The organism is Stenotrophomonas sp. STEN046 (assembly GCF_056759755.1).
The window spans coordinates 112859-169938 of sequence record NZ_JBRRDR010000003.1; the positions used below are offsets into that span (position 1 = coordinate 112859).

The 57080-nt window shown below is 64.1% G+C and carries 48 protein-coding genes and 4 pseudogenes (2 of these 52 running past the window's edge); 34 read left to right on the forward strand and 18 right to left on the reverse strand.

Annotation, left to right across the window (positions count from 1 at the left end):
- The 3 genes and pseudogenes from ubiA to ACVOLJ_RS02780 form a co-directional block, all read left to right on the forward strand.
- Positions 1-728, forward strand: the 3' portion of a protein-coding gene (gene ubiA, locus ACVOLJ_RS02770; protein ID WP_481563438.1) for a 4-hydroxybenzoate octaprenyltransferase. It extends 217 nt beyond the left edge of the window; the window shows 728 of its 945 coding nt (coding positions 218-945); the start codon falls outside the window, past its left edge; the stop codon is at positions 726-728.
- Between the two features lie 108 nt (positions 729-836).
- Positions 837-2262: pseudogene (locus tag ACVOLJ_RS02775) on the forward strand (short-chain fatty acid transporter).
- 270 nt (positions 2263-2532) lie between these two features.
- On the forward strand, positions 2533-2688 hold the full coding sequence (locus ACVOLJ_RS02780; RefSeq protein WP_481563403.1) for a hypothetical protein: 156 nt from the start codon (positions 2533-2535) through the stop codon (positions 2686-2688).
- Positions 2689-2742: 54 nt separating this feature from the next.
- Here the strand turns inward: ACVOLJ_RS02780 and ACVOLJ_RS02785 are convergent, their stop codons facing one another.
- A complete protein-coding gene (locus ACVOLJ_RS02785) occupies positions 2743-3369 on the reverse strand; it encodes a YiiX/YebB-like N1pC/P60 family cysteine hydrolase (RefSeq protein WP_475278655.1) in 627 nt (208 codons plus the stop codon).
- 145 nt (positions 3370-3514) lie between these two features.
- Between ACVOLJ_RS02785 and ACVOLJ_RS02790 the strand changes: the two genes are divergently transcribed.
- From ACVOLJ_RS02790 to ACVOLJ_RS02800, 3 genes are all read left to right on the forward strand, one after another.
- Positions 3515-4036, forward strand: a complete 522-nt coding sequence (locus ACVOLJ_RS02790) for a hypothetical protein (protein WP_481563439.1) — start codon at positions 3515-3517, stop codon at positions 4034-4036.
- An 85-nt stretch (positions 4037-4121) separates the two neighbouring features.
- A complete protein-coding gene (locus tag ACVOLJ_RS02795; protein ID WP_481563404.1) occupies positions 4122-5960 on the forward strand; it encodes a M3 family metallopeptidase in 1839 nt (612 codons plus the stop codon).
- On the forward strand, positions 5957-7366 hold the full coding sequence (locus ACVOLJ_RS02800) for a TPM domain-containing protein (RefSeq protein WP_481563405.1): 1410 nt from the start codon (positions 5957-5959) through the stop codon (positions 7364-7366). The genes ACVOLJ_RS02795 and ACVOLJ_RS02800 overlap by 4 nt, the downstream gene beginning before the upstream one ends.
- 1 nt (position 7367) lies before the next feature.
- Here ACVOLJ_RS02800 and ACVOLJ_RS02805 read toward each other — a convergent pair whose 3' ends face one another.
- From ACVOLJ_RS02805 to ACVOLJ_RS02815, 3 genes are all read right to left on the reverse strand, one after another.
- On the reverse strand, positions 7368-8039 hold the full coding sequence (locus tag ACVOLJ_RS02805; protein ID WP_481563406.1) for a VOC family protein: 672 nt from the start codon (positions 8037-8039) through the stop codon (positions 7368-7370).
- A 119-nt stretch (positions 8040-8158) separates the two neighbouring features.
- Positions 8159-9217 carry an alpha/beta hydrolase family protein gene (locus ACVOLJ_RS02810; RefSeq protein ID WP_481563440.1) on the reverse strand — a complete coding sequence of 353 codons (1059 nt, stop codon included), beginning with the start codon at positions 9215-9217 and terminating at the stop codon, positions 8159-8161.
- Positions 9218-9251: 34 nt separating this feature from the next.
- Positions 9252-10079 carry an AraC family transcriptional regulator gene (locus ACVOLJ_RS02815; RefSeq protein WP_481563407.1) on the reverse strand — a complete coding sequence of 276 codons (828 nt, stop codon included), beginning with the start codon at positions 10077-10079 and terminating at the stop codon, positions 9252-9254.
- A gap of 165 nt (positions 10080-10244) precedes the next feature.
- On the opposite strand from ACVOLJ_RS02815, the gene ACVOLJ_RS02820 reads away from it, so the two are divergent.
- From ACVOLJ_RS02820 to ACVOLJ_RS02830, 3 genes are all read left to right on the forward strand, one after another.
- A complete protein-coding gene (locus ACVOLJ_RS02820) occupies positions 10245-10625 on the forward strand; it encodes a hypothetical protein (protein ID WP_481563408.1) in 381 nt (126 codons plus the stop codon).
- Positions 10626-10740: 115 nt separating this feature from the next.
- Positions 10741-13146 (forward strand): TonB-dependent receptor plug domain-containing protein, encoded by a 2406-nt coding sequence (locus tag ACVOLJ_RS02825; protein WP_475278649.1) that lies wholly within the window; start codon positions 10741-10743, stop codon positions 13144-13146.
- Positions 13146-14447, forward strand: a complete 1302-nt coding sequence (locus tag ACVOLJ_RS02830) for an aminotransferase class V-fold PLP-dependent enzyme (RefSeq protein WP_481563409.1) — start codon at positions 13146-13148, stop codon at positions 14445-14447. The genes ACVOLJ_RS02825 and ACVOLJ_RS02830 overlap by 1 nt, the downstream gene beginning before the upstream one ends.
- A 232-nt stretch (positions 14448-14679) precedes the next feature.
- On the opposite strand, the gene ACVOLJ_RS02835 is transcribed toward ACVOLJ_RS02830, so the two are convergent.
- From ACVOLJ_RS02835 to ACVOLJ_RS02850, 4 genes are all read right to left on the reverse strand, one after another.
- Positions 14680-16194, reverse strand: coding sequence for an aminotransferase-like domain-containing protein (locus ACVOLJ_RS02835; protein ID WP_481563410.1), 1515 nt, complete (start codon positions 16192-16194; stop codon positions 14680-14682).
- 9 nt (positions 16195-16203) lie between these two features.
- On the reverse strand, positions 16204-16806 hold the full coding sequence (locus ACVOLJ_RS02840) for a DUF6436 domain-containing protein (RefSeq protein ID WP_481563411.1): 603 nt from the start codon (positions 16804-16806) through the stop codon (positions 16204-16206).
- Positions 16806-17066: a hypothetical protein gene (locus ACVOLJ_RS02845; protein WP_475278645.1), complete on the reverse strand. Its 261-nt coding sequence runs from the start codon at positions 17064-17066 to the stop codon at positions 16806-16808. The genes ACVOLJ_RS02840 and ACVOLJ_RS02845 overlap by 1 nt, the downstream gene beginning before the upstream one ends.
- Before the next feature lie 72 nt (positions 17067-17138).
- Complete coding sequence (locus ACVOLJ_RS02850) at positions 17139-18554, reverse strand: aminotransferase-like domain-containing protein (RefSeq protein ID WP_475278644.1); 1416 nt, start codon at positions 18552-18554, stop codon at positions 17139-17141.
- A gap of 182 nt (positions 18555-18736) precedes the next feature.
- Between ACVOLJ_RS02850 and cyoA the strand changes: the two genes are divergently transcribed.
- From cyoA to ACVOLJ_RS02875, 5 genes are all read left to right on the forward strand, one after another.
- Positions 18737-19642 (forward strand): ubiquinol oxidase subunit II, encoded by a 906-nt coding sequence (cyoA, locus tag ACVOLJ_RS02855; protein WP_481563412.1) that lies wholly within the window; start codon positions 18737-18739, stop codon positions 19640-19642.
- A 5-nt stretch (positions 19643-19647) separates the two neighbouring features.
- Entirely contained in the window at positions 19648-21624 is a 1977-nt protein-coding gene (cyoB, locus tag ACVOLJ_RS02860; protein ID WP_481563413.1) for a cytochrome o ubiquinol oxidase subunit I, read from the forward strand.
- The gene (gene cyoC, locus ACVOLJ_RS02865; RefSeq protein ID WP_475278641.1) at positions 21621-22256 is read left to right on the forward strand and encodes a cytochrome o ubiquinol oxidase subunit III; all 636 of its coding nucleotides are present in this window, start codon (positions 21621-21623) and stop codon (positions 22254-22256) included. Before cyoB ends, cyoC begins: the two co-directional genes overlap by 4 nt.
- Before the next feature lies 1 nt (position 22257).
- Positions 22258-22590: a cytochrome o ubiquinol oxidase subunit IV gene (cyoD, locus tag ACVOLJ_RS02870; RefSeq protein ID WP_475278640.1), complete on the forward strand. Its 333-nt coding sequence runs from the start codon at positions 22258-22260 to the stop codon at positions 22588-22590.
- 113 nt (positions 22591-22703) lie between these two features.
- Positions 22704-23390, forward strand: a complete 687-nt coding sequence (locus tag ACVOLJ_RS02875) for an SCO family protein (RefSeq protein WP_481563414.1) — start codon at positions 22704-22706, stop codon at positions 23388-23390.
- A gap of 147 nt (positions 23391-23537) precedes the next feature.
- Here the strand turns inward: ACVOLJ_RS02875 and ACVOLJ_RS02880 are convergent, their stop codons facing one another.
- On the reverse strand, positions 23538-24116 hold the full coding sequence (locus tag ACVOLJ_RS02880) for a S8 family serine peptidase (RefSeq protein ID WP_481563415.1): 579 nt from the start codon (positions 24114-24116) through the stop codon (positions 23538-23540).
- On the reverse strand, positions 24116-25882 hold the full coding sequence (locus tag ACVOLJ_RS02885; RefSeq protein ID WP_481563416.1) for a S8 family serine peptidase: 1767 nt from the start codon (positions 25880-25882) through the stop codon (positions 24116-24118). The genes ACVOLJ_RS02880 and ACVOLJ_RS02885 overlap by 1 nt, the downstream gene beginning before the upstream one ends.
- A gap of 296 nt (positions 25883-26178) precedes the next feature.
- Here ACVOLJ_RS02885 and ACVOLJ_RS02890 point away from each other — a divergent pair, with 296 nt between their 5' ends.
- The 5 genes from ACVOLJ_RS02890 (at position 26179) to ACVOLJ_RS02910 (ending at position 29300) form a co-directional block, all read left to right on the forward strand.
- Positions 26179-26538, forward strand: coding sequence for a DUF7668 domain-containing protein (locus ACVOLJ_RS02890; protein ID WP_475278636.1), 360 nt, complete (start codon positions 26179-26181; stop codon positions 26536-26538).
- 179 nt (positions 26539-26717) lie between these two features.
- A complete protein-coding gene (locus ACVOLJ_RS02895; RefSeq protein WP_475278635.1) occupies positions 26718-27143 on the forward strand; it encodes a hypothetical protein in 426 nt (141 codons plus the stop codon).
- Positions 27140-27463, forward strand: a complete 324-nt coding sequence (locus tag ACVOLJ_RS02900; protein ID WP_475278634.1) for a hypothetical protein — start codon at positions 27140-27142, stop codon at positions 27461-27463. The genes ACVOLJ_RS02895 and ACVOLJ_RS02900 overlap by 4 nt, the downstream gene beginning before the upstream one ends.
- Before the next feature lie 93 nt (positions 27464-27556).
- Entirely contained in the window at positions 27557-27997 is a 441-nt protein-coding gene (locus tag ACVOLJ_RS02905) for a DUF2231 domain-containing protein (RefSeq protein ID WP_481563417.1), read from the forward strand.
- Complete coding sequence (locus ACVOLJ_RS02910; RefSeq protein WP_481563418.1) at positions 27990-29300, forward strand: PQQ-dependent sugar dehydrogenase; 1311 nt, start codon at positions 27990-27992, stop codon at positions 29298-29300. Before ACVOLJ_RS02905 ends, ACVOLJ_RS02910 begins: the two co-directional genes overlap by 8 nt.
- A gap of 34 nt (positions 29301-29334) precedes the next feature.
- On the opposite strand, the gene ACVOLJ_RS02915 is transcribed toward ACVOLJ_RS02910, so the two are convergent.
- Positions 29335-29997: an exopolysaccharide biosynthesis protein gene (locus tag ACVOLJ_RS02915; RefSeq protein ID WP_481563419.1), complete on the reverse strand. Its 663-nt coding sequence runs from the start codon at positions 29995-29997 to the stop codon at positions 29335-29337.
- A 159-nt stretch (positions 29998-30156) separates the two neighbouring features.
- On the opposite strand from ACVOLJ_RS02915, the gene yidA reads away from it, so the two are divergent.
- Complete coding sequence (gene yidA, locus ACVOLJ_RS02920) at positions 30157-30990, forward strand: sugar-phosphatase (protein ID WP_481563420.1); 834 nt, start codon at positions 30157-30159, stop codon at positions 30988-30990.
- Between the two features lie 55 nt (positions 30991-31045).
- Here yidA and ACVOLJ_RS02925 read toward each other — a convergent pair whose 3' ends face one another.
- Positions 31046-31528 (reverse strand): hypothetical protein, encoded by a 483-nt coding sequence (locus ACVOLJ_RS02925; RefSeq protein ID WP_105164802.1) that lies wholly within the window; start codon positions 31526-31528, stop codon positions 31046-31048.
- A 464-nt stretch (positions 31529-31992) separates the two neighbouring features.
- Between ACVOLJ_RS02925 and ACVOLJ_RS02930 the strand changes: the two genes are divergently transcribed.
- Positions 31993-34299, forward strand: a complete 2307-nt coding sequence (locus tag ACVOLJ_RS02930; protein WP_481563421.1) for a TonB-dependent receptor — start codon at positions 31993-31995, stop codon at positions 34297-34299.
- Between the two features lie 259 nt (positions 34300-34558).
- Positions 34559-34933 (forward strand): hypothetical protein, encoded by a 375-nt coding sequence (locus tag ACVOLJ_RS02935; protein ID WP_481563422.1) that lies wholly within the window; start codon positions 34559-34561, stop codon positions 34931-34933.
- Here the strand turns inward: ACVOLJ_RS02935 and ACVOLJ_RS02940 are convergent.
- Both ACVOLJ_RS02940 and ACVOLJ_RS02945 read right to left on the reverse strand, forming a co-directional pair.
- Positions 34930-39276, reverse strand: coding sequence for an AAA domain-containing protein (locus ACVOLJ_RS02940; protein WP_481563423.1), 4347 nt, complete (start codon positions 39274-39276; stop codon positions 34930-34932). The two genes, ACVOLJ_RS02935 and ACVOLJ_RS02940, sit on opposite strands and share 4 nt — an antisense overlap.
- A gap of 128 nt (positions 39277-39404) precedes the next feature.
- Positions 39405-40283 (reverse strand): annotated as a pseudogene (locus ACVOLJ_RS02945) (YifB family Mg chelatase-like AAA ATPase); the annotation flags it as partial.
- Between the two features lie 14 nt (positions 40284-40297).
- On the opposite strand from ACVOLJ_RS02945, the gene ACVOLJ_RS02950 reads away from it, so the two are divergent.
- The gene (locus ACVOLJ_RS02950; protein WP_309908306.1) at positions 40298-41953 is read left to right on the forward strand and encodes a recombinase family protein; all 1656 of its coding nucleotides are present in this window, start codon (positions 40298-40300) and stop codon (positions 41951-41953) included.
- A gap of 104 nt (positions 41954-42057) precedes the next feature.
- Here ACVOLJ_RS02950 and ACVOLJ_RS02955 read toward each other — a convergent pair whose 3' ends face one another.
- Positions 42058-42660, reverse strand: a complete 603-nt coding sequence (locus ACVOLJ_RS02955; protein ID WP_481563424.1) for a hypothetical protein — start codon at positions 42658-42660, stop codon at positions 42058-42060.
- Between the two features lie 343 nt (positions 42661-43003).
- Between ACVOLJ_RS02955 and ACVOLJ_RS02960 the strand changes: the two genes are divergently transcribed.
- Both ACVOLJ_RS02960 and ACVOLJ_RS02965 read left to right on the forward strand, forming a co-directional pair.
- On the forward strand, positions 43004-43345 hold the full coding sequence (locus tag ACVOLJ_RS02960) for a helix-turn-helix domain-containing protein (RefSeq protein WP_197612460.1): 342 nt from the start codon (positions 43004-43006) through the stop codon (positions 43343-43345).
- Positions 43346-43355: 10 nt separating this feature from the next.
- Positions 43356-44057: a hypothetical protein gene (locus ACVOLJ_RS02965; protein ID WP_197612461.1), complete on the forward strand. Its 702-nt coding sequence runs from the start codon at positions 43356-43358 to the stop codon at positions 44055-44057.
- Here ACVOLJ_RS02965 and ACVOLJ_RS02970 read toward each other — a convergent pair.
- Positions 44054-44626, reverse strand: a complete 573-nt coding sequence (locus ACVOLJ_RS02970) for a recombinase family protein (protein ID WP_309908302.1) — start codon at positions 44624-44626, stop codon at positions 44054-44056. The two genes, ACVOLJ_RS02965 and ACVOLJ_RS02970, sit on opposite strands and share 4 nt — an antisense overlap.
- Before the next feature lie 279 nt (positions 44627-44905).
- Here ACVOLJ_RS02970 and ACVOLJ_RS02975 point away from each other — a divergent pair, with 279 nt between their 5' ends.
- The 5 genes from ACVOLJ_RS02975 to ACVOLJ_RS02995 all read left to right on the forward strand — a co-directional run bounded on the left by ACVOLJ_RS02975 (position 44906) and on the right by ACVOLJ_RS02995 (position 48291).
- Positions 44906-45952: an ImmA/IrrE family metallo-endopeptidase gene (locus ACVOLJ_RS02975; protein ID WP_197612463.1), complete on the forward strand. Its 1047-nt coding sequence runs from the start codon at positions 44906-44908 to the stop codon at positions 45950-45952.
- The gene (locus ACVOLJ_RS02980; RefSeq protein WP_065197325.1) at positions 45949-46404 is read left to right on the forward strand and encodes a DUF4411 family protein; all 456 of its coding nucleotides are present in this window, start codon (positions 45949-45951) and stop codon (positions 46402-46404) included. Before ACVOLJ_RS02975 ends, ACVOLJ_RS02980 begins: the two co-directional genes overlap by 4 nt.
- Before the next feature lie 374 nt (positions 46405-46778).
- The gene (locus ACVOLJ_RS02985; RefSeq protein WP_081280509.1) at positions 46779-47012 is read left to right on the forward strand and encodes a hypothetical protein; all 234 of its coding nucleotides are present in this window, start codon (positions 46779-46781) and stop codon (positions 47010-47012) included.
- Between the two features lie 51 nt (positions 47013-47063).
- Complete coding sequence (locus tag ACVOLJ_RS02990) at positions 47064-47357, forward strand: helix-turn-helix domain-containing protein (protein WP_065197327.1); 294 nt, start codon at positions 47064-47066, stop codon at positions 47355-47357.
- Positions 47335-48291, forward strand: coding sequence for a reverse transcriptase family protein (locus tag ACVOLJ_RS02995; protein WP_197612464.1), 957 nt, complete (start codon positions 47335-47337; stop codon positions 48289-48291). The genes ACVOLJ_RS02990 and ACVOLJ_RS02995 overlap by 23 nt, the downstream gene beginning before the upstream one ends.
- Before the next feature lie 817 nt (positions 48292-49108).
- Here ACVOLJ_RS02995 and ACVOLJ_RS03000 read toward each other — a convergent pair.
- Positions 49109-49759: pseudogene (locus ACVOLJ_RS03000) on the reverse strand (magnesium chelatase domain-containing protein); the annotation flags it as partial.
- 508 nt (positions 49760-50267) lie between these two features.
- Between ACVOLJ_RS03000 and ACVOLJ_RS03005 the strand changes: the two are divergent.
- Both ACVOLJ_RS03005 and ACVOLJ_RS03010 read left to right on the forward strand, forming a co-directional pair.
- Positions 50268-54926: an RHS repeat-associated core domain-containing protein gene (locus ACVOLJ_RS03005; RefSeq protein ID WP_481563425.1), complete on the forward strand. Its 4659-nt coding sequence runs from the start codon at positions 50268-50270 to the stop codon at positions 54924-54926.
- A gap of 89 nt (positions 54927-55015) precedes the next feature.
- Positions 55016-55435 carry a hypothetical protein gene (locus ACVOLJ_RS03010; protein WP_475278621.1) on the forward strand — a complete coding sequence of 140 codons (420 nt, stop codon included), beginning with the start codon at positions 55016-55018 and terminating at the stop codon, positions 55433-55435.
- Between the two features lie 1010 nt (positions 55436-56445).
- Here ACVOLJ_RS03010 and ACVOLJ_RS03015 read toward each other — a convergent pair.
- Positions 56446-56714: pseudogene (locus ACVOLJ_RS03015) on the reverse strand (cold-shock protein); the annotation flags it as partial.
- Between the two features lie 16 nt (positions 56715-56730).
- Here ACVOLJ_RS03015 and ACVOLJ_RS03020 point away from each other — a divergent pair.
- Both ACVOLJ_RS03020 and ACVOLJ_RS03025 read left to right on the forward strand, forming a co-directional pair.
- A complete protein-coding gene (locus tag ACVOLJ_RS03020; protein ID WP_475278620.1) occupies positions 56731-57015 on the forward strand; it encodes a hypothetical protein in 285 nt (94 codons plus the stop codon).
- Positions 57016-57032: 17 nt separating this feature from the next.
- Positions 57033-57080, forward strand: the beginning of a protein-coding gene (locus ACVOLJ_RS03025; protein ID WP_475278619.1) for a YbbD-related protein. Its footprint extends 393 nt past the window's final position; the window shows 48 of its 441 coding nt (coding positions 1-48); it begins with the start codon at positions 57033-57035; the stop codon falls past the right edge of the window.

Below are 57080 nucleotides of genomic sequence, written 5' to 3' on the forward strand. Positions count from 1 at the left end.
TGTTCGTGTTCAGCGCCGGCGTCTGGCTGACCCGCTCGGCCGGTTGCGTCATCAACGACTACGCCGACCGTTGGCTCGACCCGCACGTGGAGCGCACCAAGGCGCGCCCGCTGGCAACCGGCGCCATCAGTGGCCGCGCCGCGCTGGTGCTGTTTGCGGTACTGATGCTGGTGGCCTTCGGCCTGGTGTTGACCCTGAACGGCCTGACCATCGGCCTGAGTTTCATCGGCGTGTTCCTGGCCGCCAGCTACCCGTACCTGAAGCGCTACACGCACCTGCCGCAGGTCTATCTGGGCATGTCCTTCGGCTGGGGCATCCCGATGGCGTTCGCCGCCGTGCAGGGCGAAGTGCCGCTGCTGGGCTGGCTGCTGTACGCCGGCAACATCCTGTGGTCCACCGCCTATGACACCTGGTATGCGATGGTCGACCGCGAGGACGACCTGAAGATGGGCTCGCACTCCACCGCGATCCTGTTCGGCGATCTGGACCTGGTCATCCAGGGCGTGCTGTACGCATTGTTCCTGGCCACGATGGCCCTGGTGGGCGTGCGTGGCGGGTTGGGCGGGTATTACCTGGCCGGTGTGGCCGTGGCCACGCTGCTGGTGGTGTACGAGTTCTGGATCTGCCGCAACCGCGAGCGCGGCCCGTGCTTCAAGGCCTTCCTGCACAACAACTGGGTGGGTGCCGCGTTGTTTGCCGGCATCGCGGTCGATCTGGCGCTGCGCTGAGAAGGCCGCCGGGCCATGCCCGGCGGGCAGTCACCTAAGACCAATAGGTGGCTGACAGCCCGCGCCCCACCACCCAGAATCGGGCCATTGAATCCGGGAGAGCAGGCGATGGCCTCGACAGCAGCAGTACAGGACGGCTGGATGGCGCGCGCCGCGTTGCGCTCGGCCGCCTGGGCGGAAAAGTGGTTTCCCGATGCGTATGTGTTCGCGGTGCTTGGCGTGGTCATCGTCGCACTGGCGGCGATGGGCATGGGGGCAACGCCACAGGCCACCGCCAGTGCCTTCGGCGATGGCTTCTGGAGCCTGATTCCGTTCACCATGCAGATGGCCTTCGTGGTCATCGGCGGCTATGCCCTGGCTACCGCGCCGGTGGTCGCACGCTTCATCGATTTCCTCGCCCGGGTGCCGCGCACCGGCCGTGGTGCGGTGGTGTACGTGGGCCTGGTCAGCATGCTGGCCTCGCTGCTCAGCTGGGGCTTCTCGCTGGTGTTCGGCGGCCTGCTGGTGCGGGCGCTGGCTCGCCGCACGGAACTGCGCATGGACTACCGCGCCGCTGGCGCCTCGGCCTATCTCGGTCTGGGCGCGGTGTGGGCAATGGGCCTGAGTTCATCGGCCGCGCAGCTGCAGGCCAACCCGGCCAGCATGCCGCCGGGGCTGGTGGAGATCACCGGCGTATTGCCGTTCACCGAAACCATTTTCCTGTGGCAGTCGATCGCACTGACCTCGGTACTGATCCTGGTCTCGCTGCTGATTGCGTGGCTGACCGCGCCGGCCGCCGCCAGTGCGCGTACCGCCGAAGACTTCCCCGGCGCCGCCCAGGCCGAACCGGAACCGCTGCAGCGGCGCACGCGCCCCCGGTGAGTGGCTGGAATACAGCCCGGTGCTGACCATCCTGCTCTCGTTGCTGGCCTTCGGCTGGCTGTTCAATGAATTTGCCAACAAGCCGCTGGTCAGCGCGATCGCCAACCTCAATACCTACAACTTCCTGTTCATTTCGCTGGGCCTGCTGCTGCACTGGCGTCCGCGCAGCTTCCTCAATGCGGTGGCCAAGGCGGTGCCCAGCACCACCGGCGTGCTGATCCAGTTCCCGCTGTACGGCGGCATCGCGATGATCCTCACCCATGCCGCCGGCGGTGACGGGCAGACGTTGGCGCACCGGCTGTCGAGCCTGTTCGTGCATGTGGCCAGCACCGACAGCTTCGCGCTGGTGATGGGCGTGTACTCGGCGGTACTGGGCTTCTTCGTGCCGTCCGGTGGTGGCAAGTGGATCATCGAAGCGCCGTACGTGATGCAGGCCGCCAATGAGCTGAAGGCGCACCTGGGCTGGGCGGTGCAGGTCTACAACGCAGCCGAGGCGCTGCCCAACCTGATCAATCCGTTCTGGATGCTGCCGCTGCTGGGCGTGCTGGGCCTGAAGGCGCGCGACATCGTCGGCTTCACCTTCATCCAGCTGCTGGTGCACATCCCGCTGGTGCTGGGCCTGCTGTGGCTGCTGGGCATGACCCTGGCCTATGTGCCGCCGGTGATGCCGTAACCGCAGGCAGTACATCGCAAGCCGGGGCCTGACCGGCGCGCCATGCGCGTGCTGGCAGGCCGCAACCTGCTGAATAGGTCTGTTGCTGAGCGCGGCATGAGCACATGCCAAACCCGTATGAATCCTTCAGTGGCTTGTGCCACTAGGCGTCTGGCGTGTTCATTCACGGCTGTACACACAGCTGTAGCTGCGCACCCACGCGTGATTAACCAACCGCTGCAGACGATGGCCCCGTCCACCGCATTTCGCGAGTGGCTTTGGAGATCGGACATGGCACAGCAGAACCAGAACCCGAACCAGAAGCAGCCGGGCCAGCAGAACCAGCAGGATCAGCAGCAGGGCCGCGACCAGCAGCAGCAACAGCAGCAGGAACAGCAGAAGCGCAACCAGAACCAGCAGCAGGGCGGGCAGGACGAGGAAGAATGACCCTGGCTGCGGCCACGCGTGAATCCCGGAGCCCCGCCCTGTGCGGGGCTTCTTTCATTCCAGCACACCCACCCGCTGCAGCACTGCCGCGGCGGCCATGTCGTTGGGGTTGGTACCCGGCAGCCCCTGGGGTACATCCATGCCCATGCCGCGGTACAGGTCAACCCAATGCCGGGAGATCTCGCCGGTCTGCGGGTTGCGGAAGTTCATCGGCTGCAGCGCGAACACGTGGTGTGCACGGAAGGCGCGTTCGATGAAGTCCGAACAGTAGTAGCTGTCTTCGTTCAACACATACGTGGTGTTGTACGGTCTGCCCAGCATCGTGCGAGCGGTAGCCACGGCATCGGCGATGGCGTGCGGCGGCGGTGCACGCAGCCGATAGACCACGATCTGCCGATGCTTGTCGCGCGCTTCCTGCTGGAAGTCGGCCAGAGCCTGCTGGCGCGAGCCCTTTTCATCGGCATGCAGCACCTGCAGTTGGCGGTGCGCCCTGGCCACCAGCGCCACGTGATCGAAGCTGGGCGCATCCTGCCTGCTGGTCGCATCATCGATGGCCGCGCTCAGTCCGCCATGGCCGGCGGTGACGAACAGCAGGTCGCCGTCGCGTACTTCCACAGCTGCCGCCAAGGCGGGCCACAGGGTGGGCAGAAGCAGGCTGAAGACAAGCAGGAGCGCGCGCATGGAAACCCCAGGCAGGAAGGCGTAGCAGCGTAGTCTACCCGGGTGCCCAAGGCAGTCAGCGCAGGGCGGCAGCGGCTATCCTTGCCTCTCCCGGCCCGTACCGATCGGTGCGTGTCCACCCCGGAATCAGGAGGATCCCGTGAACATGCTTTCCCCGGCAACCGCACTTGCCCTCGCCGCTGGCATCATGCTGGCCGGCTGCAGCCCCGCGCCGCAGGCCGCGCCTGCCGCCCCGGCAACGCCCACACCCGACGCAGCGGCAGCGCTGGCAACGGCCACCCCGGCGGCACCGGCGGTGCAGGGCACAGCAACCGCCGCTGCCTGCCCGCACCCGGCGTTTGACAGCTTCCTGCAGCACTTCGGGCGCGAGATCATCCTGCAGGAAGCATCCACCGCCGACCCGCTGCTGGACAGCCATGTCGATGCGGACGCACAGCCAGAGCCCGTCACGGTGGTAAGGAAGGTGCCGCTGGCCGACGTGGAATGGCCGGTGATGCCCAATCCGTCGTCATTGCCCGGCCAGGGACGCGAAATGTCCGTCACCCGTTTGCCGGATGGCCAGATGGAAGTGCTGATGCGAACGCCCAACAGCAGCGACCAGCAGCGCTACACCTTTGCGCAGGCACCTTGCTGGCAGCTGGTGCGGCGCGACGACGAATCGATCTGAGCGCGCAGGCAACCGGCTGATCCTGCACAGGCGGGCAGGGCGACAGCTGCTAGGCTCGATGTCCGCGACAGGCAGGGAGACGCCGATGCAAGCACGCAGGACGCACATCATCTACACCGCCATTGCCACGTTGTTGGCGATGGCGACCACCGGCACGGTGGCTGCGCAGTCGTTGCACGCCGATGACCGTGCCTATTTTTCCAGTGCGGCTGCCGAACAGACGGCACGCACCGCGCTGGGCGAACAGGTTGCCGCGTTGCAGGGCACAGCGGCCAGCGACCCGGCCACGCGCTTCCGTCGTGCCGAAGTGCTGCAGGCAAGCTGCCTGCGCCATCACGCTTATCTGCACCTGCAGGCCGCCCGCAATGCGCGTGATCGCCGTCCGGCGCAGGCACTGGACCAGGTGATGGGGCTGTGCAGCCGCATCGCGCGAGCCGCGCGGGCGGCGCTGCGTGATGCGCCGGCAGACGCGGCATGGGTGGCGCCGTATGGTTTCATGCGCGCCCGCGCGCTGCAGGAAGGCGCGGCGCCGGCCAACCCGGCGCTGGATGATGCCGTGGATGCGCTGGCCGACCCGGCGCTGGATACCTTCGCGCGCCTGCGCCGGCAGATCATGCACAGCGCGCAGTTCCCGCAGCTGCAAGGCGATGGCCGCCGCTGGGATACCGGTACCGACCGGCTGGCCCTGGCCCAGCATCCGGATCGCGCGCTGCGCGAAGCCGGTTGGAAAGGGTACTGGCAGGGCCTGCAGTCGCGCCGCGATCCGATGGCCTCGGTGTTGCTGGGGCTGGTACAGGTGAATGATGCCGCCGCACGCCTGCAGGGCGACGGTTCGGCCACCGCGCGGGGCTACCGCCGCATGGGTCTGGATACCACCACGGTCGACACCACGCTGGCCGCGATCGAACGTCACGCGGCCGCGCGCCGCACCTACCAGGACATGCTGCTGCAGCACGCTGCACACAGCGGCCTGAGCTCGCCGCAGGTGTGGGATACCACCCTGCCCGATGCCGGCTACACGCCGCCGGTGCTGACGCTGCCGCAGCTGCGCGATACCGCCGCCGACGCCATGCAGCACCTCGGGCCAGACTATGTGGCCGAACTGCGCGCCCTGCTGGACCCGGTAAACCGGCGCATGGATCTGGCTACCACGCTGGGCAACCGCAGCCAGGACGCCTTCCAGCTCGCGGCACCCGGCGTGCCGTCGCTGCTGTTCGTGGGGCGGCGCAGTGGTGATCTGGAAAGCGACGTGGAAATCGTCCATGAAGCCGGGCATGCCGTGCACGGGCAATGGATGCAGCGCGGCAATGCATCCCCCCTGCAGCAGAACGGCAGCCAGTGGCTCACCGAAGCGTTTGCCATCTACAACGAGCTGCGCTTCCGCGACCAGCTGTACCAGCAGGCGCACGACCCGCGCGCCAAGGCCTATTACCTGAAATCGCTGCTGGATGACATGGTGCTGCAGCTGTTCACTGCTTCGGAGGAAGCGCAGCTGGAGCAGTCGATCTACCAGGGCGTGGCCAGCAACGCACTGGGCACGGCCGATGATCTGGATGCGCTCACCGGCAAGGTGCTGGAACGTTTCGGCCAGCAGCCGGAACGCTACCCGCAGCTGCGCAACACCTGGATCAGCAAGCGCCTGATGTATGACGACCCGCAGTACCTGGTCAACTATCTCTACGCCGGATTGCTGGCGGTGCAGCTGTATGTACAGGACCAGCAGGACCCGGACGGGTTCCGCCAGCGTTACCTGGCCGTGCTGGGCGAAGGCTTCGACCGTGCGCCGCAGGAGCAGGTGGCGCAGCTGCTGGGCCATGCACCGGACTGGCCAGCGCTGGTGGATGCGGACCTGCGGGTATTTGCGCACAACGTTGAACAGCTGCAGGCCCTGCATGCACAGATCGAGGCAGGGCAGGGCACATGAGCCGCACAGCGCTGGGGTCTGTTCTGCAGCGTTGCGGCTGGCACCTGCTGCTGCTCTGCCTGGTGCCGCTGTGGGTACTGGCGGCCGTGCCGATCCCGCCGCTGGACGATCCGGTGGTGGACACCGCCGGTGCACTGTCGGCCAGCACCCGCGCCACGCTGCGTGAGCAGGCGTTGCAGCTGCAGGCACGCAAGGGCGCACAGCTGCAGGTGCTGGTGGTGCCCAGCGTGGGCGACGAGGGCATCGAAGCCTATGCGCAGCGTGTGTTCGAGCAGTGGCAGCTGGGGCGTGCCGGTGTGGACGATGGCGTGCTGTTGCTGCTGGCCGTGCAGGATCGGCGCGTGCGCATCCAGACCGGCTACGGGCTGGAGGGCAGCATTCCCGATGCCTACGCCGCGCGCATCATCGACAAGGCCATCGTGCCGCGCCTGCGCGAAGGCAACCTCGACCAGGGCGTGCTGGACGGAACCCAGGTGCTGGTAGCGCTGGTGGATGGCGAGCCCTTGCCGCCCTGGGAAGACGCTGCGCGCAACGTCCTGCCGCCGGACTGGCGCACGGCCGATACGATCGTCGCCCTGACCCTGCTGGCCGGCTTCCTGGCCGGCCTGTGGCGCTCGCCCCCACGATTGCGGTCGACGAAAACCGAGGCCGATTTCATCGGCAGCCGTCGCGAGCGCCGACGCCAGGCGCAGGCTGCCAACGCCGTGGCTCCCGTACAGGGCGGGCCACGGCTGTCGGCGTGGGCACGCCTGGCGTTGATGGCGACGGTGATCGCCACCGGCCTGTTGGCGGCCGCCCTGCTGTTGCCGCGTTATGTGTTGCCCGGTCTGCTGTTCGTGCTGGGCATGGGCGTGCCGGTGACCACCCTGCTGGGCTGGTGCTGGCGCCGCAGTCGTGGCCTACGCATCGTGCTGCGCGGCATGCTGGTGGTCAGTGCCGGCTTCGTCGTGGTGATGCTGGTACGCGGCCAGTTGCCGCCCAGTCTCGCCCTGCACCTGCTGCTGAACCTCGCCGCCGGAATTGCCGCCATGCTGGTGTTCTTCCTGGTACAGGCCTGCCGCGCGCGCTGGCAGAAGAACCGCAACAGTTTTGCCGTGCGCCTGGTGCTGCTGCTGCTGTTGACCGGCGGGTACGCGATTGGCGCACTGCTGGCGATCGACCGTGCCAGCGACGAGAACGCACGGCTGCTGGCAACGATCATCTCCAGCGCATGCACGCTGTTCCTGTACTTCATCTGGGTGTTCACCATGCTGCCGGGCGAGAAGGTACGCGCTGGCCGGGGTTCTTCCAGCGGCTACCGCTCCTCGTCGGGATCGTCCTCGTCCAGCTCGTCGTCCAGCAGCTCCAGCAGCTGGTCCGGTGGCGGTGGTCGCAGCGGTGGCGGCGGTGCCTCGGGCAGCTGGTAGATCAGGCGGCCTGCACCCGCCAACCCAGCGCGGCATCCCGCAGTTCGCCGCTGCCGCTGATATCGCCCACCGTCAGCTCAAGCCCCTGCGCATTGGGCAGATCCTTCTGCTCGGGGAACCAGCGGCGGTCGGCGGCGACCACGATCAGCAGGCCATCGTCATCGCCCATCGGCGCGAACTGCGGTGATGGTTTACTGAGGGGCTGCAGGCCGAAGCGCTGGCTGGCCTGTTCGCGCACCGCATCCACGTCGTGGCTGGGCAGGCCAACCTCGCTCAGGCAGGTCATCTCGCTGCCATGGAAGTCACCGCTGCGATCGCCGGCGGGCAGCCGCCGGCGCCCGATCAGTTCAAGAATCAGGCCATCAGGTCCGGTGAAATACACCGACTGCGATTGCCAGTTGCTTTCCAGCGCGAAGTAATCGATGCCTTCGGGACTGCGCTGCAACGATGTGCGCGCACGCAGCCAGGCAATGGCGTCGGCAAAACGGTTATCCGGCACGTTGAAGGCCAGGTGCACGCCGCCCACTGCAACACCCTCTGCAGGCAGCAGCTGGATCGTGCTCCAGCCGATCCGCACACGGTCGCCATCCACCTGCAGTTGCAGGACATCGCGGAAGTAGCTGGCGACGGCAGCAACATCGGAAACGGGCAGTGCAAGGTGCAACAGGCGCATGGTCGAATCTCCTCGGAACCCAGTGGCCAGTCTAGACCTCCGTGCCTTCGGCCGACGTCGTCGTCCGCGCAACGAATCGTTACGCGCCGTCTTCAGGAATACGCCATGTTCGACCCTCTCTAGCGCAGCGCCGAACCAAAGAACCGCACCGCATCGTCCACCGCGACGGCATGCGTCTGCGCCTTCGGTACCGCGGTCGAGCACAGCGCCTGCAGCCGCGACTTCGCCAGTGGCGTGCATTCGGATAGAAAATCGTAGTGCGCGACACCCGCCAACGCATGCAGGGTTGCCCCCGGAACCAGTGCGGCCGCCACATCCCCATTGGTGGCCGGCGGTGCCACCTCGTCGTCGGCGCCCAGCACGATCGCCACCGGCTGCCGCAGCGCCTGCAACTGCCCGGGTGCGAACGCCTGCACGATGGCGGGGGCCAGCAGGAACACCGCGCGCACGCCGGCAATCGCGCGGTCATCGCCGGCCTGCCGCACGTACGGTGAAAGCGCGGGTGTGGCCGCCGCCGCCCGCCGTGCGTCCATCGTGTGTGCACTGGCTTCCTGCTGCGGCCTGCACACGCCATCGTCGGGATGCGACTGGCAGAAGGCCAGCAACCGGTCCATGTCCGGGCGCGCACCTGCGGTGAGCAGGGCGGTGAAGCCGCCGGCCGAGTAGCCCACCACACCCAGGCGATCGGCATCCACGTGGGGGCCCAGAAGCGGGTCTGCCTGCACCGCCGCCAGTGCGGCCTGCAGGTCCTCGGCGCGCAGCCAGGTCAGCATGCTGCCGGCCAGCGTCATCGCATCCACTGCGTTGTTGCCGGGATGGTCCACTGCAATCACCAGATAGCCGGCACGCGCCAGCGCCGTACCCAGCCAGCCCATCATGCGCGCGCTGCCGCCGTTGCCATGCGACAGCAGCAGCGTCGGCAAGCGCTGGCCCAGCACAGCGGCATCGGGTGCGGCATTGCCGACCTTGAACAGGGGCGCGTCCGGTGGCCCGATCGACAGCGGTTGTTCGGCGCTGCCGGCCACTGCGGGGTACCACACGGTATAGCGCAGCGAGTTGCGCTGCTGGGCGTCGCGCACAGACGCGCTGGCCAGCGTGGTGACGCCGTGGCGCTCGCCGGCGGCCGGGGGCGCGGCTGCCATCGCCGCGGGCACAACCGCAACCAGCATCAGTACCATCAGGCTTCGTATCAGGTGCATCGCTCGTTCCTTGTCAGGCAGTACGTTCGTCCACCGGCAACCAGATTTCCACGCCGCCGTGGCCGCTGTGTTCATCAAAACGGGTGTCGTAGCGCTCCAGGTCCGGCGCGTTGGCCAGGCTGAGCCTGCTTGCAGGCAGGTAGTGGTCCAGCAGCCAGAACCAGGTGGCACGGATGGTGGAGATGTGGCCGGCATGCCAGGCCAGCAGGTAGCGGCGGGCCGGCACATCCACCCGCTGCCAGTGCGCGGGCACCGTCGGCAGGGCATTCACCGGCAACGCGGCGATATAGTCGAAGCCACCGTCATCGTCGCTGTTGCAGCACACCCCGAAACTGATCGGCGCCGGTGTGGGCCACTCACGGTTCAGCTGCGCCCACTGCGCGGGAATCGCACCGCTGCTGTGGCGCGTATGGCGCATGCCGATGCCGGCCAGCTGGAAGGAGGGGCAGTCGATCAGCCGCGGCGCCTCGCTGCAGGCCAGTGGCGCGTCGTCCAGGCGGATGGCGTGCACCAGTGGCAGCTCGGCCACGCCACGTTCGCGCACGCGCTCCGGGGTCTGACCGAACTGTTCGCAGAAGGCGCGGGTGAATGCCGCATGGGTGGAATAGCCAGCGCCCAATGCCACCTGCAGGATGTCTGCTGCGCCGCTGGCCAACTGCTGTGCCGCCGCTGTCAGCCGGCGCCCGCGCAGGTAGCGCATCACCGAGGTGCCGGTGCGGGCCTGGAACAGGCGCGAAAGATGGAAGGGCGACAGACCGGCCGCCGCGGCAATGTCGGCCAGCGCCAACGGCGACTGCGCATGGGTTTCGATGTACCACAACGCCCTGCCTGCCGCGCTCATCGCGCATCCCCCGGGTTCAATGGTCTGCAGCGTAGCGGATCGGCAGGGGCGGGCGCTTAGCCGTTCTTGCTGTGCAGGGGCTTTGCGTGGGCCGTGGCAGCGGCAACAATGCCGGTCTTGATGGAAATGAGGAGGGCGAGGGAGATGCCGGAGACGATGCGGGGCATGATGTTGCTGGTGATCGCGTTTGTGCCGGCGTTGCTGCCACTGGCCCTGCTGGTGCGGATGTGGCGCAGGGCGCCGCGCTGGCAGGGAAACCCGTGGCTGTACCGCACCGCCTTTGCGTTGCTGGCCGCACTGCTGGCGCCCACCCTGCTGATGGCCGGCCATGGCGGGCTGCCGTGCCCCACCTTCGGTGGCCTCATCCTGGTGCTGATGGATCTCGAGTCGGCGGGTGACCTCAAGGCGAACCTGATTGCCATTGGCAGCAGGGACACTGCCATCCTCTCCGCACCGTTGCTGGTGGTCTTCGCCATCGCGCTGTTCATCCCGCTGCGCACCGCACGCCCGGCCACGCTGGACTTCGACGACGACGCCAGCGGTTAGCACGGGCGGGCGGCAACTGTCGTCTCCACGTCATCGCTGCTTCACATCGCTCCCCGAGACTGCGCGCCTTGTCCAGGCCTGACCTGGCCCTGTCGTGCATTCCCGGAGTCCTGCCGTGCATCGTTGCCCGCTGTCGCGTTCCATCCTCCTCGCCCTTTCCATGGTCAGCGCAGGAGGCGCGATCGCAGCAGATGCCGGAACGGCAGACACCTCCGCCCGTGCTGGCGATGCGGCGCCCACCCAGCTCGACGCGATGCTGGTCACCGGTACCCGCGCTTCCAACCGCACCCAGTTCGAGACGCTGGCGCCGGTGGATGTGTTCACCAAGCAGGACATCCAGTCGGTCGATTCCACCGATCTGAAGGACGTGCTGGCACAGCTGGTGCCCTCCTTCGTGGTGCAGCGCCTGCCGATGGCCGATGGCCAGGTGTTCGTGCGTCCGGCGACGCTGCGCGGCCTGTCGCCGGACCAGACGCTGGTGCTGGTCAACGGCCGCCGCTTCCATCGCAGCGCGCTGCTGGGCAACCGCGGCGCACAGGCAGCCGATCTGGCGCAGATTCCGACCAGTGCGATCAAACGCATCGAAGTGCTGCGCGACGGCGCTTCGGCACAGTACGGCTCGGATGCCATCGCCGGCGTCATCAACATCATCCTGGAAGACAGCCCGGGTACCGAGATCACCGCCGGCTATTCGCAGTACGCGCAGGGTGACGGTGGGTCGCGCGACTTCAGCGCACGCACCGGCTGGGCGCTGGGTGACTACGGCAGCCTGGCGCTGTTCGCCGAATCGTCCAATTCCGATGCCACCTCGCGCACCCGCCAACGCCCGGATGCCATCGCCTTCCAGGCCGCACACCCCGAACTGGACGTGCCCGATCCGGTCCAGCGCTGGGGCCAACCGGAACTGGAGAGCCGCCGCGTGGGCTTCAACCTGAAGGCCAATGCCAGCGACACGCTGGAGCTGTATGCCTTCGGCCTGTACAGCCACAGCGATGGCGTCAGCGACTTCAACTGGCGCAATCCCGATACCACCACCGGCGCCTACCGCACCACCACGATCTTCCCCGGCTGGAACCTGCGTTCGATCTACCCGGTGGGCTTCAGCCCGCAGTACGGCAACGTGCAGAACGACCTGCAGCTGGTGGCCGGCGTGCGCGGCGAGATCACGCCGAAGCTGCGCTGGGACCTGAGCGCCTCGTATGGCCGTAACGCCATCGACTACAGCCTGGACAACTCGATCAACGCATCGCTCGGCCCCAACAGTCCCACCTCGTTCGATCTCGGCCGCCTGACCCAGACCGAGAAGAACGCCAATGCGGACTTCAACTACGAATGGGACGTGGCCGCGCTGTCCAAGCCGATCAACGTGGCCTTCGGTGCCGAGTTCCGCCAGGAGACCTACCAGGTGCGTGCCGGCGATCCGGCCTCGTATGCGGTCGGCCCGGGTGCGGCAGCTGGCCTGGAAGCCAATTCCAATGGCGCGCCGGGCTTCTCGGCCAGCCAGGCCGGGCAGTGGGACCAGCGCAGCCACGCCGCGTATGTGGATATGGAAGTGCCGCTGGGCGAGCGCTGGAGCATGGGTGCAGCCGGCCGCTATGAGGACTTCTCCAGCTTCGGCAGCACGGTGGACGGCAAGCTCTCGGCACGTTTTGCCATCACCCCGGATGTCGCCCTGCGCGGCACGCTGTCCACCGGCTTCCGCGCGCCCACGCCGGCGCAGTTGAACACCACCAGCACCACCCAGGGCCTGGACACCCGCACGCTGCAGATCTTCACCAGCGGCCGCCTGTCGCCGACCGATCCGCTGGCGCAGTTGCTCGGCGCCAAGCCACTCACCCCGGAAGAGTCGCGCACTGCCTCGCTGGGGCTGACCTGGCGCACCGGCATGGGCCTGTCCGGTTCGGTCGATGTCTACCGCATCAAGCTCAGTGACCGCTTCAGCCAGTCGGCCAGCTTCGCCATTCCCGCCGGCACGCCCAACCCGCTGGGCTACACCTCGGTGAACTACTTCACCAACGATTTCGACACCACCACCACTGGCGTGGACGTGGTCGGCAACTACCTGCGTGATCTGGGCGCCGGCCGCATGACGCTCACCCTGGCCTACAACTACAACCAGACCCGGGTGGACAACGGCAGCACCGCGGTGGCCACCAACGAAACCCAGCGCGTGCTGTTCGAAGACCGCCTGCCGGAGCACAAGGGCAGCTTCACCGGCACATGGGACGTGGGCGCGTGGTCGTTGATGGCGCGCATGCGCTACTACGGCAAGTGGACCGACTCCACCGGCAACGCCACCGGCGACATCTACCAGCAGTTCGGTGCGATGACCTTCCTCGACCTGGCCGTCGGCTACCGCATCAACGAACACCACAGCCTGCGCATAGGCGCCGACAACGTGTTCGATCGCTATCCGGACGAGGCCACGTTCCAGGCCAGCCGCGGCTTGGTGTACTCGCGCAACGCCCCGTATGACACCGATGGCGCCAACGTGTACGCGCAGTACCGGCTGACCTTCTGATGGACAGCCGCCGCCGCTCACTGCTGCGTGCCGGTGCGCTGCTGCCGGCCGGTGCGGCGCTGGCCGCCCTGGCTGCCCCAGCGGCCGCGCGCTACCCTGCGCTGATGGACATTCCCGCAACTTCCACCGCGCCGGATCTGCTGGCGCACGATGAAGGCTACTGGGCCGCCGTGGCCAGCCACTTCGACATCACCAGCGAAGTGAACCACCTGGAGAACGGCTACTGGGGTGCGATGGGTCGGGAGACCCTGGCCAGCTACCAGCGCCACACCGCCGAAGTGAACCGTGGCAACGCCTGGTACGGCCGCAACGCGTTTCCTGCGCAGTACATGGCCGTGCATCGGCAGGTGGCTGACATGCTGGGCGTGGGCGCCGACGAAATCGCACTCACCCGTGGCGCCACCGAGGCGATGCTGGCGCTGATCGGCGGCTACAACCGGTTGTCGGCCGGCGACCAGGTGCTGTACGCCGACGTGGACTACGACAGCATGATCAACGCCATGCGCTGGCTGCAGCAGCGCCGTGGCGTGCAGGTCGAGCGCATCGCACTGCCGGCCGTGCCCAGCCGCGAACAGATCCTGCAGGCGTACGACGACGCGTTCGCGCGCCTGCCGCGCCTGAAGCTGGTGCTGCTGACCCAGGTCAGCCACCGCCATGGGCTGGTGCTGCCGGTGGCCGAGATTGCCGAGCGCGCCCGCGCCCGCGGCATCGATGCGATGGTCGATGCCGCCCATGGTTTCGGCCAGATCGACTACGCGGTGCCGGATTTGAAAGCGGACTTCGTTGGCATCAACCTGCACAAGTGGATCGGTGCGCCTGTCGGCGTTGGCGCGATGTACGTACGCAAGGGACGCGTGGCCGATCTGGACCCGTACATGGGGGAGAACGACGATGGCCGCGTCGGCAGCCGAGTACACACCGGCACGGTCAATTTTGCTGCGTATCTGGCGCTGCCCGAAGCGATCGCGCTGCACCAGCGTATCGGCGCAGCCAACAAGCAGGCGCGCCTGCGCTACCTGCGCGAGCGTTGGACGGTGCCGGCACGGCAGATGGCGCATATCGAAGTGCTGTCCTCGCCGGACCCGGCCCTGGCCAGCGCATTGGCCAGCTTCCGTGTGCGGGGCCGTACCGGCGTGGCAGAGAACATCGCATTGCAGAAGCAGCTCCTCGACGGGCACCGTGTTTTCACCACGCATCGCGATGGGTTGGAGTCCGGCGCCTGCGTGCGGGTGACGCCGTCGGTGTTCACCCGGCCCGAGCAGATGGATGCGTTGGTGCAGGCGTTGGCCGCGCTGGCCTGATCCTGCTTTGGTAGGTGCCAACCTTGGTTGGCACATTCCGTCCGCGCCGCACATTCCATCCACGCACGGCGTGGATCTACCGGGTCCATTCTTCGTTAACAACCGATCAATCCGCTGCAGCGCACTCTCCAGCTGCCGCCGATCCGCGGCCAGACCCTGCTTTGGCAGGTGCCAACCTGGGTTGGCACATTCCGTCCGCGCCGGGGAATCTTCCGCCGGGCAGGGCCCGGCGCTACCGTTCTATCGCCGGCAACGCATCGGATAACAACAACCGATCAATCCGCTGCAGCGCGCTCTCCAGCTGCCGCCGATCCGCGGCCAGACCCAACGACAGCCGTACACCGCGTTCAAACGGAGTGCCCGGTGGGCAGAACGCCGATGACGGTGCGATCGCCAAGCCCTGCAGCTGCGCGGTGCGCACCAGCGTGGCGTCGGTCCACGGCGCGGGCACCCGGCACCACGCATGCAGCCCATCGGCGCGTTCCAGCAGGGTTGGCGCCAGCAGGTACCGCGCCATCCGCGTACGCTCGCGCGCTTCCTCCCGCACCTGCGCCAGCAGCGCCTGCGCCGAACCATCCAGCAACAGCTGGCTGGCCAGCGCCGAAACCAGCGGATGCCCCATCAGCCGTGTTGCACGCAACGCCGCCGCCATTGCTTCGGCATGCACGGTGCCCGGGCACTGCACGAAGGCCGTGCGCAGCCCCGGGCTGATCACCTTTGAAAGCGTGGCCACGTAGAACACGTGCCCCGGCGCCAGCACCGCCAGTGGAATGGGCGCGGCATCGGCCAGGTGCCAGTAGGGGTCATCCTCGATCATCAACAGGTGTTCCTGTTGCAGCACCCGCGCCAGCGCTTCGCGTCGCGGGGTCGGTACGGTCAAGGCGGTCGGGTTCTGGCAGCTGGGGTTGAGATACACCAGCCGCGCACCGCTTGCACGCGCCTGCCGCTCCAGCGCATCCGGGCACATGCCCTGCGCATCACCGTCTACCGGCAGCAGGCGCCGCCCCAATGCAGCGGCCGCCTGCAGCAGGCCGGGATACACCAGCCGATCACACAGGATCGTGTCGCCTTCGCGGCCCTGGCTGACCAGGATCGCGGCCAGCGCCACCTGCGCGCCCTCGGTCAGCAGCAGGCGTGCATCGTCCACCGCGCCCAGCATCGGGCGCAGCCAGCGCGCGGCCGCATGGCGGTCGGTCGGGTTGCCGCCACCCAGGTGGTAGGTCATCAGGTTCGGCGCATTGCTGCGCGCAAGCACCGCTGCCGCACCACGGCGCAGCATCTCGGCCAGTGCATCGGCGTCGGGCACCGGTGGCACGTTCATGCTCAGGTCCACGGCCTGGGCGAAGCCCGCTTTCGGCGGCGCGATGAAACTGCCCTGCGGCCCGCGCGCTTCGATCAGGCCACGCTTGCGCGCTTCATCGAACGCACGCGTCACCGTGGTCAGGTCCACACCCAGCTGCTGCGCCAGTGCGCGCTGCGAGGGCAGCCGCTGGCCCGGTGCCAGGCTGCCGCGATTGATCGTGCGTTCCAGCGTAGTGACGATGCGCAGGTAGATCGGCCCACTGTGCGCGTGCACGTCCTGCACCCAGCCCAGTCCTGCGACATCCGGTCGCGGCATGTACGGGGCATGTCGGGGCGTATCGTTGCTTCCAACGGCGGGAGCCTGTCCATAACCATCGGTCGGTTCGGACAGGTGACCGCCGTTGTTGTTTGCGGCGGCCATGCCGGCCAGTGTCACTGCTGTCATCGCGCGTCCTCAGCGCTTGGCCTGCCAGGGGCAGTAGCAGCCCACGGCAAGCAGTCCTTTCGGGCGCACGGTTTCACCGCGCACCAGTTTGTCCAGCAGCGGTTCGACGAAGCTGTTGGCCGAATTGCAGACCATGCCGATGCTGTACGGGCCGGCGTAGGCCAGATGCCCGCTACGGTCCCAGATGGCCACTGCCGGGCTGGCGGGAATGTGCTCGATGCCCTCGATCGTGGCCAGGTTGATCACCTTGCCGCGCAGCGGCGCGGGCAGCTCACCCTGTGTGCCAGGACGGCGGATCGCATAGAAGTCGATGCCGGCGCGGCGGTACATGCTGATCAGGTAGCTCAGGTGCGCACCGGTTTCGCGGTTGCACACCGCGCAGGCCGGGTCCCAGAAATGCACCACGCGGATGCGCCCGGTGTCGCCGGCCAGTTCCGCAGGCAACCGCAGCTGCGAGTCATCGAAGACGATGGCCTGCTCGGCAAACGTGGATTGTTCGCCATAGCCGAAGTACTGCCACAGCGCCGTCGCCACACCGGCCATGAACAGGCAGGCGAGGGCGATCATCAGCGGCAGCGTCCAACGCCGGGGGGAGGGCGTGGCAGGGCGCATCAAGAGCCGTCCGCGCCGAACTTGTGTTCGTACTGCTTGCGCATCTCGCGGCAGGAATCGGCCTGGGCACGGCGCTGGATCTCGCTGCGGGTGGCGTCCTCGCTGCGTTGCAGGCATTGCTCGATGGCGTGGCGCTCAGCGGCCTGCACATCCACGGTCTGCGGCTGCAGGCAGACCCAGGCCAGGGCCGCCAGCATCAACACGACAAAGCCGCCGCAGCCGGCCATCACCAGGTGGAACTTCAGTTTTTCGGCGCGCACGACGGCACGTCTCCCGGTCCATACATGCCATACAAGATATCACCTTGTATGCACCCGACCCTGAAAGCGCGCTCAGACGATGGCGGAGTGGCGGGCTTCCGGTGCTTCGGACAGGATCTCGTTCAGTTTGGCCAGTGCCCCGGCCAAGGCCTCCTGATCCACAGCGCCGCCCAGCGAAAGGCGGATCGCATTGCCCGGTGGCGGCTCCTCCACGCTGAAGGCATCCGAGCTGGCAATGCCCAGCCCCTGTTCCTGCGCGGCCTGGATCAACCGGTACTGGTCCAGCCGCGGCGGCAATGGCAGCCACACATGCAGGCCGGCCGGGTGCGCCTGGGCGCGGGCCGGCAGGTAACGCGCGGCAATCGCCTGGCGCTCGCGCAGCTCCTGCTGGAAGCGCTGCACCATGTCCTGCGCCTGGCCGCTGCGGATCCACTGCGAGGCCACCGCCACCATCGATTGGGTCGGCATCAGCGCGATCGCGCGCAGGGCGTCCAGCACCGGCTCCATCGGCTGCCCGGCCGGCACCACCAGGTAGGCGGTGCGCAGGCCCGGGGCCAGGCACTTGGACAGGGTGGAGATGTAGTAGACCGGGCAGTCGGTACCGGCCAGCGCGGCCAGCGGGGGAGCCGCATCGCCGGCCAGCAGCCAGTACGGATCGTCCTCCACCACGGTCAGCGCGTGGCGGCGGGCCACTGCCAGCAGGGCCTGCCGGCGCTGTGCCGACATCGTGGCGGTGGTCGGGTTCTGGATGGTCGGCACCAGGTACAGCAGACGCGGCGCGCGCAGCTGGCAGACCTCTTCCAGCGCGTCGGGCAGCATGCCCTGCTCATCCATCGCCACCGGCACCACGCCACGCTGCAGTACCCGCGCGGCGGCCAGCAGCCCGGGGTAGGTCAGCTGCTCGGCGGCAATCAGTTCGCCCGGCTGGGTGCGCGCCAGGATCAGTGCGCACAGCGCGGTCTGCGCGCCCGGGCAGATCACCACGCGGTCGGCGGCCACCGGGCCGAGAACCGGTGCCAGCCACTGCACGGCGGCGCCACGGTCGTCACGGCTGCCGGCACCGACGTGGTAGCTCATCAGTTCGCCCTGGCCCAGCTGCCGGCCCAGGTGCTGGAAGCCGGCCTCCATGCCCTGCGCGAACGGCGCACTGCCCAGCAGCGGCGGGATGTTCATGCTCAGGTCCACCGAGGTGCTGCGGTTGCCGGCGGACATCGCGATGAAGGTGCCGCCAGCGCCCTGCGCGTCCAGCAGTCCGGCCTGGCGCAGTTCGGCGAAGGCGCGGGTCACCGTGGTCAGGTCCACGCCGACCTGCTGGGCCAGGTCGCGTTGCGGCGGCAGGCGGTCGCCCGGGCGCAGCACGCCGTCATCCACCGCATCGCGCACCTGCTGGGCGATCTGCAGGTACAGCGGGCCTGCGCCCTCGCGGAAGGGGCGAACCCAGGTGCGGTTGGGGTGTTTCAGGCGGCGGCCGGCAGCAGGAGGCGTCATCGGTCGGATTTTCCATACGTGCAGATGCACAAGTCCATACAATGCTGTATCTTGTATGGGCTTGATTGGAGTGGTTCGCCTGCTTGTAGGCGACCTCGTACCCCCAGTGTAGCCGCTCCACGCCCGGGCGCTGCGCGCAGGCGAGCCGGTCAAGCGCGCTTCTTCAACAGGGTTGACCTCCAATGAATATCTGCTGGAACCGCATCCGCCTGGCGCTGGTCGCCCTGGCCTGCATCGCCCTGACGGGCTGCGACTGGGTGCTGCTGGATTCGAAAGGCATGGTCGGGATCGCCCAGCGCGACCTGATCCTGATCTGCACCGGCCTGATGCTGATCGTGGTGGTGCCGGCCATCGTGCTGACGTTCGTGTTCGCCTGGCGTTTCCGCGCCGGCAACACCAAGGCGAAATACACGCCGGACTGGTCGCACTCCACCAAGGTGGAAGTCGTGGTCTGGGGCGTACCGCTGGTCATCATCGCGGTACTGGCGGTGATCGTGTGGACCTCCACCCACGAGCTGGACCCGTACAAGCCGCTCGACGTGGCCGGTGAACCGCTGCATGTGGATGTGATCGCCACCGACTGGAAGTGGGTCTTCGTGTACCCGGACCTGGGCATCGCCACGGTCAACCAGCTCAACTTCCCGGCCAACCGCCCGCTGGCATTCAACATCACCTCCAACTCGACGATGAATACCTTCTTCATCCCGCAGCTGGGTGGGCAGATCTACGCGATGGCCGGCATGCGCACGCAGCTGCACCTGATCGCCAATGAGCCGGGACAGTTCCGCGGCATGTCCGGCAATTACAGCGGGCACGGCTTCTCGAACATGAAGTTCATCGCCACCGCCAGCAGCAACGAAGACTTCGAACGCTGGGTGGCCGAGGTGCGCAGTGCGCCGCAGGCACTGGATTTCGAGCAGTTCAAGGCGCTGGCCGCGCCGTCGAAGAATCAGCCGGTGCAGCACTTCTCCAGTGTCGAACCGCTGCTGTTCAAGAAGGTCATCGACCAGTTCATCGGCGTCGGTGAGAACACCGCTGCTGCGGCCCCTGCGGGTGCTGCCGCCGGTGCCCAGGTTTCCCAGGAGTAACGCACATGTTGGGTAAGTTGACGTGGGACGCCGTGCCGCTGCACGAGCCGATCGTCGTGATCACATTGTTGGGCATGGTGCTGGGCGGCCTCGCGCTGCTCGGCGCGGTGACCTACTTCAAGCTGTGGGGCGTGCTCTGGCGCGACTGGTTCACCACCGTGGACCACAAGAAGATCGGCATCATGTATGTGGTGGTGGCGCTGGTCATGCTGGTGCGCGGCTTTGCCGATGCACTGATGATGCGTGCGCAGCTGGCTGCCGCCGGCCCGGGCAGTGATGGCTTCCTGCCACCGGAACACTACGACCAGATCTTCACCGCGCACGGCGTGATCATGATCTTCTTCGTGGCCACCCCGTTCGTGGTCGGCCTGATGAACATCATCGTGCCGCTGCAGATCGGCGCGCGCGACATGGCGTTCCCGTTCCTCAACGCCTTCAGCTTCTGGATCTTCGTGGTCGGCGCGGCGCTGATGATGATCTCGCTGGGTGTTGGCGAATTCGCCATGACCGGCTGGGTTGCCTATCCGCCGCTGTCGGGTATCGAGTTCAGTCCAGGGGTCGGTGTCGATTACTACATCTGGGCGTTGCAGGCCTCCGGCATCGGCACCTTGCTGACCGGCGTCAACCTGTTCATCACCATCCTGCGCATGCGTGCGCCGGGCATGACCCTGATGAAGATGCCGGTGTTCACCTGGACCGTGCTGGTCACCAGCGTGATCATCATCGCCGCCTTCCCGATCCTGACCGTGGCCCTGGGTGCGCTCACCCTGGACCGCTACCTGGACTTCAACTTCTACACCAACACGTTGGGCGGCAACCCGATGATGTACGTGAACCTGGTGTGGGCCTGGGGCCACCCGGAGGTGTACATCCTGGTGCTGCCGGCATTCGGCATCTTCTCTGAAGTGACCGCCACGTTCTCGCGCAAGAAGCTGTTCGGCTACAAGTCGATGGTCGGCGCCACCCTGGCGATCGGCATCCTGTCGTTCATCGTCTGGCTGCACCACTTCTTCACCATGGGCTCCGGTGCCAGCGTCAATGCCTTCTTCGGCATCATGACGATGATCATCGCCATCCCCACCGGCGTGAAGATCTTTACCTGGCTGTTCACCATGTACGGCGGGCGCGTGGAGTTCAGCGTGCCGATGCTGTGGACCATCGCCTTCCTGGTCACCTTCACCATCGGTGGCATGACCGGCGTGCTGCTGGCGATTCCGGGCGCGGACTTCCTGCTGCACAACAGCCTGTTCCTGGTGGCGCACTTCCACAACACCATCATCGGTGGCGCGCTGTTCGGTTACCTGGCCGGCTTCGTGTACTGGTTCCCGAAGGTGTTCGGCTTCACCCTCAACGAGCGCCTGGGCAAGTGGTCCTTCGCCTGCTGGGTGATCGGCTTCTACCTGGCCTTCATGCCGCTGTACATGCTCGGCTTCATGGGCATGACCCGCCGCATGAACCAGTACGACAACCCGGCGTGGACGCCGTACCTGATCGCGGCCTTCATCGGTGCACTGTTCGTGTTCGCGGGCATCATCCTGATGCTGGTGCAGATCTATGTGAGCGTGCGCGACCGCAAGCGCAACCTGGACCTGACCGGCGACCCGTGGAATGCACGCACGCTGGAATGGGCCACGCCGTCGCCGCCGCCGTTCTACAACTTCGCCGTGGTGCCCAAGGCCGATGAGCTGGATGCCTTCCACGAAGCGAAGAAGCGCGGCCTGCCACCGCCTCCGAAGAAGTACGCGCCGATCCACATGCCGAAGAACACCGGCGTGCCGTTGATCCTCAACGTCTGGATCCTGGTGCTGTGCTTTGCCCTGGTCTGGCACATCTGGTGGATGGCCGGCGCCAGCTTCATCGCGATGATCGCCACGCTGATCGTGCGCTCCTACAACGAGGACGTGGACTACTACGTCAGCGCCGATGAGGTGGCGCGCACCGAAGCGGCCAACCACGCCAAGCTGCAGGAGGTACGTGCATGAACCTGTTGACCCGCCCCGAGCTGGCCGACGATGCGCTGGCCCATGATGCGCACCACGAGCACGACCATGCCCACGAACAGGGCGGCATGAAGGTGTTCGGCATGTGGGTCTACCTCATGTCCGACCTGGTGCTGTTCGGCTCGCTGTTCGCCTCGTATGCGGTGCTCAGCACCGCCTACGCCGGTGGCCCCACCGGCAAGGAACTGTTCTCGCTGCCGTTCGTGATGGCCGAGACCTTCATCCTGCTGGTGTCCAGCATCACCTACGGCCAGGCCGTGCTGGCCATGCATCGGCTGGACAAGGCCGCGGTGCTGCGCTGGCTGGGCGTGACCTTCGTGCTCGGCGCTTCGTTCATCGGCATGGAGCTGTACGAGTTCTCGCACCTGATCCACGAAGGCGCCGGCCCCAGCACCAGTGCCTACCTGTCGGCGTTCTTCGCGCTGGTGGCCACCCACGGCCTGCACGTGGCCAGCGGACTGATCTGGATGGCAGTGGTCATGCACCAGGTGTACCGCCGTGGCCTGACCCCCACCAACATCACCCGCGTTTCGTGCCTGAGCCTGTTCTGGCACTTCCTGGACCTGGTGTGGATCTGCGTCTTCACCTTCGTCTACCTGATTGGAGCCTTCTGACATGGCCCACGTCGAAACCTCGCGCGCCGGCAATGCGCATGGTTCCACCAAGTCCTACCTGATCGGCTTCGTGCTGTGCGCGCTGCTGACGGTGGTGCCGTTCGCGCTGGTGATGAACCCGGTGCTGTCGCGTCCGCTCACGCTGTTCCTGCTGGTCGGCTTCGCGGTGGCGCAGATCCTGGTGCAGCTGGTGTACTTCCTGCACATGGACCGCAAATCGGAAGGTGGCTGGAACCTGGCCAGCTTCGTGTTCACCCTGGTGATCCTGTTCATCGTGGTCGCGCTGTCGATCTGGATCATCTGGAGCATGCACTACCACATGATGATCAACTGACCGTGGCCAGGGCGGTCGGCACGGACCGCACGATCGCCCTGGCACCTCAGCCTTTTTCCCCCAGGGGCAGGCCCGACCGGGACCGCGCCCACCTCGTGTCGGTGGTACCTGTGATGCGTGTTGCTTCCGTTGTTCGTTCCCTGCGCCTGCCCATGCTTGCCGCAGGCCTGGCGCTGGGCCTGCTGGCCGGCTGCAGCGCGCAGTCGCGCATGGATTTCCATTCGAAGGACATCGCCTGCGAAGAGCTGGGCCAGCACTGGTCCATGCCCGACAGTGCCGGCACCCTGCGTGGCCCCAAGGATCTGCAGGGGCAGGTGACCTACCTGTTCTTCGGCTTCACCAGCTGCCCGGATGTCTGCCCGACCACGATGGTCGAACTGAGCCAGGTCAAGCACCTGATGGGCAAGGATGCCGACAAGCTGCAGGTGGTGTTCGTCAGCGTGGACCCGGCCCGTGATACGCCCGAGGTCGCGCATACCTACGTGCACGCGTTCGACCCGACGGCCATTGCACTGGTCGGCGATGAAGCGCAGCTTTCGGCGATGGCCAGCGACTTCAAGGCGTTCTACGAGAAGGAGCCCGGCCAGCTGCCGGACACCTACACCATGAGCCATATCGCCGGCGGCTATGTGTTCGACCGCCAGGGTCGACTGCGCCTGTTCGCGCCGTACGGCATGCCGGTGCAGCAGCTGTTCTCGGATGTGCAGCGGTTGCTGCTGGAGCCGGAGCATCCGGCCGCGGGCAGTGAGGCATTGGCCAGCTGCCACCTCAAGCACAGCGATTCGCTCGCCGCCCGGTAGGCGTCGACCTTGGTCGACACGCGATGAACCCATCTGGTGGGTGCATCTGCTCTGGTGGGTGCCGACCGTTGGTCGGCACACCTACGCTCACCAATCCCCGGCCGGCCAGGAGAGCCAACCGGCCGGGGCACCACGCAACGCCCTAGATCACTTCTTCTCTTCCCACTGCACCACGTCCGGCTCGGCCGCACGCACACCTGCGGTCGACAGCAGGCGCGTGCTCGCATCCAGCGCCGCATTCACCGACGGGTACTCCACGATCGCCAGGCCGGCGGCCTTGGAGACCTTCACCACGGTGCCACCGGTGGCCTTGGCCGCACGCTGCGCCGAGCCCGCATCGGTAAAGAACACTTTCACCCGCGAAGTGGCCACCACCGGTGCACCGTCGTTGGACACCGCCGCGGCGAACTTGCCGGCACCGGCATCAGTGCCACCTGCCGCTGCGCCATCCAGCGAACGCTTCGAACGCGAAGCGGTGGTCGCGGCCGCCTGCGGGGTGATCGTGAACTGGCCGCCGCTGGCCTGTTTCACCGCTGTCGACGGAGACAGCTGGAAACGCGTGCCGCCCACATCGAACGAGCGGCCGGTGGCGGACGCCTTCAGTTCCTGCGCATCCACGGTCGACAGTGTCCTTGCAGGCGGGGTCTGCCCCGAGCTCTGTGCCCAGGCAGGGGAGGTCATCGCCGCGAAGGCGAGCGTGCTCAACAGAATGGTCGTCTTCATCATCAGTGCCCCAGAACGCGGATCTTGAAGAATTCGAGGTTGCCGCGCGATGCAGCGCTCGCGGCTTGCCCCATGTCGGTCACTTCCAGGGTCCAGGTGCCGGTGGCACTTTCATCCAGGAAGGCATTGCTGGACAACAGATCCCAGTTGGTGAAGTTGCGCTGCACGCCGCCGGTGCCCGAACCGATGGCGGTGAAGGCCGGCTGCACCACGCTGCGCGTGCCGCTGGGCGACACCAGCACGAACTGCAGCTGACGGGTGTTGCTGTGGTTCACCCGGAAGCCCAGCTGCACCGACTCGATGTTGCGTGCTCCATTGGCCACCTGGAAGGTCAAACGCGCGGCCGCGTTGGTGGTGTTGCCAATGGCGACGGTGCGCGTGGTGGTGCGCCAACCGGTATCCAGCAGCGGGCCCAGCGACTGGAAGGTCTCTGCCACCTGCACCGCGCGCGCCGCATTGACCACGCCAAAGCCGTACCAGTTGCTGTAAGCGCGGTTGGCCGCGTTCACCGTCCAGCCCGGTACCAGCGTGCGTCCATCGGCCAACGTCACCGCTGGCTGGTTCGGATGGTTGCGGGTGGCGGTGGTGGCCAGGATGTACTTCACATCGCGGTAGGACAGGTTCGGATTGGCTTCCAGCACCAGCGCCGCCACGCCCGACACCATCGGTGCCGACGCCGAGGTGCCGTTCATCTTGGCGGTGTAGTTGCAGGTGCTGTCGATGGCCGACAAGTTGCTGTCCAGCGTGTTCTGGCGGTTGCTGTTCTTGTTGCTGCCCTGCGCGCAGCCGGTCACGTCGGTGGTGACGATGGCCGGGTCATAGGCGCGTGCCACCAGGTTCGGCGCGTACTGTGCCTGCAGGCCGTACTCGCCACCGAAGGCCGAGACCCACAGCGCCGAACCGGTGGACGAGTACGACGAGCGCACGCCATCGGCGCGCACCGCACCCACGGTGATCACGTTGAACAGGTTGTTGCGCGGATCACGGCCGGCCGGCACGCAGCCGGTGTTGCGGTTTTTGGTGTCGGCGGTGCAGACATCCTGGGTCTGGCTGATGGACGCGTTGTTGAAGTTGTTGCCGGCCGACTTCACGTAGATGCCACCGCGGCCGCCACGCGTGCCCGACAGCGCCTGCTCGTAGGAACTGGCGGTGTTCTGGCTGTAGGCCACCGGCAGGTTGGGGTTGCCCGGGCCGGCGCCCCAGCTGTTGTTGAACACCTGCACATCGGCCGATTCTGCGCCGTCCCACCATGCGTATTCGATGTTGCTCTGCTGGTTGCCCTGCGCATTGGACGCCAGCACGTTGAAGCCCTTCAGCGTGGCGGCCGGGGCAACACCGCGCACGCCGCGGTTGTTGGCGCCCACCGCACCGGCAATACCGCCGACCATCGTGCCGTGGTTGTCGGCATCGGGATTGGACGGCGTGGGGTTGTTGGAACCGTTGGCGAAGTTCTTGCCCGCCACCGCCGCCACGTTCGCGGCCAGGTCCGGGTGGGCAATCTGCAGGCCGTCATCGACAATACCGATCACCACCCCCTGGCCCCGGATGCCGTTGCGGAACAGGCCATCGACATTCAGGTCGTTGCCGGCCACTGGAAGCGTATCGGCCGGTACGGTCTGCCCGGTATTGAGCAGATGCCATTGCAGGCCGGCCAGCGGATCGGCCTGTTGCGCCTGGGCGGTAACGGCCAGACTGCCCAGTACCAGGGCAGTGGCCAGGGCCAGGCGCGCAGAGCGCGGTGGCGCGGAGCGTTGCGTGTGTCGCTTCATACACGAATCCTTCTGTTGTGAATCGGCATGGCAGGACGGCGGGGCGGAACTGCCCCATCGCAACAAGCCAAACGCGACACAACGAAGAACCCCCTACCTGTTCCCCGTGCGGATATCCGGATGTGCAAAGCACGTCACAAACACTTATTCCGACAAGGAATAACGACCCCGCTCTGGTAGGTGCCAACCTTGGTTGGCACATCCATCCGCGCCATGAACCCCACCGTCAGGCGCGCCCACCCACCCATGCCATCATGCGCGGAGCGCACATCGCGGCCGTTATTCCAGGAAAACAGATGGTCAGGAAGGACCCATATACCGAAACCGCCGTGGACGCGGCTTTCCGTCCGACCCTGACCTGGATGGCAAACGAGATCGCCTCGGGTCGTGCGCCCGATACCGCGAACGTGCACCTGCGCACTGCCGATACGTGGGAGGCCATCAGCGAAATCATCGACCACTATGGGGAAACTCTCGTGCCGCTCCCCGAGGCCACCTGGGAAACCTCGGTCAGCCAGTGGGATGGCCAGCGCTGGAAGGTCCTGGTCGACCTGCATACGGTGGCGGAAGGGCGAAGTGATCTGGTGATGGATGTATCCATTACCGAAATCGAAGCCGGCTTCGCGTACAGCCTTCACCTGGTCTACGTTCCCTAAGGGGGAGCCGCGCGAGCCTGGCCGCTCTGGTAGGTGCCAACCTTGGTTGGCACATCCATCCGCGCCATGGATCCCTGCGAGTGCGCCCATCCACGCATGGCATGGATCTACTGAACCGCACAGGTCCCCCCCATCCCGCCGCCGTGCCACCATCTCCGCATCCCATCGGGGGAACCCGGATGAAACGCCCCAATGCCCGCGCACGTGCCGATCTCGCCCTGCTCACCGTGGCCACCATCCGCAAGGTGGTGCTGTCGATGTATCACCGTCGCCACGATTACTGGACCGACGCCGACATCGCCGAGCTGCTGCCGGAGCTCACTGCCTTCAACATCACCACGGTGAAGCAGTTACGCCTGCTGATGAAGCGGCACCGTCGCGCGCTGCTGCAGGAGGAGAGGGTGAAGATGCCACGGGCGCAGACGCTGGACATGCGGGCCGAGGGCGCCGGGCGCGGCCTCGATGTACACGCCAACACCAACTGGTACGCCATCGGCGGCCTGGTCCGCATCAGCATGGAACACGAATTCGGCTTCGAGGCCATGCTGCCGTTCCATGAGATACGCGACCCGGGCATGGCGCCATATTCAGAGGCGCAGGCGTGAAGACCCTGGCCTGGCTGTTGGCACTGCTGCCCGTGCTTTACGTGGGGGGATGCTCGGCGACGTCCGCCCTGACCGGGCGCGGCATCGCTTCCCTGCAGCCCGGGGACAGTCGTGACGCCGTCATCGACGCGCTGGGCGCACCCGATGTCACCGAGCCGCGCGGACAATTGTTCTCCCGCTACGCCAGCAGGCCATGCAGCGGCACCTGCGTGGAACGGCTGTGGTACGAGAATCCATTCCTGCCGCACATCCAGGCTTGGACGGTGGAGCTGGATGCCACTGGCCGCGTCGTGCGGACCTCGCACTGGGCATCGCCATAGCGTCGAGGCAATCCGCCGCCCAGGTCATCGCATCCCCTCCCGCCGCCCTGTGCTACTACAGCCCGTGCACCCTTCCCGTCCCGGAGCACGACCATGGTCAACCCCGTCGCCCAGGCCCATCGTGGCCTTGGCACCACACTCTTCAGCCTGTTGAACCCGATACCGTTCGGCTTCTTCGTGGCCGGTCTCATCTTCGACATCCTCTACCTCAACACCGCCGAGGTGATGTGGGGCAAATCGGCGGCGTGGCTGATCACCTTCGGCCTGCTGATCGCCATCCTGCCGCGGCTGATCAACCTGTTCGCGGTGTGGCGCCGCAACGGCACCGCCACCGGCACCGACCGCCTCGACTTCCTGCTCAACCTGGTCGCCATCGTGCTGGCCATCTGGAACGCCTTCGTGCACAGCCGCGATGCGTATGCGGTTGCCGTGCCGGGCACCGTTCTTTCCGCCTTCACCGTGGCCCTGATCGCGCTGGGCTTCATCCTGCTTTCGCTGCAGCAGCCGGTGCTGCAAGGAGCCCGTCATGGCTAAGCGCATCCTGCCCGTCGTCGGCGTGCTGTCGTTGTCCCTGGCGTTGGCCGCCTGCGCCGGCAAGGCCGAGTACCACCCCACCGACCAGTCCGGTGCGAAGCCGCCGCTGCCGGCACCGAAGAACTTCCTGATGCCGCCGATGCAGGTGCCCAAGGGCGTGGGCTGGGCCGATGGCCAGGCACCGTCGGTGGCCGAGGGCCTGAAGATCGAACGCATTGCCGCCAACCTGCAGCATCCGCGGCGATTGTTGACCCTGCCCAACGGCGATGTGCTGGTAGTGGAAGGCAACGGCCCCGGCGAAGAACCGGTCACCACGCCCAAGCAGTGGATCGCCGGCAAGGTGAAGGCACGGTCGGGCAAGGCCGGCAAGGGCGGCAACCGGGTCACCCTGCTGCGGCGCACGCCCGGCACCAGCACCTGGACCCAGCACGTCTACATCGAAGGCCTGCACTCGCCGTTCGGCATCCAGCTGATCGGCGACACGCTGTACGTGGCCAACACCGGCAACATCATGAAGTACCACTACGTGCCCGGCGAAACCCGCATGTCCGACAAGGGCAGCGAGTTCGCCGACCTGCCCAGCACCATCAACCACCACTGGACCAAGGAACTGCTGGCCAGCCGCGATGGCAGCAAGCTGTACGTGGGCGTGGGCTCCAACAGCAACATCACCGAAAATGGATTGGCCGTCGAGTACCGCCGCGCGGTGGTGCTGGAAGTGGACGTGGCCACCAGCGGCAGCCGCATCTACGCCTCGGGCATCCGCAACCCCACCGGCCTGGACTGGGAGCCCAGCACCGGCAAGCTGTGGGCGGTGGTGAACGAGCGCGACGAGATCGGTGCCGACCTGGTGCCGGATTACCTCACCTCGGTGCAGGAGCACGGCTTCTACGGTTGGCCCTACAGCTACTACGGCCAGCACGTGGATGAGCGCGTGCAGCCGCAGCGACCGGACCTGGTGGCCAAGGCGATCCGCCCGGACTTCGCCATCGGCTCGCACGTGGCACCGCTGGGCCTGCTGTTCTACACCGGCCAGGCACTGCCGGCGAAGTACCACGGCGGTGCCTTCATCGGCGAGCACGGCAGCTGGGACCGCTCGCCGCTGAGCGGCTACGAAGTGGTGTACGTGCCGTTCAAGGACGGCAAACCGGCCGGTCGCCCGGAAGCGGTGGTGAGCGGGTTTGCGTCCAAGGATGAAAAGACACTGATGGGCGCGCCGGTGGGCATGGCCATCGATGCCGAAGGCGCGCTGCTGATTGCCGATGACGTTGGCGATGTCGTGTGGCGGGTGTCGGCGAAGTAGCCGGCCCCTTGTAGAGCCGGGCATGCGCTCGGCTCTACAGTTCAGACATCCCGCCGCGCAGCCCACTGAACACCGAGTCGGCCGCAAACCCAACCCCGCCCAGCAGCACACCGAAATACACCACCGAGGCAACCACGAAGCCGTAGCCGGCGGCCACCGCCGCACCATCGCGCTGGATGAAACCGATGGCGAAGGACATCAGCGCCAGCGCCGGCAGCGTGTTGCTGAAGGGAATCGGCCCGGCCGGCAGCATCAGCAGGATCGTGGCGAACACCAGCGCCAGGTTGTTCAGGCGCATCATCTTCTTCGAGCGCACCAGTGCGGCCAGCCGCATCGGCCGCGAAAGCCGCTCCATGCGGTGCACCCACTTCAGTGCACGGCCCAGGTTGGCCTTCAACCTGTCGGTGGCGATCTGCTTGTCGGCCAGGCGCTGCGGCACCCACAGCGGGCGGTCGCGTACGCGGCTCAGGCCGATCAGCAGGATGGAGGCACCGAACACCGTGCTCAGCCCGGGAATCGACACCGGAATCAGGAAGATGGCCGACAGCAGGATCACCACCAGCATCAGGCCTTCATCGCCCAGTGCATGCAGCAGCGTGCCAACGCGGATCTGTTCGCCGGGCAGGCCGTCGATCAGGTCTTCAATCTGCTGGGCAAGCGGGGCGGCGTCGGAGGTATCAGGGGCGCGGTAAGTCATGCGTCGAAGAGTTTCCAGGGTAGGGCGGTCAAGGGGCCGTCCTGCGGTGGGGGACGCACAGGCTCACCGAGTATCTCCGCGCCGGGCGGGCTGGAGGTGAACCGGGCATGAGGCCGGGGCCTGGCCTAAAATGGTCGGCCCGCATGCAGGTTGAACAAGATGGACATGGGTCGCAGGCAATCGACCATTGAACTGGTCGCCATCGATATGGATGGCACCCTGCTGGACCCCGCCCACAAGCTCACGCCGCGGGTGAAGCAGGCCATCGCCCAGGCGCGCGCGCTGGGCGTGCATATCGTGTTGACCAGCGGCCGCCCGGTGCCGGGCCTGGCGCCGTTCCTGCATGAGCTTGGCATCGAGGGCGACGATGACTACTGCATCGCCTGCAACGGTGGCCTGGTGCAGCGCATCGGCCCGCGCGAAACCGTGGTCGAGTATCCGCTCAGCTTCGATGATTTCGTGTACTGCGAACAGGTTGCCCGCCAGATCGGCGTGCACTTCCAGGCACTGGATGCGCAGCGCATGTACACGCCCAACCAGGACATCAGCATCTACACCGTGGCCGATTCGCACCTCTCGCGGATGCCATTGTCGTACCGCCGCGTGGCCGACATGGACCCGGGCATGTCCTTCATCAAGCTGATGATGATCGACGAGCCGGAGGTGCTGGACGCTGCCATCGCGCGATTGCCAGCCGCGCTGACCGAGCGCTTCGCGGTACTGAAAAGCGCACCGTTCTTCCTGGAAGTGTTCGATCGCCGCGCCGGCAAGGGGCCGAGCCTGCAGAAGCTGGCCGAACACCTGGGTATCGACCGCGCCAACGTGATGGCCATCGGCGACCAGGAAAACGACCTGACCATGCTGCAGTACGCCGGCACCAGCGTGGCGATGGGCAATGCCATTGACGCGGTGAAAGTCGTGGCGCGTTTTGAAACCGCCACCAATTCCGAAGACGGCGTGGCACAGGCGATCGAGCGTTTCGTGCTGCAGTAAGCCGGTAATGCGAAGAAGGACGCCGCCGCGCACGGCGGCGGCATCCACCAACCGTTTACTGGCAGACGTACTCGTTGCCCGACTGGACGCTTTCCACATCGAGCTCGTGGTTCTGGATCTCGATCGTTTCCATGCGGGTTGAAACAACCACCGCACGGGCACCGACGTTGCACCCGGCAGGCAGGCCGCCAGCGTAGACCTGCCCATTGATCGCATACGCCAGGCCGTAGCAGGCCGAGCCGAGCTTCTGCGAGTCGAAGTGGCAGGCATTGAGCTGATTGTTGGCCGATGCGCTGGCGGCGTTGTAGTTGGTCGTCCAGCCGCTGAACGGATCGTTGGCGCAGGTACCCGGGAAGTCCTGGATCGGCGTGCCGCCGGTCGTGCAGGTGTGTTCCCATGCGCTGGAGAAGGGGCTTTGTTTGAAGTACGCAGTGCGGCCGCTGTCGACCCATTGCGCGGCGGCGGCATTTTCGGCGAAGGCAGACAGGCCGAGCAGGCACAGTGCAGTTGCGGCGAGCGGTTTCAATCCATTCAACATGACGTTCGTCCTTTGAAGTGTCGAGTTAACGCGTCGGAGCCTTGCATGGCAGCGCGTGCGGAAAGCATCGCAAGTGTCCGCGCGGCCGCCGCCGACATCATCATTCGGCATCCAGGGCGGCGCAAGTCGAACCAGGCACGAATAGTCGAAAGGCTGACCGAGCGCACAGACATCACACTGCAACGTGCAGGTGATACGGCAGCATCAGAAGCGATACCTGCGTATAGCCGCGCTTTACCACGGTGCAATGGCGGATGTGGCGGTCCGATGCAACACTTTCGCACGTCGAAATCACGCCATCGCATTGTTCGGCAGCTGATCGTCTTCGTCTGCCGCTGACCGGCGCGCCCTGCGCCGTTCCCGCCTTCAACGCCATCGCATCACCCGCCACTGCATCGCCATCCGGCGCTGCATCGCGCTGGGCGTGCGCCTGCGTCCTCTTCTCCCTGTACCTGGATCTGGCCATGAACACTCCACCCACGACCCTGCTTGCCCTGGCACTCAGCACTGCCATCGCTGCACCGGCCTACGCCGCCGAAAGCAACGACACCCCCACCACCTTGAACGCACTGCAGGTCGTCGCCACCCCGCGCGGCGCGGCCGTTGCCCCCACCCAGGTGGTCGGCCCCAACCGCTACGTCATCAATGCCACCGACCTGGACGCAATGGTGACCGGCAACAACGGTCTGGCCATGCTGAAGCACGTACCCGGTGCCAGCTACACCGCCACCGATGGGCTGGGTCTGGATATTTCCGCCACCAGCCTGTTCGTGCGCGGTTTCCGCATGAATGAAATGGGCATCACCTTCGAAGGCGTGCCGCTGAACGACAACGGTTTCCTGTCGCTCACCGGCACCAGCGTGGTCAACGTCGGCGTGCCTGATGGCATCGGTTCCATCACGGTCAGCCCCGGTGGCGCGCCGGTCAGCGTGTTCTCCAGCAGCGTCAACGGCGGCAGCCTGGAATACCGGCTGGCCGAGCTGCAGGACACGCCCGGCCTGCGCATCAAGCAGGGCGTGGGCAGCAACAACACGCTGGTCACCACCGTCTCCGGCCAGAGCGGCCAGCTGGGCGAGCACGGCCCGAAGCTGCTGGTCGACCTGCAGCGCGTCTCGGCCGACAAGTACCAGGGCGGCGGCACCCAGCACTTCCTGCGCGGCGACCTGAAGGCGCAGCAGGATGTGGCGTGGGGCGACTTCACCGTATTCCTGTCCGACAGCAAGGCGGCGGTGTGGGGTTACAACAACATCTCCTTCGACATGATCCGCAAGCTCGGCTGGAAGGCCGACAGCTTCTATCCGGACTATGCGTGGGCGTACTACGTGGCCTCACCGGAGAACGCCGACAAATCCTGCGGCGCCTACACCTGTGGCGAACTGTCCGAGCTGATTCCCTACGACACCGGCCAGGCCACCCGCGACCGCGTCGCTTCGATCAATCACCGCTTCCAGATCACGCCGGCACTGAGCGGCAACGTGCAGCTGTACAACGCCAACAGCCACACCCAGGCCACGCTGACCGATCCGACTGTGCCGTCGCCCAACGGCGCGCCGTTCTCCGAACAGGTGCAGACGCCGCGCCTCAATCGGCTGGGCGGCATGTTCAACCTGCAGTTCGAAGCCGGCGCGCACACCATCACTACCGGCTTCTGGCAGGAAAAGAGCAAGGCCGCGGCAAAGACCGAGTGGTACCAGCAACCGTTGCTGGGCGAAGGCAAGCCATTGAAGGCCACCGGGCCGTTCGACGTGTACGGGCCGGCCTTCCAGACAGAGAATGCATCGAACTGGGTAACGCGCTCGCGCCAGTTCTACCTGCATGACGATATCGCGTTGGCCGACACGCTCACGCTGGGCGTGGGCTTCAAAGCGGTGGACTTCAGCACCAGCGGCGGTGGCATCGGCGATGCGGCGGACCGCCCGGTGAACGGTACGCTGCGCGCCAAGAGCAGTTTCCTGCCGCATGTATCGCTGTTCTGGAGCCCGACCGAAAAGACCGATGCCTTCATTGATCTGGCCAACACCATGAACGGCTATCGCGTCGCCCAGCGCGGCAACATCGGCTATACCGCCTCGGCGTGGACCATCACCGACCAGGAAGAGTTTGATCGCGTGGCCGGCTCCCTGCGGCCGGAAAAGAACTGGAACCTGACTGTCGGTGCCAGCCACCGCTTCGACGGGGTGACGGTCACCGCCGATGTGTTCTACAACGACATCCGCAACCGCCTGCTGTCGGCGGCGATCGGTACCCAGTTCGCGCAGATCAATACCGTGCGGCTGATGCCGAAGATGCATGTGATCGGCGCCGACCTCGGCATCACCGCCGACCTCCGGCAACACCTGCAGTTCTACCAGGGCATCGCGGTAGCACGCTCGTACTACGACAGTGATTTCGTGGTGGGCGATACCGTGTACCCGATCAAGGGCAATGCACAACCGGGCTACCCGCAGATATCGTTGGTCAGCGATCTGTCCGCCCACTTCGGCGACTGGCGCTTCGGCGCCACCAGCACCTCGTACCTGCGCCAGCCCTTCACTTACGAGAATGACATCCGCGTGCCGACGTTCTGGCAGGTCAACACCTATGCCGCCTACAGGCTGGGCGAGCGCAGCGTGCTGCCTGGGCTGGAGCTGCGGCTGGATGTGAGCAACCTGTTCAACCGCAACAACATCGGCACCGCCACCATCGCCGGTTCGTCGTTCTCGGGCGATTACCAGACCCTGCAGCGCAGCGCCCCGCGGCAGGTGATGTTCAGCACCTCGATGACCTTCTGAGCTCCGACCCCAGTAGATCCACGCCATGCGTGGATGCACTTCGCGGCATCGCACGGAATCCCGCCGGCGCCAATGCGTCGCCAACCAAGGTTGGCATCTACCAAAGCAGGGCCCGGCGCACGCAATCCGGTAGCGCCGGGCCATGCCCGGCGGAATCGCTCCACCCAAGCGGGGCCATCCACCGCACTTTGCACAATCAGCACTGATATTCCGGCACCAACGCAAGGTTCCCACAATGTTGCTGGGTCATGCTGTCCACATGGCACAACCGTCCCCCCAGTCGATCCCGCTTACGCTGCTGCGCCGGCGCGCCAACGGACGTTCGCGTCCGGTTCCGTTCGCCGCACCGGCGGTCGACCTGAAAGCCGAGTACCAGTTCTGGCAGATCTACGACCGCGTGGTCGGCGCGTTGCCCGGGGGCGGGCTGCGGCCGGCCTGGCTGGTGCTGCAGAAGGTCTACCGCAACCGCGTGCGCTTCCCCGACGACACGCACCCGACGGCGCTGTCGCGGGTGTTGTTCGGCACCAACATGACCGACGAGCGCGCCGCCGAGCTGGAAGCGCTGTACGGGCTGGTCAGCCGGCGGTTGGCGGCGGTGGCACTGCGTGACCGGGCCGCCCGCAACACGGCTTAGCTTGTCTTGCAGGGCATGCAGATGCGCCCGCTGCCGCCGGCACCGCCGCGCAGGTCCGGGTCGAAGAACGCTTCCTGGTCGCGGATCTGCCCGCAGCGGCTGCACACCTTTTTCTCCTTGGACTCCAGTCCCTGCACCTGCTCGATCACCTGGTCGACCGCCACCGAGCGGATCTCGGTGCCTGCCACTTCGATCAGGCGATACAGCCGGTCAGACAGCGTCTGCACCGGGTCACTGCCCAGGTTGAAGCGGTTGATGCGCAGGAAGCGGTAGCCGTAGCTCTCCAGCGTCAGCTGGCGCTCGACGTCGGCCTCCACCAGATAGCGCTCGTGGTTGCCCACATGCACCGGCTTGTCGCGGCGGAAGTGGAATTCGAAACCGTCGTACTCGATCACGATCTGCAGCGCGCCACGCACGGTCTGCACGGTCACCAGGAAGTCCACGCGCCACGCCGGGTGCTGGTAGGTCGGGTCCAGCTGGCGCAGGTAGTCGCCCACCGGGAACTGCGGAATGATCTCCACCGCATCGCCGTGGGCCTGCACGAACGGCGTCTGCTGCAGCCACTGCAGCACCTTCGATTCCATCGGGCTGCGCGCGTCGGTCTGTGCGGGGTCGGCTGCCGGGCGGTCAAGCTGGCTGGCGTAGTAGCGTAGCGCCTGGCCGATCGCACCACGGAAGGCATCCACCGGCATCGAATGCACGATCCAGATCGCCTCCTGCGCGCGGGAGAAGCCGACATTGAGTCGCTGCACCTTCAGCTTGTCTTCCACCGCGTCCACCGCGCCGGTCAGGCTGATGGGGAAGATGTAGTTCAACGCATCCTGTCCCACCGTGGCCACCATGGAATAGAAGATCAGGCCGCGTTCCTCGCCCTGGCAGGAATCAACGGTCATCACCTTCAGGCGCAGGCGCTCTTCGAAATCGCGTCCGCGCGCGTGGTTGAACAGCGCCTTGGACAGCAGCGTCTGCTGTTCGCGGAAGGGGGTGATGATGCCCACGGTGGGCGGGGCATCGCTGTCGAGCAGCTCGATCAGCCGTTCGGCGATGAAGGCCGCCTCGGCTTCGTTGGTGCTGCGGCTGGTGCGGTGCGCGCTGGCATCGACCTGACTGAAGCGGATCACCTCCTGCAGCGGCCTGCTGCGGATCTTCAGCGCCTGCAGCTGGTGGTTGTAGAAAGTGGAGGACGAGAAGCCGATCAGTTCCGCATAGCTGCGGAAGTGCTTGCGCAGCATCACCGAGTAGGACGCCGACAGTGAGCAGAACTCCAGTACCGAGCGCTTCACATCGAACATTGCCAGGCGTTCCAGCACATCGGCCTGCTGGCTGACATTGGCACGGAAGTAGTTCACCAGGTCCGACCGGTACTTGTCGTTCAGCGCGATGCTGGCGTTGGCCGCCTTCACGTTGGAAAACTGCTTGGAATCGCCCAGCACCACCACCTTGCGCGCACGCAGCAGCGCCGGCAGCGCCTGCGCCACCGACACCTGCGAACCTTCGTCGATCACCAGCACGTCGAACAGGTCCGGCGCCAGCGGCATGTACTCGCCGAATTCGCGGATGCTGGCGATCATCACCGGGAAGGACTCGCGCACGCTCTCGAACTTGTCCACCGGGAATTTCTGCCGGTTGGCGATCACCCCGGCCAGTGCACGCGCATCGGCGCGGTGGTGGTCCATGAAGTTGACCAGGCGCCCGTCCACATGCGCGTTCATCACCGAGGTGTTGAGCCGTTCCAGCCGGGTCTTGGTGCCCACATAGTCGTACTGCGGTGCATCCACGAAGGCCTTGCGGGTGGACATCCAGCCGTGCAGGAAGCGCAGCGTCAGCGCCCACAGCGTGGGGTCGTCCTTGGGCTCGGCCAGCAGGGCTTCGACGATGACCGGATTGAGCCGTGCCAGCAGTGTCATCGCCTGGCGCGCAACGGCGGCGCCCGGTCCCGGCGCGGCGGCATGGGCAATCTGCCGATAGCTGGCCGGCAGCTGCGCGCCCAGGCCCTCGGCCTCCAGTTTCATGCGCAGCGCGTTCGCGCCCTGCACGATGGCCTGCAACGACGCTGCATCGTGCTTGAGCAGCAGCGGGCGGGTGGTGCCAAGCTGGCTGAGCTGCAGCTCCAGCCCGCGCACGGCGTTGCCGCGCAGCAGGTAGCCCAGCACCGGCATCTTCAACTGCTGGTACTGCAGCAGGATCGTGCCGAGTGTCCGCAGCTGCCCGGCATCGAGCGACTCGAACACGTCCCAGCCACCCACCGGGCGATCGGCCAGAAACGCGGTGACCACCGCATCGCGGCGGATGCGCTCATCCAGCGAGGCCGGGGTGTAGTCGGTGTTGCCGAACAGGGCCGCAAGATAGGTTTCGAGCAGCTCGGCCTGGGCGGTTACCTGTCCCAGTTCGGCCAGCACATCGGCGTCCATCACCGCATGCACCTGCTGCAGCACCGCAGGCGCGCGTTCGGCCAGCGTGGCTTCCTGCTCGTGCATGGTCTTCACTGCGGCAAGCGAGACCTGCCCCAGCGTCCGTACGGTGGTGGCGATCGCCTCGCGCAGCGTCGTGGCGGTGTCCTGCCGCTCGCTTTCCAGCGCGGGCTGGTTGGCCTTCATGGCCTTGGCGAACGCCGATATCTGGCTGACCGTGCCGGTGGAGGTCAGTCGCTTGAAGTTGGCCGCCTGCTGGCCCAGCCGCAGGATCGGGTTGGGGAAATCGCGGTCGTGGCGGACCCGGCTCATCGCATCGGAAAGCTTGTCGTACACCACGTCCAGCGCTTCGGTCTTGTCCGACAGCACCAGGCAGCTTTTCTTGTTGAACGCACAGTCGGCCGCGATGGCGGTGATGGTGTGCGACTTGCCGGTACCCGGTGGGCCTTCCACCACCACGATGCGGCCCTGCGGCTCGCGCACGGCCAGCAGGATCTTGCGCTGTTCCTCATTCAACGGAATGGGCGAATCGAACACCATGCGGTCGACCAGCGGCAGCGCATCCCAGGCCGATTCCACCTGCTGGCCGATCGGCTCGGGGTTGCGCATCAGCACACCTTCCACCATGCCGTGGAACAGATCCACCAGCTTCGATCCACCATTGCGCGCCTGGTCGATGATCTCCTCGAAATCATTCAGCAGCGCTTCGTCGGCGCGCTCGAATGCGGCCAGGTGCAGGGCCGGCGACAGCGCAACGGTGGCGGTGGAAGCCTCGCTGGCCGAGGAGGACAGCGAAACCTCGCCACCCAGGTCGACCGCGTTGGCGACCTGCCGGAACAGCGATGCCGCCACTTCAAACAGGCTCTGTGCCGGGTCGATGTACTGGATGCGTTCCTGGATCGGCGACACCCATTCGCGTGCCATGCCGACCGCCAGTTCCTGCAGCACGAAGTCGATGGCGCGCCGGTTGGCGAACAGGCGGTTGCTGAGGGTCAGGGTGTAACCCGAACCATCCTTGGCCCGCACCACGTCCAGCGGCAGGTAGAACACCGGGTACTGCACGCCCGCGTACTTGAGCGTGCCCACGTAGAGATACAGCTGCAGACCATCGCCGGTGGCGACATAGGTTTCCAGGTCGCGGAACTCATGGAAGGCATCGGCCGCCACGAAGTTCTCGAAGAAGGCGACCAACGCGCTGATCGTGCCTTCGCGGGTCAGCTGATGCTCGCAGGCCTGCTGCAGCGGCAGTTCATCACCGGTGGCCAGCAGGCGCGCCAGCACCTCCGGCAGCGTCTGGTGCAGATCGACAACGGCGCGGCTGACCAGGTCCGATTCGGCCGCATGCAGCGAATCCATTACCCAGTAAGCCTGGCCTTGCAGCGGGCCGGCCAGATGCGCGATCAGCGGCCGCACCACCTGCGCGCACATCGCATCGACCAGGGTGCCCTGCAGCGATTCCACCCAGGCCTCGGGGTCTTCCAGCGCACCGGCCATGCTGGCGCGCGCCTTGTCCAGCACGGCCACGCGCACCGTGGCGATGGCGGTCTCGGTGATGGCGTTGACCTGTTCCTCGACGATGCGGCGCAGCGTCGCGCTGATCGGACGGGTGTAGCTGCGCGGGCCGATGGTGAAGGAAAGCTCCTCACCGGAGGGGCGGCTGATCAGCTTCCACAGCTCCTTGTCCAATGCCGGATACGGCGCGGTGCGCATGCCGGCGCGAAAGCCGGAATCGCTGGTCAGCACGATGCGTCGGCGCGGCGCCTGCGCGCGCTTGAAATCCGATTCAAGGAAATCGCGGAAGTACTGCGAGATCCGTACCGCGATTTCGCGCATGCGGGTTTCGCCCAGGGGGGCGCCACCGTTCGCGGCGGGCGGCGGCACCGGGTTGGCGGTGTCGGGCGTGGGCAGGTGCGGAGGCTGGAGAGTACTCATCGATCGGCAGGCATGCCGCTGACGCATCAGGCAGCACAGAGGACAGGGATCTGCATGGTCGCATGCGCGGCCGGTGGCGGGGAGAGGCGCCGGGGCCCGCTCGGGCATCTGCCGAGTATCGGTAGCGGCTACGTTCCCGGCTTGCCACGGTCCAGCTGCCGGTAGCCGATCGCCTCAGCCAGATGGGCGCTCTGGATCGCGCCGCTTCCTGCCAGATCAGCAATCGTCCGCGCCACCCGCAGAATGCGGTGCATCGCCCGCGCGGAAAGCTGCAGTCGTTCTATCGCCTGCTCCAACAGATCCTGATCCCCCTCGCTCAACCGCGTGCAGGCGCGAAGCGCCGCCGGCGGCAAATGGGCATTCAACCCGCCCCGTGCCTGCTGCCGCGCGTGCGCCGCTTCCACCCGCGCCCGTACCACGGCGCTCGGTTCACCCAGCGGCGTGCTCTCACGCAGCTCGACGGCATCCATGCGGGCCACGCTGATGTGCAGGTCGATGCGGTCCAGCAGCGGGCCCGATACCCGCGCGCGGTAGCGGGTGATGCGCTCGTCGCTGCACAGGCAACGGTTGCTGCGGTCGCCGGCCCAGCCGCAAGGGCACGGATTCATCGCCGCCACCAACTGGAAGCGCGCGGGGTAGACCACGCTGCGTGCCGCGCGGGAGATGCGGATGTGGCCGGATTCCAGCGGCTCGCGCAGGGTTTCCAGCGCGCTGCGGTTCCACTCGGGCAGTTCATCCAAAAACAATACGCCATGGTGAGCCAGTGAGATCTCACCGGGGCAGGGCGGATTGCCGCCACCCACCAATGCTGCGGCACTGGCGCTATGGTGCGGCGCCCGGAAGGGGCGTTGCCGCCAGCGTTTCGGGTCCAGCCCTTCGCCGCTGACCGAAGTGATGGCCGCCAACTGCAGCGCGTCGATCTCTTCGGAATCCGGCAGCAGGCCCGGCAGGCGCGATGCCAGCAGTGTCTTGCCGCAGCCGGGGCTGCCGATCAGCAGCAATGTGTGGCACATTACACCCCATGACGCGAGCTTACACGTACATCCGCTTCTCTACACCCGAGCAAAGTGAAGGGAATAGCCTGGAAAGACAGCAAGCAGCTATCGATGCGTTTGTACGCGAGAAAAATCTGACCCTCACGGAGAGCAGTGCATTCCAAGACTTGGGCGTCTCCAGCTATCGAGGCGCCAACCTGCGCAACGGCTTGGGGAAGTTCATTGCAGAGGTAGACGCTGGCAGAGTGCCAAAGGGCTCGTACCTCTTGGTTGAGTCGCTGGACAGACTCTCCCGTCAGAAGGTAATGGATGCGCTGTCTTTGCTTGTGTCTCTGATAGACAAAGGCATCAAGATTGTCCCGCTCAATGATGACGGGGCGCAGGTGCTGGATAAGGCGTCAGGGCTCGGGCCACTGGTCATTGCGCTGAGTGTCATGCATCGCGCCAATGAAGAGTCTGAAACAAAGTCCAGGCGAGTGAAGGCAGCGTGGCAGGCGAAGCGTAGGAATGCTGCGAACAAGCCTGTTAGTCGTAGAGCCCCGGAGTGGCTGGAGTTCGATGAAGCGACCGGCTCGTTCAAGCCCATTCCGGAGCGCGTCGACGCAGTCAGAAAAATTTACGAGCTGGCCGATGCCGGTCTTGGGCGCGGGCGCATCGTGAAGTATCTCAACTCCAATGGCTTTGCCAGCTTCCGGAATCCAAATGAGGGCTGGCAAACCTCATCCGTCTCAAAGATTCTTAGAAACCGCTCTCTCATAGGCTTCTATCAGCCGCACCGCATGTACTACGACTCGGCGACGGGCGTAAAGAAGCGAGTACCTGACGGCGACGAGGTACCGGACTACTACCCGAAGGTGCTTGAAGAAGACCTCTTCCTTCGAGTGAACGCGAGGCAGTACGCTCCGATTGCTTCACTCGTTGGTCGGCAGGGGGAGACGCTGACGAACCTTTTCACTGGATTTGTGTACTGCCACTGGTGCGGCGCTCCAATGTCCATGGCTAACAAGGGTCCAGGACGTAAGGGCGGCCGCTACCTTGTCTGCTCCAAGGGGCGCCGTGGCAAGGACTGCAAGTACAGGTCATGGAACTACGATGACGTGGAGATGTATGTGCTCTACGCGCTTCGCCAGCTTGACTTGGCAGCGGTGCTTGCTGGTGTTGACACCAATCAGCGTCGGCAGGATATCCGCACTGAACTCGCGCGAGTTTCGTTGGAGCTAGCTGACTCAGAGCGTAGACTCGCGAGCCTGTCAGCGGAACTCGTCTCGCAGGCCCCGGCAAACGTCAGAACCCTTGTCAGTGTGGTGGCCACGCTCGAAGGGGTGGCGGATGAGCAGAGGAGGCGCTGCGATGAGCTCCAAGCGGAGGACGCGGCTCTAGGAATGGCCGTTGACGACCCTGGTACCTTTGCTCAGAACCTCTTGCGCCTGTATGACCAGATGGCATCAGTGGAGAAGCAGCAGCTCTATCTTCTCCGAGTCCGACTTAGACAGAACATTTCGCGTCTTCTGAGTCGGATTGATGTCATGGCGGTAGGGAGAGGGGAGCCGCATGTCACCAAGAACGGAAACAACTCTCCCAAGCTCTTCCTCACCTTCAAAGACGGGCGGCGAAGAATGGTGTTGCCAATCGGAAAGAATAGTGTCCACCTATCGGACCTTCCGCCTATTGGCAAAGGATAGCCGAGAAGGGCAGAGAGCTCGCCTCTCTGCCTTTAAGGGGCCAATAGGTGGCTGGTACTTAGTTCACAAGTCGATTAAAAGCCAAACTTGCTTTGACCTCGCACTCACCGTGGCGTGAACTCGATGGCATCGGTAACTGCTATTCCATTCAGGCGGCCGCTGACAACTGCCACTCCAAACCCACAGACATATGCGCCGCGATTGTCCATCATCGGTGAGGAAGCTCCTCCCTTCATCAGAGAGCCCTCATTCACTCTTGCATTGGTTGCTTGCGCGGACGAACGGAAGAGCAGTCCATCAGTTGAGCCAGCGGTCTGTAGCGTCCCTGAGAATAGCGTCTCGTTGGCAGTCTTGATTGGGACGATTACATTCTTGGCGAGCCCTTCGAAGTAGACGACTTGACCGTTTCTGAGGCGGCTAGGGTCTGTCGTGCGGTCAATGAGACCGCTGGATGCATCGATACTTCCGTTCCTGACGGCCTGCACTAAGTCGACTTTCAGCTCAATGCAGGAGCTCGTCTGCCCTCTTTGAACTCCGGGGTAGCGTGCGAGGTAGCTGGGCAAATCAGTGGCAATCTCATCTAGTGAATGTGACCCTGAGTCACGCGCGCAAGCTGCTACGTTGACGAGAGCAACAGACAGAATGACCATGCCAATTGATATGCGCTTCGGTTGCCCAGGGGCCGAACGGTTCAGAGGTTGGTTCATCGTTGGGAAGCATCCTTGTTGTTGGCTTGACTAGCAAAAAAGTTGGTGAAATCTCCGGCAGCTCGCCACCTTGGGTACTACTTGACCGGAGCAGGTGACTCTGGAATTGAGTGATAGCTCGCTCCCGTTACCGTAGCTCTGGCTGCTTAAAACACATGCACCTTAGCGAGCACAAAAAACCCTGAAATGCTTGTCCTGCAAGGCTTTCAGCAACACATTGGTTGCCCGTTCTCGCAAAAGCAAACAATGTTCCAAGAGGTGTCGTGCTACAGATAATGTAGCATACGGCAGTGCGCGAGATGGCCATCCTGTAGGCCGCTACAGGATGGATTCGTCTCGGCTTATGGCGCTCCCAAAACTCCGCAGTCTGTTCACCAAGCGCCTTAAGGAAGCGCGCTTGGCTTTGGGCATCTCGCAGCGAGAGCTTGGGCGACGGATTGGGTTGGCGGAGGATGTCGTGTCCAGCAGGGTAGCAAGGTACGAGTTGGGAACTTCTGAGCCAGATTTCGCGACCGCTGGTAGGTTGGCGAAGGAGCTGGGAGTACCGCTTGCTTACCTGCTAGCTGACACGGAAGCATTGGGGGACATCATCCTTCTTGCTACGACACTATCGCCCGCCGAGCAGCGAAAGTTGGCTGCTGATTTGCGAGCCGGTCGGGTAGGGAAGCCCTCATCGTCTGCATAAAGGAGTCCGAGTGAAGATTCAGATTCGCTGCGTCGATGAACATGGCAACTACGTTCGTACTCTGACGGCAGAGGCGCTGCCGCTCCACCCTCGCCTAGCGGCACCTGTGGACTACCAAGTTGCCCTGGCTGATGAAGATTTCAATCGGTTAAAGCGTGCGTTCCTGCGTTTTACGCGCTCTATTGAGGCGCGCCAGGCCGTCGGTGACATTGGCCTGGCGTTCAACAACGGGCAACTATTGGCCTCGAAAAAGCCCAAGCACTCTGACGTTAAGGTGCTTGCTATGGAGATGCGGCCCTTCTTTCTTGAGAAAGACCCTCTCTGCTTCACAAAGCTTCTTTCGCTGCGCTCGCTCGGGGCTGCGGAGGACTTGCGGCCTTGCTTGAGACAACATCGCCTGCGATGGGAGAACAGCGCTTTCGAGGGCAGGATGTCGATGGCTGTTGATGGCGCGAACTTGAACACGTCTGCCGTAGTGAGAGCATGGTTCAATGACGACTTCTTTCACTCGGAGTCTGAGAGAGCCAATGAGCTTTCACTAGCCCAGCTCGTTTCGAAGGCAGGCGGGGAGGACCAGGCTATGTCGCTTCTAACTCATCATATGATTGAGTCGCTCAGGGTGGTGGCTGAGTTCTTCCAGGACATCTACAACGTGTCCGCTGAGTTTAGAGCATGGTCGGCCACCGTTCCGGGATGGACTAAGAAGCGCTAGCTATCCTGCTCGCGAGCAGCTTTCAAGGCTCGATAGACGCTACTGCGGCCAATTGCAAATCTCTCAGCTAACTGGTCAATGCTGAAGCCTTCTTCCAGCCGCATCTTCCTAATGCGCGCCTCTTGAGCTTCAGTGAGTGCCTTCTTTCGTCCAAACTTTGTACCGTTCTTCTGAGCGAGTGCAATGCCATCGCGTTGGCGTTCGGCGCGTATATCAGCCTCGAACTCCGCAAACGCACCCAAGAGATTGAACATCAACTTTCCTTCTGAAGAGTTTGTGTCCAATCCCTGGTCCAGCACGCGGAGACTCACATTCTTGCGCTTGAGGTGGTCGGCGATTTTGGCTAGGTCCAGCACCGAACGCGCGATTCGGTCGAGGCGAGAAATGACGAGGACATCGCCATCACGCACGTAGTCGAGAGCATCTTGAAGAGCTGGACGATTCTCTGCTTGGCGCCCTGAGCGCTTCTCTTGGTAGACCCTGGTGCATCCTGCATTCGACAGCTTCTCCAACTGCACCTCTAGAGACTGGCCTGCTGAGCTGACACGTGCATAGCCGACGACTTCCATCTTGGGTGTCCCGTAATTTCTAGAGGTTGCGAGACTATCATTTTGGGATGAGTTTTGGAATGGTGGTTTGGTAGTCCCATGAGGTATACAAATTGAGAACTCCACGCCGCCATGGAAGGCTATGCTGCACACATGAGAACGCCACCTGCACTCGTTACTCCCGCGTTGCTGACTTGGGCCAGAGAAGCGGCTGGATTGACCGTCTCCGGCTTGGCGGGAGCTATTGGTCAAGCGGAAGAGCGTGTATTGGCTTGGGAGGAAGGAATCGAGCAGCCGTCCATGGCTCAGCTGCGCGACATCGCGGACAGGCTGAAAAGGCCAACTGCAACGTTCTTCCTTCCTGAGCCTCCGCCCGAGAAAGGACGGCGACAAGTCGACTTCAGAACTCTTCCGGAGACTAGTGAATCGGGAATGGGTGTCGCATTGGAGCTAGAGCTCCGACTGGCCGAGCTTAAGCGTCAGGATGCGTTGGACTTGGCTGAGGAGCTTGAGGTCCCATTGCCTGAGTTCACCTTTAGGGCATCTCTTAAGGATGACCCTGAAGTCGTTGGTTCCAAGCTCAGGCGCTGGCTGGATGTCCCGACTCCCGGCAACCGACTTTGGCGCGACAAGTACACGGCGTTGAAGACTTGGCGGGAGGCGATTGAACGAGTGGGTGTTCTCATCATGCAAGCCTCCGGTATTCCGGTGAGCGTGATGAGGGGATGCGCGTTGGCGTCTTTCCCGCTGCCAGTCGTCATTGTCAACGGGGGCGACGCACCGGCAGGTCGCACCTTTACCCTGCTTCATGAGCTCGGCCACCTTGCACTGGGACAAGACAGTCTCTGTGACCTTGTGGATGGAACTGGAACGCGTTCGCCCTTGAAGGAGAGCATTGAGGTCTTCTGCAACCACATTGCCGGCGCCGCATTGGTCCCCATGGATGCCCTCCTGAGCTCACGGACCGTCGTTGAGGGACTGCGGCGGAACACAGAAGGTGAGTGGGACGATTCCTCCTTAATTGAACTATCAAGGCACTTCGGTACCTCTTCAGAGGTTGTGCTTCGTCGTCTAGTGATTGGGCGTGCCGCATCCCCTGACTTCTATGGACATTGGCGAGCTCAACAACAGCGGGCAATGGAAGGGGCCTCGAGCGACGACGGAGGGTTCGTTGAGTACTTCCGGCGTGTGGTGAATCACAACGGGAGAGTATTCACCCGCTTGGTGGTTGATGCGTACCAGCGTGAGCTCATTACAGGGACTGAACTCTCTCGCATGTTAGGGACCAAGCTTTTGCATCTGCCAAAAATTCAGGCGGAGGTAGGGATGCCGGAGACACTTCGATGAGCTATAGCTTTGATACGAGTGCACTCATAGAGCCTTGGACTCGCCGATATCCCCCGGACCTGTTCCAGCCCATTTGGGGGTGGCTGGAGAACCTGGTCGACCAGGGGCACGTTGCTGCTATTGACGAAGTCAGGCATGAACTCCACCGACAGGAAGACGAGCTATCGGCTTGGACGAAAAGCCAGGAAAAGCTCTTTGTACCTGCCAGCGCAGATGTGCAGACCGCACTGAGGGATGTTCTCATCGCTTTCCCGAACTTGGCAGACCATGAGCGAGACAGGTCCGGTGCGGACCCGTGGGTGGTCGCTTACGCTCTTTCGGCGGGGAGAAGCGTCGTCACCTACGAAACGATGGGGAAGGCTTCAAAGCCTAAGATTCCCAATGCTTGCGCCCACTTCGGCATTGGGTGCCTATCGTTGGTTGACGTGCTTCGCCAGACTGGCTATCGCTAGCCCGCCCAGCTGTGCGCATTGACTCACAGTCAAAAAATATTGACAGCGCCCTTCTGAGCCCCTATCTTGAGTCCTAGGCCGAGTGACATCGCTCGGTTGATGTTCTCGGTGGTATGAGTTCCTCCTTCTGTTCGCTGAAAGCAAGAGCTAGCTAATCGGTTCTCGATGAAGTGAGAACGCTTCATGTCCATTCATGGAGCTATGCGCTGTGCACACGTCTCGAGCCTAGGCCCGATTCGTCGTACGAAGTGATGTGCAAGTTGATGGGCACGTTACAGAGCGTTTAATGGTGATTGGCTTGTTGTATCGGGTTGGCCCCTTCCGGCTTCTTGCTATGGGCACGGGCAATGTCGCCCGGATTGAAGGAGAGTCCATTGGACGCTCGCACGACAGAGAACAGCGTTGCGGTACTCAAACGTATTCGTGACGCTCATCAAGGCCAACTCGGTACAAGTGTTATCGCGGAAATTGACGCTGTCATTGCCCTGCTTGAAAAGAGCAACGACATCGAGAAATTGAAGGCCAAGGAGACATTGGGCTTTCGGGTTCTTACGCTAATCGCGGACTTAGTTCGGTTGTTGACGAACGTGTCCGAACTGATGAAGTGAAGGAATAGGCGATGCACAACAAGCCTTTCATGTTTTCTGGAGGTTCCTCTTATGAACATCGGGAGCGCGATACGCATGTGTCGCATTCGTCGTCAGCTCAGCCAAGCGGAACTGGCGCAGCGCGCAGGATGTTCGGTTTCATATCTCTCGCTTCTGGAGAACTCCAAGAGAGACCCCACGCTATCTACTGTGTCTTCTATAGCCAGTGCGTTGGGTATCCCGACAGAGATTCTGTTCTTCTTGGGTGCCGAGAAGGGCGAGCTTGCCGGTCTCAATGCCGAGCTGGCCGGTCAGTTGGCCATGGTGGCATTGGACTTGCTGAATGAGCCGAGTGCCCCCCCCTAGCTACCCGCATGGGAGCATCCAAAGCCTCGCGGCGCTGTCTCGCACGCTCGGCGTGCCAGCCGACAAACTACTGCAGATAGCCAAAGATGCCGACAATAGCTACAGATTGGCAAAGCCAATCGTAAAAGCTGATGGCTCTGTGAGACGTCCTGTCGATGCCAGGGTGAAGCTGAAAGGCGTCCAAGTCCGGATTAAAGAGCGGATTTTGGACCAAGTCAGGTTCCCGGACTACCTCACCGGAAGTCTCAAAGGGAAGGACGCAGTTGCAAATGCTCGTCTGCACGTTGGAGCGTCGGTGGTCGTGTGTGAGGACGTAGCCGGCTTCTTTCCGGCCACCAGTTCACCGGCCGTGCTTGGCATCTGGCGAGGATTCTTCGGCTTCTCTACTGAGGTGAGCGAACTGCTGACTCAGCTGACTACGCTGAACGGGGCATTGCCTGAGGGGGCCGTAACGAGTTCCCATCTCGCAAATCTGGCCTTTTGGCGCGAAGAGCATGCTCTGTATGAGGAGCTGCATCGTGAGGGCATTCGCTATTCCCGATATGTTGACGACGTATCGGTGTCGTCTGTGAATCAGCTTAGTAGACAGGAGCTTGCTGCTTGCATCTCTCGCGTCTATACGATGATGGGGCGGAACGGATATCGCCCCAAAAGAGCAAAGCAGCAGATTCAGTGGGCTAATGGTCCTGTTCTAGTGACAAAACTTCAGACTAATACACGCGTCGCCCTTACGAAAAAGGAACGACACGCGATACGGGGGGCTGTGCATGGCCTGGAACGGATGGCTCTAGCCGGGCCTTCTGATGAGCTGCTTAGGCGCCTGAGCAGTGTGTCGGGGCAAGTTGCTCGCCTGCGACGACTTCATCCAAATGAGGGCCAAATGCTGAAGAGTAGGCTTGATGCGCTCAGAAGACTGCTGACAGCAGCAGTCTAGAACAGGCGAGCCATCTTGGGCTTAGTGAAGGCGCTGAAGCTGCTTTGACGTCATGTTCTCGACTACGACACCTTCGAGGCCCGACGGGCGAATGAAGAACACGCTGTTACCCCGTTCGTTCGGCCATGAACCAATGTCCTTAGCCAAATAGGACGCAAGACCGTCGCTGTCGCTCACCTTCCGGACATCCGTTCTCTCCGCCGCAGACATCGTCTGTCCGTGTTCGTCACGAAGCCATTCTGCTGTGCGAATCACTGCGGACCTAAGACGTTCCTCGCATACGTCCTCCAAGTCATGCACCAGCACGTGGAAATGGAGCCTGCCTCTCAGTTCCTGGCTGAGTTGGTGCCTTTCCGCGACGACCGTAGCATGCATGCCAGCCCTCTTCTTCGACCATCTAGGTCCCCACATCTCTCTGTTGATGTACTTCGTTGCTTCCCAGAGGGCCTTGATGCATTGGGAGTCGGAATAGGGACGCATGAATGACAAGGTCCACAGGTATGAGTCTTGGCTGAGTTCGGATAGGAACTGCTTCCACCCCTCCACGCAAGAATTCTTCTTCTTGGGCTCTGCCGTGTTCCATGGTGCAGGTTCAACCTGCAGTACTCCGCGATACCTCGAATAGTTTGAAATTTTTTCTTTGTGCGTCATGTTCGTCTACAAATTTTGGATGCTTCTTCCCTTTATTGGGGTGGGTGCCTGACTGCGGGTCTAGCCTCAGCAGCGGGTGGCGGAACTGCCACAACGAATATTTAGAGCCGAGTGAGCAAGGCTGCAAATTCTCCAATTTGCTGCTTTCCAAAAAAGGGGTGTAATAGCTTCCAAATGGAAGCAGATGATGGCCTCCGGCCGCCGCCACCTCCAACGCGCGTCGCGCGTGCGCCTGCCCACGCACATCAGCCAGATCCGGCAGCGGCAGCGGGGTGGTGTCCACGCGTTCGACCTGCGGCAGCAGGTGCGGGTTACCCAGCCCGGCACAGCATTCCAGCAGGGTGCGCGCCACGCGCACGTCTGCGTGCTGGGCCAGCGCCGCCTCGGCGGCATTGCCCGGCGGCACGATCAGGATGCGCCCGGCTTCGGCGGCGGCAATGGCCGCTGGCAGTGCGCCGGACACCGCACGCAGCTCGCCGGTCAAGCCAAGTTCGCCGAGGAATTCGTATTGCAGCAGCGATTGCGGATCGACCTGACCGCTGGCCGCGAGGATGCCCAGCGCAATGGCCAGATCGTAGCGACCACCTTCCTTGGGCAGGTCGGCCGGGGCCAGGTTCAAGGTGATGCGCCGTTGTGGGAAGTCGAAGCGCGCGCAGAGCAGCGCGGCCCGCACACGCTCGCGTGACTCGCGCACGCTGGTCTCGGCCAGGCCGACAATCTGGGTAACGGGCAGACCGCCGGAGAGATGCACTTCGATGCGCACCAGCGGGGCATCGACCCCGGCGCGGGCACGGCTGTGGACCAGCGCCAGGCTCATGTTTGGTTTCCTGCGGAGGGCGCTTGATGGTGGGGCGGCGCGCTGCGGCTAGCCATCGGGGATTGCTGGAGGAGCGGCTAGGGATTCTGGCCTGCAAGGCTGTCTAGCGCGCTCGACGCTGGCCAGAGAGCGCGCGCCCGCCCCGCCTTTTCCACACTCGGAACTCGTTGTATTCGACTCGATTCTTTCGATTCCATGCGCCGGTCAAGAAGAGCACAACTACTGAAGGAAGTGACCTGAGACCGACCGATGGCGCTTCATCTGCCGCATGGGCCTGAGGATAAAAGCGATTCCCTATTATCCAAATTTAACGGTTTCATTGATAAATTTGTGATGGGTTGCGTACTCTTAAGCTTGCACGCATTTACTTTTTCCTAGATAACTGCCCCATGCGGCATGGCCGCATTCCGGAACAGGGACGATCCGAAGCAGGGCGCGACAGGGCGGTGATCCGCCTGTGCGCCTTCGTCCCTCCCGGCGCGGTATTCGCCCAGGAAGGAGAACACGGATGTTCGAACGGACAATGAAGCTGGCATGTGTGGCGCTGACGATGGTCGCGCTTGGCTGCGCGGCCCCCCTTGCCGCGCAGGCGCAGGAAAGCAAAAAAACCTGGCGCATCTCACAGCCAGGCGGAAATTCGACCCAGTACAAGACCCAGCAGGCAGCGGTGCAGGCGATCCAGAGCCTGCCCGCGCCGAGTCCGTTCCCGCCGGAGTTCCAGAGTGGTTGGAAATCCGTCAATTCGATCAAGTCCACCGTGGTCGACCTGGAAGGCAATACTTCAATTACCTACTGGATGGGAAAGTCCCAGCCTTCCGATCCTGAATGGTCGTATCTCAGTACCGATATGTTCCCAACCGAAGAGGCGATGGTCGCTTCCTATCTCGCTTATATCAAGGCATTCAATCCTGTATGCCCGGGTGCAGCCGTCACGCCTACAAGCGAGTGGTATGCGCTCAGCCCGGACATGGAAGGAACCATCGAGACACGTGAATTTGAAGTGATATACATGACCGGCGACAACACAGCCGAGTCGCCGTGCACGCCATATCCAAGCGATGCTCATATGACGCGGACCCGGCGTCTGAACTGCCCGGTCCCCTTCACCCAGTGGTCCAACAAGCACGAAGCCTGCGTCAGCGAAGAGTTCGTAGCAACCATCACCTCCAAGTCGACGCAGTGCGACAAGGATGGCGGGAACGGCAACTGCCCGGCCTCGGGTAACAGCGCCATGAGTGGCATGAGCCCGAATCCCTCCAGCACTGCTGCATCGCAGGAGCCTCCGTGTACTGGCACGGTAGGCAACCCCTGCGACGTAAAGACCGGCGAGAAGTACGAGATCGCGCATGACTTCGATCTGGGCTGGATTGCACTGACGCGCTATTACCATTCGGGAATATCCACCTCGTCTGGAGGCTTCGGCTACGGTTGGACACATTCGCTTGGAGCGCAACTGGCACTGGATGGGGCGGGTGGCGCAGGCATCGTTGAAGCCACTGGTTTCCAGCGCGCCTTCAAGAAGATCGGGCAGGTCTACGAGGCCGCCGACAGCAGTGGCGATCGCCTGGTCCAGAATGGGAACTGGACGCTGTACGCGTCCGACGCCATTTCGACATTCGACGATGCGGGTCGGCTCGCCGCGAAGCACTTTGTGGACGGCACCTCGCTCACCTTCGTCTATGACGACAGCCAGCGCCTCGCTGCCGTAGTGCACAGCAGCGGCCGTACGCTTGAATTCGTCTATCAGTCCAACGACTACGAAGCCCTGATCAGCTCCGTTCTGGTCGCGGGCGTGCCGCAGGCGAGCTATACCTACACCGCGCATGGGCAGGTCGCTACCGTCACCTACGCTGGCGGCGGGGTGCGCACCTATCACTACGAGAATCAGGATTTCCCCCAGCACCTGACCGGCATTACCGCCGAGGATGGGCGCCGCTACAGCACCTTCACCTATGACACCATCGGTCGCGTCATTTCGAGCCAGCACGCGGGTGGTGCTGATGGCGTAACCCTTGCCTACAGCCCCAATGGCGGTGCGGTGGTCACCGATGCATTGGGCCATCAGACCGATTACACGCTGACACCCGGTGGCGACAGCGCGCCTCCCCGCAAGGTGTCGGGCACGACCGATGCCCAGGGTTCGATCAGCCGCACCTACTATGACGGCGCGGTCGATTTCCGCCGGCGTCTGGATACCTATACGGACCGGCGCGGCGTCCAGACCAAGCACACTTACAGCGAAGGCGTCGACGCGGTGACGGGCCGACCGGTCAACACCCATACCATCACCGATGCGGTGGGCCTGCCTGAACAGCGTGTTGTGCAGACCACGCGCGACAGTGTGACCAACGCGGTGCTGGCTACGACTATCGCTCAGCGTGAGACGCGCACCGCCTACAACTCGCGCCGACAACCGGTGAGCGTGACCCTGAAGGACCTGGCGTCCGGGCAGACGCGTACGGCCACGTATACCTATTGCGAGGCCGCGGACGTGGCCGCAGCGGGTAGTTGCCCCGTGGAGGGGCTGCTGAAGAGCGTGGACGGCGCACGCACCGACGTGGCCGACGTCAGCACCTATGCCTACTACGCCGCAGACGACGCAGGATGCGCGACCAATGGGGCCTGTACCTATCGCAAGGGCGACCTGCGCAGTGTCACCAATGCACTCGGTCAGACGGTGGAGACGTTGGCCTACGACGCCTACGGGCGACCGTTGTCGGTGAAGGATGCCAATGGCGTCGTCACCGACTACGCCTACCACGCTCGTGGCTGGCCCGCCTCGGTGACCGTACGCGGAGCCACCACCGCCGAGGATCGATCCACCCAGATCAGCTACTGGCCCACCGGTCAGGTGCAGCAGATCACCGAGCCCGATGGCGGCAGCGTGACTTACGTGTATGACGCGGCACAGCGACTTACCGACATTGAGGACAACGCCGGAAACACCATCCACTACACGCTGGACAATGCCGGCAATCGCCTGAAGGAGGACACCCTCGATGCGGGTGGCACCCTGCGCCGCACCCTAGCACGCACCTTCAACACGATTGGCCAGCTTACGGCGCTGAAGGACGCCGGCAACCACGCCACCAGCTTCACCTACGATGCCAACGGCAACCCGCAGACGGTAACCGACGCCCTGCAGCGCGTCTCCAGCCAGCAGTACGATCCCCTGAACCGGCTGGCTCGGACCCTGCAGGACGTGGGAGGTGTTGCTGCGGAAATCCGCAGCCAGTACAACGCGCTGGACCAGGTCACCCAGGTGACCGACCCGAAGGGCCTGCACACCACCTATGCCTATAACGGTTTCGGTGATCTGACTGGACAGGTCAGTCCGGACAGTGGCGCCAGCAGCTTCACCGTTGATTTGGCTGGCAACCGCAAGACCGCCACCGATGCGCGGGGCATCACCGCTACCTACAGCTACGACGCGCTCAACCGCCTGATCGGCATCGCCTACCCAGACCCCAATCTGGATGTGGGCTATAGCTATGACGTGGCACCGGCTGCCTGCGCCGCCGACGAGCGCTTTGCCAAGGGGCGCCTGGGGCAGGTGTTGCACGCGAATGGCAGCACCCAGTACTGCCATGACCGCTTCGGCCAGGTCACCCGCAAGGTGCAGACCGTCAACGGCGTCGTCAGCATGCTGCGTTATGCCTACAGCAAGTCCGGCCGCCTGACCGCGTTGACCTACCCGGACGGCAGCGTGGCCGACTACGTGCGAGATACCCAGGGGCGCGTCAGTGAGATCGGCCTGACCCGCCCTGGGCAGTCGCGGCAGATCGTGGTGAACAACGTGACCTACGCGGCCTTCGGCCCGGCGTCAGGGTGGACCTACGGCAACGGCCGTCAATTGCAGCGGCCACTGGACCTGGACTACCGCCAGCAGGCCGTGCATGACCCGGCAACAGGCGGGCTATCGCTGAGCTATGGCTATGATCCGGTCGGTTCGATCATCGAGCTGAAGAATGGAGCAGGGTCCGAAGTGCTGGCCAAGTACGCCTATGACGCGCTCGGCCGCCTGACCCAGACCCAGGACGGTACGACCGGCACGCCGATTGAAACCTACGGCTACGACGCAACCGGCAACCGCATCTCGCTGACCACTTCGGCAGGAACCGCCAATTACACCTATCCGGCCACCAGCCACCGGCTGACTGCGGTGGATGGCGAGGTGCGGAATCACGACGCATCGGGCAACACCACCAGCATTGGCAGCAAGGCTTTCACCTACAACGATGCCAACCGCATGAACGCAGTGAAGCAGGGCAACGCCACATTGGAGAGCTACGCCTACAACCATCGCGGTGAGCGCGTGCTGCGTACCCCGGCCGGTGGTGCGGCTCAGATTACCCTGTATGACGAGGCAGGGCAGTGGGTGGGCAACTACTCGGCCACGGGGCAGGCGCAGCAGCAGGCGATCTGGCTGGACAACTATCCGGTGGCGTTGATCAATGTGCCGAGCGCCGGCGTACCGGAGCTGGCCTACGTCCAGCCGGATCATCTGGGTACGCCGCGCGTGGTGATCGACCCGGTGCGGGATGTGGCGATCTGGGAATGGAGCAGCAAGAGCGAGGTGTTTGGCGACCAGGCGCCGGCCAATGATCCTGATGGAGATGGTGTGGCGTTCGAACTGGCGCTGCGCTTCCCGGGCCAGCAGGCGACGGCTGCGAGTGGCATGTTCTACAACTACCAGCGGGACTATGAGCCGGGGGTGGGGCGCTACTCGCAGAGTGATCCCATTGGGTTGGAAGGCGGCATCAGTACATTTGTCTACTCCGAATCTGATCCCGTTCTGAACGTTGATCCACTCGGTGAGATGTCGGGACGTCGCGGTGAAAGAAATCAGACTAGATCGCCGGATGGGACTAACAATCCAGGAAAAAAATGGAAGGATGATCCGAAACGACCCGGGTGGGGATGGCAGTACGATAGCAATTCAGGAAAGAGAACCTATAAGAAGAAACCACCGTTTCTGCTTCCGCCCAAAGCGATCGGGCCCATCTTCGCACTCAGAGTTGCTCTCCAAGTCGCCTGCGAGAACGGAGATCTGAACTCGTGCAAGACCCTTTGCGACCTATTTCCCGAGGCCTGCGGCGGGGTAGATTTCACTGAGCCAAATGTAGCAATCTGTCCTACGGGCGGGACGACATCGCAGCTCTTCTAGAGCCAGAGAAATCCTGTTTGATTCAGCAAGAGCCGGGAGTATCTCCCGCTCACTAGCGGCGACACTGGCGCAGACGTGAGGTTGAATAGATGAAGAAGTTGCGTGCGCGTGCGACAAAGGACATGGGGGAAATTACTCCAGACGCAATTAGGAAGGTAGTACTCAGTCTTTTCCGCCGCCGCCACGACTATGGTGACTTTGACCTCTCAGCGGTGGTGGCTGAACTTGGCCAGCTTGGGATTTCGACAGTAAAGCAATTGCGGCTACTTCTTAAAAAACATCGTCGGGCAATTCTCAATGACGAGAGAAGTCGGATGACCGGCGCTGAAACTGTGCACCTTCTTTCGTGGTTCGACCCGCGAGGTATTGACTCACACACAAACACCGCATGGTTTGCGATTCCTGGTTTAGTGCGAGAGGCACTTGAAAAGGAGTTCGGGTGGGAAGTGGTGGAGCAGTTCTACGTAGACGCGCCAGATGAAGGCTACGAAGAAGAAGAGGCAGAATGAGTTTGCGTGCGGATCAATACTGCAACAGGAGGAATCGTTCCGCTGGAACTTCTGGAAGTGGACGATGCTTGACTGTCGCGAGGCGGCTCAGTCGTTCAGGCTGCTGCGAAGTTGGATGCCAAGAAGCTTGCGGCACAATGCCGCTCTGAACTGGAGGCATTCAAGCAGCGAGCGGGGAGGAACAGCTTCGACGTCGCGCCGGAAAGCATGTGTAGCTCAGTCGCGGATATCCAGAAGTCTTTGCGTGAAGTTGCGGAGTGGGTGAAGGAGGGCAATGACTGCGATGGTGTCTAGGTCTTGTGTTGGCTTGATCACCATGGCACTTGCGCGCTCGTGCAACCCTGCCCGCACCGTTCCAAACACCATGATGCACGCCACTGTAGCGGCAAGAAGGAGCGACCGGCAATGCGCTGCATTCGGATACTGACCATCCTCCCGCTCGGCCTGGGCCTGCTGGGGTGCAGGGGTGAGGTGGAGAGTTCAACGTACCCCATGGGTCAGACGGGAAAGACCTGCACTACCTACAAGGGCTTCGATCGCCACGCTCCTGAAGTGGTTGTTGCCGAACTTTCCAGACGGGGGTTGGATAGTCGTAGGTTGATTCATAAGACGGTCTGCGGCTCGATCACCAGCTGGGAGATCCTGCCTGCGGGGGCGTCGATCGATCGGATACCTCCGCCAGATGTGTATGTAAGCGTCCGGCTGAGGGAAGACGGCTCCGTTTCCGTCAGTACGGACCGCCCATGATGTCGGCGCTGCCCCTGATGGTCGAGCATCGGGCCAGCGTCACTGGACGGTAGAATTGCTACGTGGGGAGCTGGGTTTGTCCAGTACCCGGGGAGGTCAGCCTCTGGCCGGACGCGAATCTGATCAATGACGGCGTCGCAATTCGTTTAATGCGACGGATCCCAATCTGATGGTCTGTGGAGGGTGGACAGAGGACGCACGATGGTGCGACGGGCACTCTGCGGGCTGCCGTCGGGAGTCGTTGGCGGAGCGGCTAGAGGGGATTACGACCAACGGCGGCCCGCGGTCCCCAACAAACAACGCTGCTCATCAGGCACGGACTTATTGAAGCGCCCAAGCAGCGCTTCGATCCACGATGTTCCTGCACTCTCCACCAGCAACCCGCCCTGGCTCTGGTGGTAGTCCCACCAGAGCTCGAAACTGAGACGCAGGCGTTCTATTCCCGGCGCCCTATATCCGGCGCCCGCGTAAGTGCATCTGCGGGCATCCGGTTCAGCACGTGTGAGGGGGCGTTTTCCACATCTATCACCAGATGGTGAACCACACACGTGGTTGGTGGGTCTCACAATGGATGGAGTGGCGAAGATAAGTACTTCCATTGCATGGCAAACTGCCAAGCCGCACAGAAGGGTATGGGCGGATCTGCTGCTGCTCAGTGCATAAGCGACGGGCGCGAGTGGTTCGATCAAAACATCAAGGGCGATTCTGCCGCCGACTCCGCTGCGGATCAATTGGCAAATCGCCTTGGACGATCATCTGGACGAATAAGCCCTGCTGGGAGTTGCTCGCAGATCTGCGGGAGCTATCGTCCCGGTGGAAATTTCCCCTACTGATGACTTGCATGCCTCCAATGAACACTCGCAAGCTCTTCCTGATGGTCACGCTGGCACTCGCACTT

Excerpts from the sequence above, each read along its gene's own strand:
- ACVOLJ_RS02800 (WP_481563405.1), top strand. The coding sequence starts at position 5,957 with ATGAGCCGCACAGCGCTGGGGTCTGTTCTGCAGCGTTGCGGCTGGCAC.
- ACVOLJ_RS02905 (WP_481563417.1), top strand. The coding sequence starts at position 27,557 with ATGGTCAACCCCGTCGCCCAGGCCCATCGTGGCCTTGGCACCACACTC.
- cyoB (WP_481563413.1), top strand. The coding sequence starts at position 19,648 with ATGTTGGGTAAGTTGACGTGGGACGCCGTGCCGCTGCACGAGCCGATC.
- ACVOLJ_RS02895 (WP_475278635.1), top strand. The coding sequence starts at position 26,718 with ATGAAACGCCCCAATGCCCGCGCACGTGCCGATCTCGCCCTGCTCACC.
- ACVOLJ_RS02830 (WP_481563409.1), top strand. The coding sequence starts at position 13,146 with ATGGACAGCCGCCGCCGCTCACTGCTGCGTGCCGGTGCGCTGCTGCCG.
- ACVOLJ_RS02955 (WP_481563424.1), bottom strand. The coding sequence starts at position 42,660 with ATGAACCAACCTCTGAACCGTTCGGCCCCTGGGCAACCGAAGCGCATA.
- ACVOLJ_RS02785 (WP_475278655.1), bottom strand. The coding sequence starts at position 3,369 with ATGCGCGCGCTCCTGCTTGTCTTCAGCCTGCTTCTGCCCACCCTGTGG.
- ACVOLJ_RS02915 (WP_481563419.1), bottom strand. The coding sequence starts at position 29,997 with ATGACTTACCGCGCCCCTGATACCTCCGACGCCGCCCCGCTTGCCCAG.
- ACVOLJ_RS02960 (WP_197612460.1), top strand. The coding sequence starts at position 43,004 with ATGGCGCTCCCAAAACTCCGCAGTCTGTTCACCAAGCGCCTTAAGGAA.
- ACVOLJ_RS02885 (WP_481563416.1), bottom strand. The coding sequence starts at position 25,882 with ATGAAGCGACACACGCAACGCTCCGCGCCACCGCGCTCTGCGCGCCTG.
- cyoA (WP_481563412.1), top strand. The coding sequence starts at position 18,737 with ATGAATATCTGCTGGAACCGCATCCGCCTGGCGCTGGTCGCCCTGGCC.
- ACVOLJ_RS02805 (WP_481563406.1), bottom strand. The coding sequence starts at position 8,039 with ATGCGCCTGTTGCACCTTGCACTGCCCGTTTCCGATGTTGCTGCCGTC.
- ACVOLJ_RS03010 (WP_475278621.1), top strand. The coding sequence starts at position 55,016 with ATGAAGAAGTTGCGTGCGCGTGCGACAAAGGACATGGGGGAAATTACT.
- ACVOLJ_RS02990 (WP_065197327.1), top strand. The coding sequence starts at position 47,064 with ATGAACATCGGGAGCGCGATACGCATGTGTCGCATTCGTCGTCAGCTC.
- ACVOLJ_RS02930 (WP_481563421.1), top strand. The coding sequence starts at position 31,993 with ATGAACACTCCACCCACGACCCTGCTTGCCCTGGCACTCAGCACTGCC.
- ACVOLJ_RS02780 (WP_481563403.1), top strand. The coding sequence starts at position 2,533 with ATGGCACAGCAGAACCAGAACCCGAACCAGAAGCAGCCGGGCCAGCAG.
- ACVOLJ_RS02970 (WP_309908302.1), bottom strand. The coding sequence starts at position 44,626 with ATGGAAGTCGTCGGCTATGCACGTGTCAGCTCAGCAGGCCAGTCTCTA.
- ACVOLJ_RS02950 (WP_309908306.1), top strand. The coding sequence starts at position 40,298 with ATGACGCGAGCTTACACGTACATCCGCTTCTCTACACCCGAGCAAAGT.
- ACVOLJ_RS02910 (WP_481563418.1), top strand. The coding sequence starts at position 27,990 with ATGGCTAAGCGCATCCTGCCCGTCGTCGGCGTGCTGTCGTTGTCCCTG.
- ACVOLJ_RS02935 (WP_481563422.1), top strand. The coding sequence starts at position 34,559 with ATGGCACAACCGTCCCCCCAGTCGATCCCGCTTACGCTGCTGCGCCGG.
- ACVOLJ_RS02995 (WP_197612464.1), top strand. The coding sequence starts at position 47,335 with ATGAGCCGAGTGCCCCCCCCTAGCTACCCGCATGGGAGCATCCAAAGC.
- ACVOLJ_RS02975 (WP_197612463.1), top strand. The coding sequence starts at position 44,906 with ATGGCTCAGCTGCGCGACATCGCGGACAGGCTGAAAAGGCCAACTGCA.
- ACVOLJ_RS02810 (WP_481563440.1), bottom strand. The coding sequence starts at position 9,217 with ATGGTACTGATGCTGGTTGCGGTTGTGCCCGCGGCGATGGCAGCCGCG.
- ACVOLJ_RS02980 (WP_065197325.1), top strand. The coding sequence starts at position 45,949 with ATGAGCTATAGCTTTGATACGAGTGCACTCATAGAGCCTTGGACTCGC.
- yidA (WP_481563420.1), top strand. The coding sequence starts at position 30,157 with ATGGACATGGGTCGCAGGCAATCGACCATTGAACTGGTCGCCATCGAT.
- ACVOLJ_RS02880 (WP_481563415.1), bottom strand. The coding sequence starts at position 24,116 with ATGATGAAGACGACCATTCTGTTGAGCACGCTCGCCTTCGCGGCGATG.
- ACVOLJ_RS02835 (WP_481563410.1), bottom strand. The coding sequence starts at position 16,194 with ATGACAGCAGTGACACTGGCCGGCATGGCCGCCGCAAACAACAACGGC.
- ACVOLJ_RS02850 (WP_475278644.1), bottom strand. The coding sequence starts at position 18,554 with ATGACGCCTCCTGCTGCCGGCCGCCGCCTGAAACACCCCAACCGCACC.
- cyoC (WP_475278641.1), top strand. The coding sequence starts at position 21,621 with ATGAACCTGTTGACCCGCCCCGAGCTGGCCGACGATGCGCTGGCCCAT.
- ACVOLJ_RS02840 (WP_481563411.1), bottom strand. The coding sequence starts at position 16,806 with ATGCGCCCTGCCACGCCCTCCCCCCGGCGTTGGACGCTGCCGCTGATG.
- ACVOLJ_RS02790 (WP_481563439.1), top strand. The coding sequence starts at position 3,515 with ATGCTTTCCCCGGCAACCGCACTTGCCCTCGCCGCTGGCATCATGCTG.
- ACVOLJ_RS02925 (WP_105164802.1), bottom strand. The coding sequence starts at position 31,528 with ATGTTGAATGGATTGAAACCGCTCGCCGCAACTGCACTGTGCCTGCTC.
- ACVOLJ_RS02795 (WP_481563404.1), top strand. The coding sequence starts at position 4,122 with ATGCAAGCACGCAGGACGCACATCATCTACACCGCCATTGCCACGTTG.
- ACVOLJ_RS02820 (WP_481563408.1), top strand. The coding sequence starts at position 10,245 with ATGATGTTGCTGGTGATCGCGTTTGTGCCGGCGTTGCTGCCACTGGCC.
- ACVOLJ_RS03005 (WP_481563425.1), top strand. The coding sequence starts at position 50,268 with ATGTTCGAACGGACAATGAAGCTGGCATGTGTGGCGCTGACGATGGTC.
- ACVOLJ_RS02875 (WP_481563414.1), top strand. The coding sequence starts at position 22,704 with ATGCGTGTTGCTTCCGTTGTTCGTTCCCTGCGCCTGCCCATGCTTGCC.
- cyoD (WP_475278640.1), top strand. The coding sequence starts at position 22,258 with ATGGCCCACGTCGAAACCTCGCGCGCCGGCAATGCGCATGGTTCCACC.
- ACVOLJ_RS02890 (WP_475278636.1), top strand. The coding sequence starts at position 26,179 with ATGGTCAGGAAGGACCCATATACCGAAACCGCCGTGGACGCGGCTTTC.
- ACVOLJ_RS02815 (WP_481563407.1), bottom strand. The coding sequence starts at position 10,079 with ATGAGCGCGGCAGGCAGGGCGTTGTGGTACATCGAAACCCATGCGCAG.
- ACVOLJ_RS02940 (WP_481563423.1), bottom strand. The coding sequence starts at position 39,276 with ATGAGTACTCTCCAGCCTCCGCACCTGCCCACGCCCGACACCGCCAAC.